Genomic DNA, 57,100 nt, shown 5'->3' on the forward strand with positions numbered 1-57,100 from the left:
CGCCGAGACGGAAACGCTCCGGAGAGCCTGGCTGCCGCCGTAGAAGAGATCGACGTTTTCGACCTGCAGCATCGTCAGCGCCCCAGATAGACGTCGATCACGTCCAGGTTCGCCTGGACCGTGTCGATCGATCCTTCGGCCAGCACGCTGCCCTCGTGGAGCACGGTGACCCGCGTGTCGAGCATGCGGATGAACTCCATGTCGTGTTCGACGACGACCACCGACTTTTCCTTGGAGATCTCCTTGAGCAAATCGGCGGTGTGCTCGGTCTCCGCGTCGGTCATGCCGGCGGCGGGCTCATCGACGAGAAGCAGTTCGGGCTCCTGCATGAGCAGCATGCCGATCTCCAGCCACTGCTTCTGGCCGTGCGACAGCGAGCCGGCCAGGGCGTCGCGCCGGTCGGTCAGCCGGATGGTCTCCAGCACGCCGTCGATGCGGTCGTGCTGCGGTTCGGTCAGCCGGGCGAACAGGCTGGAGAACACCCCGCGCGGGCCCTCCAGCGCGAGCACGATGTTGTCGAGCACGCTGTGGCTGTCGAACACCGTCGGGCGCTGGAACTTGCGGCCGATCCCGAGCTCGGCGATCGCCGCCTCGTCCAGTCGGGTCAGGTCGTGGTGGCCGTCGAACAGCACGTCGCCCCGGTCCGGCCGGGTCTTGCCGGTGATGACGTCCATCATCGTGGTCTTGCCGGCGCCGTTCGGCCCGATGATCGCCCGCATCTCGCCGTGGCCGACGGTCAGCGACAGGTTGTTGAGCGCCCGGAAGCCGTCGAAGCTGACGGTCACGCCGTCCAGGTACAGCAGCGAATTCACAAGGTCGGTCATGGCCTCACTCCGCCGCCCGCCGCTCGGGCGTCTCGACCGGCAGCTCGTCCTCGACCGCCGGCGCCGGCAGCACTTTGCGGGACCCCAGCAGTCCGAGCAGGCCCTTCGGCAGGAACAGCGTCACGAAGATGAACAGCCCGCCCAGCGCGAACAGCCACAGCTCCGGCAGCGCGCCGGTGAACCAGCTCTTGCCGATGTTGACCACCAGCGCGCCGATGGCGGCGCCGACCAGGGTGCCACGGCCGCCGACCGCCACCCAGATCACCGCCTCGATCGAGTTGGCCGGCGCGAACTCGCTCGGGTTGATGATGCCGACCTGCGGGACGTAGAGCGCGCCCGCCACCCCGGCCATCATCGCCGACACCGTGAACACGAACAGCTTGTAGTGCTCGACCCGGTAGCCGATGAAGCGGGTCCGGCTCTCGGCGTCGCGCACCGCCACCAGCACCTTGCCGAGCTTGCTGGCGACGATCGCTCGGCACAGCAGGAAGCCGCCGGCGAGCGCGACCGCCGACAGCGCGAACAGCCCGCAGCGGGTGGCGTCGCTCTGCAGGTCGATCCCCAGCACGTCCTTGAAGTCGGTCAGGCCGTTGTTGCCGCCCAGCCCCATGTCGTTGCGGAAGAACGCCAGCATCAGCGCGAAGGTCATCGCCTGGGTGATGATCGACAGGTACACGCCGGTGACCCGCGACCGGAAGGCGAAGGCGCCGAACACGAAGGCCAGCGCGCCGGGCACCAGCACCACCATCAGCAGGGCGAACCACAGCTGGTCGAAGCCGTACCAGTACCAGGGCAGCTCCTTCCAGTTCAGGAACACCATGAAGTCAGGCAGCACCGGGTTGCCGTAGACGCCGCGGCTGCCGATCTCGCGCATCAGGTGCATCCCCATGGCGTAGCCGCCGAGCGCGAAGAACGCGCCATGGCCCAGGCTCAGGATGCCGCAATAGCCCCAGACCAGGTCGATCGACAGGGCCAGCAGGGCGTAGCAGAGATACTTGCCGAACAGCACCACCGTGGTCGTCGACACATGCCAGGCCGAGCTCGGCGGCAGGCTGAGGTTCAGGATCGGCACCATCACCGCCGCCGCCACCAGGGCCGCGAGGAAGGCGACACCAAGACGACCGAGGCCGAGCGGCATCCCTCTCACGACTCCACCGCCCGGCCCTTCAGCGCGAACATGCCGCGCGGGCGCTTCTGGATGAACAGGATGATGAACACCAGCACCAGGATCTTGCCCAGCACCGCGCCGGCATAGGGCTCCAGGAACTTGTTGACGACCCCGAGGGTGAGCGCACCGACGAGGGTGCCCCACAGGTTCCCGACCCCGCCGAACACCACCACCATGAAGCTGTCGATGATGTAGGACTGGCCGAGGTTCGGGCTGACGTTGTCGATCTGCGACAGCGCCACCCCGGCGACCCCGGCAACCCCGGAGCCGAGGCCGAAGGTCAGGGCGTCCACCCAGGTTGTCCGGATGCCCATCGAGCTCGCCATCCGGCGGTTCTGGGTGACGGCGCGCATCTGCAGGCCGAACGACGTGCGCCGCAGCACCACCAACAGCAGCGCGAAGGTGAACAGCGCGAACACGATGATCCAGACCCGGCCGTAGGTCAGGGTCAGGCCGCCCAGGTCGAAGGCCCCGCTCATCCAGCTCGGCGCCCCGACCTCGCGGTTGCTCGGGCCGAACAGCGAGCGCACCGCCTGCTGCAGCACCAGCGACAGGCCCCAGGTGGCGAGCAGGGTCTCGAGCGGCCGGCCGTACAGCCAGCGGATGATGCCGCGCTCGATCGCCACGCCGATCGCGCCGGCGACCAGGAAGGCGAGCGGCAGGGCGATCACCAGTGAGGCGTCGAACAGCCACGGCGCCGAGGTCCGGATGACGTCCTGCACCATGAAGGTCACATAGGCGCCGATCATCACCATCTCGCCATGGGCCATGTTGATGACGCCCATGACCCCGAAGGTGATCGCCAGTCCGATGGCGGCGAGCAGCAGGACCGAGCCGAGTGACAGGCCGTACCAGACGTTCTGCGCGGCCTCCCACATCATCAGCGACTGCTGCATGAGGGCGATCGCCGCGGTCGCCTTCTTCTGCACCTCGCCCTCGGAGGCCGCCGCCACCGCCGACAGCAGCGCCTTGGCGTCCTGGTCGCCGCGCGCCGCGATCACCTGGATGGCGGCCAGCTTGTCGGCCTCGGGCCGGTCGGTCTGCAGGATCGCCGCCGCCCGCGCCTGCTCCATGACCCGGCGCACGCCGCCGTCGACCTCGGCGGCGATCGCCTCGTCGAGGGTTTCGAGCGCGCTCGGGTCGCGGCTCTTGAACACCGATTCGGCGGCCTTGCGGCGGATCGAGACATCCTTGCTGAGCAGGGTCAGCGAGCCGACGGCGGCCCGCACCGCCCGGCGCAGATTGTTGTTCACCCGGATCTTTTCGAGCTGGCTGCGCTCGACCGAGCCCAGCTCCTCGCCGGTCATCGGGTCGAGCGCCTTGTAGGCGTTGCCGTCGCGTACCGCGATGACGACCCTCCCGTCCGACTTGCGGACCTGGAGGTCGCCGTCGCCGAACGCGCGCAGCGCCGGAACCGCGGCGGCATCGCCCATGGCGGCGAGTTCGGTGACGATGGCTTCCTTGGCGGCGAAATCGGCAGTGGCCAGCGCCTCGACCCTGGCGCGGATGACGTCCGCGTCGGCCAGGGCGTCTGTCGAATGAGCGGCCTGGCATCCGATCAGCACGGCGATCGCGAAGGCGGCGCGACGGAAGATCGTCCCGAAGGACGCGAGCCCGATGGGCCCTGGCCCGGTAAGCATGGGCAAGTCTCCTTGGCCGAACAGCGTCGGGAAACGGAGCGGACCGTGTCCGGCCCCGGGGTGGACGGGCCACCCCGGGAACCGGAACCGGTCAGGCGGGGGCGGGCGTCAGCTGCCCTTGCCGCCGCACTTGCCGGTCGCGGTGTTGAAGTTTCCGCACGACATCGGCTTGCGCCAGTCGGAGATCAGCGCCTTGGAGTCCGGCAGGAAGTCGGACCACTCGTCGCCGACCACCAGGCCCGAGGTCTTCCAGACCACGTCGAACTGGCCGTTGTCCTGGATCTCGCCGATCAGGACCGGCTTGGTGATGTGGTGGTTCGGCATCATCGCCGAGAAGCCGCCGGTCAGGTTCGGCACGGAGACGCCGACGATCGCGTCGATGACGGCGTCGGGATCGGTGGTGCCGGCCTTCTCGACCGCCTTCACCCACATGTTGAAACCGATGTAGTGGGCTTCCATCGGGTCGTTGCTGACGCGCTTGTCGTTCTTGGTGAACGCCTGCCATTCCTTGATGAAGGCCGCGTTCTCCGGGGCCGGAACCGACATGAAGTAGTTCCAGGCGGCCAGGTGGCCGACCAGCGGACCGGTGTCGATGCCCGCCAGCTCCTCCTCGCCGACCGAGAACGCCACGACCGGGATGTCCTCGGCCTTGATGCCCTGGTTGGCCAGCTCCTTGTAGAACGGCACGTTGGCGTCGCCGTTGATGGTCGACACCACCGCCGTCTTCTTGCCCGCCGAGCCGAACTTCTTGATTTCGGCGACGATGGTCTGCCAGTCGGAATGCCCGAACGGCGTGTAGTTGATCATGATGTCTTCGGCCGGCACGCCGCTGTCCTTGAGATAGGTCTCGAGGATCTTGTTGGTCGTGCGCGGGTAGACGTAGTCGGTGCCGGCCAGCACCCAGCGCTTCACGCCCTCGACGTCGCGCAGGTAGTCGACCGCCGGGATCGCCTGCTGGTTCGGCGCGGCACCGGTGTAGAACACGTTGCGCTGGCTCTCCTCGCCCTCGTACTGGACCGGATAGAACAGCAGGCTGTTCAGCTCCTCGAACACCGGCAGCACCGACTTGCGCGACACGCTGGTCCAGCAGCCGAACACCGCGGCCACCTTCTGGCCGGCGATCAGTTCGCGCGCCTTTTCGGCGAACAGCGGCCAGTTCGAGGCCGGGTCGACGACCACCGCCTCGAGTTTCTTGCCCAGCAGGCCGCCCTTGGCGTTCTGCTGCTCGATCAGCATCAGCATGACGTCCTTCAGCGTGGTCTCGCTGATCGCCATGGTGCCCGACAGGGAATGCAGGATGCCGACCTTGATGGTCTCCGCGGCCGACACGGCCTGTGCGCCGAGCAGGGTCCCCGCTGCAATCGCCGCCGCCGCCAGTTTGATATGGAAGTGTGCTTTCACTCCCCGCCTCCTCTGTTGTGTCGCGGGCAGCCCCCCGCCCGCGCCCAGTGTGCGCTGCAAGAGGCATGCCCGGGAACTGGAAGGGAGTTAATTTACTGTTATCGTGTATTGAATTCGAATGAACCGACTGCGTTCGACTTATGAATGCCGCAATGCAAAATGACGCGGATTCGGGCAATGGCCGCAAAAACACGCAATTCGGAACCGCCCGGCGAGCCGATCCAGCGACGCCCATGACTGCAGGGTTGAGAATGCCGGACGCTTGCCTGATCGTTCAGGGGAGCCCGCGCATGACGGGGCTCGGGGCATGATCGGGAACGGGGGCCGCGCCATGCAGCACGCACGCGACGACGGCCGGCCATGGCTGGTCCTGGGGGCGGCGTCGGGTGCCCTCGGCCTGTCGGTTCTGGATGAAACGATCGTCGGCGCGGCCCTGCCGACCATCCGGTCAGAGCTCCTGCTCTCCGCGATCGAGGCCCATTGGGTCGTCAACGCCTACCTGCTGTCATTGACCTGTCTGGTCGCGATCGGCGGACGCCTGGGCGATGTCCTCGGGCACCGGCGCTGCTTCGTCGCCGGCGCCGCGATCTTCGGCATAGCCTCCGCGGCCGGCGCCCTGTCCACCGGTGGAACGCTCCTGATCGCCGCTCGGGCGGTTCAGGGCGTCGGAACGGCGCTGATGTTTCCGGCCGGGCTGGCCATGGTCACGTCCGCCTACCCGCCCGAGCGTCGCGGCCTGGCCTTCGGGGTGCAGACGACGGTCGCCGCCGTCTTCATGGCGGCCGGCCCGTTCCTCGGCGGACTGCTCACCGAGGTCCTGTCCTGGCGCTGGATCTTCTGGATCAACCCTTTGCCCGTCCTGCTCCTCGTGCTCGCCGCCTTGTCGGCGAAGTCGCGGGTGGACGAAACGGACGCTTCCGCGGCGCCGAAGCCTGCAGCCTCGCTCGACCTGCCCGGGGTCACGACCGTGACGGTCGGACTGACGGCGCTGGTCGTCGCCCTGATGCAGAGCGGCGACTGGGGATGGGCGGCCCCAGGTACCCAGGCCCTGCTGGCCGTCGGAATCCTCGCGCTGGTCGCCTTCTTCCTGATCGAATCCCGTGTGAAAGCGCCGATCTTTCAGTTGGGACTGTTCCGAGCCCGGGCCTTCAACGGCGGCAATCTCGTGTTCTTCGTCTTTCAGGCGAACAAGATGATCACCTTCGTCTTCGCCGTCCAATATCTGCAGGCCGGACCAGGCCTGCCACCGGTCGCGGCCGGGGCGTTGGTCGCGACCGCCGTCCTGCCTACATTGCTTACGTCCGTCCTGGCGGGCCGGGTCGCCGACCTGTTCGGTTCCCGGCTTCCGCTGGTATCGGGGCTGGCCCTGAACGGCGCGGCGCTGATCCTGAGCGGGATCGTGATGCAGCACGGGGACTACCAGGCGCTCGCCTGGATCCTGCCGGTCTGGGGGGCAACCCTGCCGTTTCTCGCGGTCACGTCGCGTCGGGCGCTCATGAGTTCGGCGCCGCCAGAGCTTCGCGGCCAGGCAGGCGGCGTCAACCTCACCATCCAGATGCTCGGGGGAACGATCGGAGTAGCATTGGCCAGCACCGTGCTGGCCGGCGGTCATACCTACGGACTGCTGTTCATCGCCACCGGGCTCGTCACGGTGTCGACCGTCGCAGGTGCCTGGGCGACGATACGTTGAACATCGATGGCACCGCCGGGCGCGTCGCCGGATGGTGACGCGCCTACCGGCCGGCCCCGCCCGCCATTGTCGCTTCCGGCAGCAGCCGGTCGCGGCGAGGCGAGGCATCGGCCATCAGTTCGGCCAGCAGTTCGAGTTCCGCCAACCGCCGCCGGACCTCTTCGCGGGACGACTCGAGGGATGCCAGAACCGCGTGGCGCGACCGGTTCAGTTCAGGGGTCGGGGCGCTGTCGACCGGCGCCCGGTCGCTGCCGGCGGCAAGCAGCACGGGCCATCCGGCGATCGCGCCGCCCGCGGCGCTCACCAGCAGCGACCCCGACAACAAGATGGCCAAACGAATGCTCATGACACCCTCCGCGCCCGCAAGGGACGCAAGGGCAACGCATGATCCGACCGTCAGTTCCGTTCGCGGGCGCCGCTCCGACCCGGGTTCAGGCGTTCTCGAGCCGCAGGGCGGCCAGCACCGCGTCGGTCACCTCGCGGGTGCTCGCGGTCCCGCCGAGGTCGCGCGGCATCGCGTCTCCGGCCGCGGTGACGCGCTCGACCGCCGTCATCAGCCGGCCGGCCGCGCCGGGCTCGCCGAGATGCTCCAGCATCATCGCAGCACTCCAGAACGAGCCGATCGGATTGGCGATGCCTTTGCCCATGATGTCGAAGGCGGAGCCGTGGATCGGCTCGAACATCGAGGGGAAGTCGCGTTCCGGCCGCAGGTTGCCGGTCGGCGCGATGCCGAGCGACCCGGACAGCGCGGCGGCCAGGTCAGACAGCACGTCGGCGTGCAGGTTGGTGGCGACGACGGTATCGATGCTCTCGGGCTTCAGCACCATGCGGGTGGTCATGGCGTCGACCAGCATCTTGTCGGTCCGGACGTCGGGGTAGTCGCCCTTGATGCGGTCGAACACCGTGTCCCAGAACACCATGCCATGGCGCTGCGCGTTCGACTTGGTTACCAGGGTCAGCAGCTTGCGCGGGCGGCTGCGGGCCAGTTCGAAGGCGAAGCGCTGGATCCGCTCGACCCCGACCCGGGTGAAGATCGAGACGTCGAGCCCGACCTCCTCGGGCAGGCCCTGGTGCACGCGGCCGCCGGCACCGGAGTACTCGCCCTCCGAGTTCTCACGCACGATCACCCAGTCCAGCCGGTCCGGCCCGACGCCCTTGAGCGGCCCCTCGATGCCGGCCAGCAGGCGCGACGGCCGGACGTTGGCATACTGGTCCAGGGTCTGGCAGATCTTCAGCCGCAACCCCCACAGGGTGATGTGATCGGGCAGGTGCGGGTCGCCCGCGGAACCGAAGTAGATCGCGTCGAAGCCCCGCAGGGTGTCGACGCCGTCCTCCGGCATCATCATCCCGTTCGCCCGGTAGTAGTCGGCCCCCCAGGGGAAGGTCTCGACCTCGACCTCGAAGCCGCCGTCGCGCTCTGCCACGGCCCGCAGGACCTCGACTCCGGCCGAGATCACCTCCGGTCCGATACCGTCTCCGGGAATGCTGGCGATGCGATGGGTCTTCATGAATGCCTCCTGAGCGGTCGGGGCGGACGGTCCCCGTGTCGCCGCGAGACTAGCCGGATTTCCGGGATCGGGAAGACCGCTCAGGCCCCGACCTCGGCCAGGGCCGCTTCCAGGACCGTCAGCCGGGCGGTGTACTCGCGCGGGGCGCCGGCACCCGCCGTCGCCTTCCGCAGCACCGCCCGGAACGCCGTCATGCGCTGCTGCGCCGACACGTGGTTCAGATGGATCTCCAGGACGTCGACCGATCGCAGCAGGGCATGGCCCAGCCTCAGGACCCGCTGCAGCAATTGCAGCACCGACAGCACGAAGTCGCCGCTGGGCCCGTCGGCCAGCAGATGGACATCGACGATCGCCAGGTAGCGCCGGGTCATCTGCTCCAGCCCGCTGCCGAAATCCTGCAACGCCTGTTCGCCGAGGGTCAGCACGAACGGATGGCTGCCGGCCGCCCGGTCGTCGCGGTCGCTTTCCAGCACGCGCAGGATCACCACCAGAAGGTCGTCGACCGCCGACAGAGTCGCGACCGCGTCGAAATGCGTGAATTCGTCCGGGCCGGCCCTGAAACGTTCGAACACCCGGCCGCTCCACTGAATCGCCTGCCGGGCGGCGTGGTGCGCCAGGTGCCGCAGCTCGGCCGCATGGGAAGGGCCGCCCGCGATCTCCACCGCCCATTCCACCGCCTCGATCCGCAGGATGTCTCGGGCCAGCAGCCGGACGTCGGGGAAATCGTCGTCGCTGGTGACGTCGAGATGTGATTCGATGCGGGCACGGCAGCTCCTGGTGACCGAGCTGAGCCGGCCCTGTATCGCCCCGCGCAGCCTGGAATCGGGGCCGACCGCGCCCTCCCACGCGAATACCGACGCAAGCGCGTCGGCGTAGTCGGCGGCGGCCGCCTCGTCAGCAGCCCGGGGGATGCCGATCCCGTCGGAGATCGGCAGCAGCGTCGCGAAACGCGACAGCAGGATCGGACAGACGATGTCGGCGAGATGCGCCGCGACCGCGGCGGACGAGCGGCTGGCCGCGGCACGCAGCGTCGAGTCGCCGGCCTTCGCCGATCGGATTTCATCGGCATGACCCGTCAGCATGGACCGCAGATGGACGATCCCGGCGGCGGAGATCGTCGGCTGCCCTCTGCACGACGCCAGGATCTGCTGCTCAACAGCCTCGATGGAGGCCTGCGCGCGCTCTCCGTTGGTCAACCGCCTCCCCCAAACGTTCCCGGTGGCGGTGGCCGTCCCGCCATGCCGGCACAATGACACGGCACCGGCAAGTCGTCAGGTCCGGACCGGTCCCAGCGCGGCCTCCAGGATATCGAAGCGGGCCACATGATCCGGGGACGGGTCGCCCTTCGCCATCCGGGCCCGCAGCCGGTCCTGCAGCGCCACCATCCTGGCAACGGTCCCGGCGTGGTCGAGTTTGATCCCGAGGGCGTCGACGAGCGGCGCCAGCAGGTGCTCGACCCGCAGAATGCGGTCCAGCACGCGCAGCACCGACGACACGAACGAGCCCGCGGCACCGTCGGCGAGCAGATGCTGGTCGGCGATCTGCAGGTAGCGGCCGGTCATGTGGGCGAGCCCGGTCGCGAACTCCTGCATGGCCTGCTCGCCGATGGTCAGCACGAACGGATGGCTGCCCGCCTCGCGTTCCATCCGGTCGCTGTCGTGGACCCGGAGGATCACCACCAGCAGCTCGTCGACCGCCGCCAGGGTCGCCACGGCGTCGAAGTGGCTGAGTTCGTCGGGCGTCGCCCGGAACCGCTCGAACACCCGGGCGGCCCATTTCACCGCATCGCGCGCAACCCGGTTGGCGCGCTGCAGGATGGCGGCGGAGTGCTCGGGCGCGCCGGCCTGGCTCAGGGCCCATTCGGCGACCTCGGCCCGCAGGATGTCCCGGCCGAGATGCCGGAAGTCGGGGATGTCGGCCTCGTTGGCGAGCCGGAGATGCTCGTCGATCCGCCGCTGCCAGGCCGCCGCGATCTCGGCCAGGCGCTTCTGGATGCTGGCCCGCAGCAGCACATGCTTGCCGACGGTGGCTTCCCAGGAGAACACCATGGCGATCGCCTCGGCGTACTGGATCACCGACGCCTCGCCGTCGGCCCGCCGGGCCTGACTGCGATCGCCCATCGGCAGCATGCGCTCGAACCGGTCGAGGAAGACCGGGCAGACGTCGGACGCCAGATGCCCTGAAACCGATTCGACCGACCGCCAGATCGGCCCGCGGATCGTCAGCATGTCGGCCCGGGCATCGCGGACGGCGACCGAGTGAACCCGCAGCATGCCGCACAAGCGCCGCAGCGCCTCCTCGGACCAGACGGTGGCGCCCGCGCCGATTTTCAGAATCTGCCGGTCGATCGAGTCGATCGACGCCCGTGCCCGTTCTGACTTGTAGCCGCCCATCTCGACTCTGTCGGCGGGGGCTCGCTGACGTTTCCCCCGCCTATCCCTGATCGCCTCGAGGCTATATATAACCCATGTGAGCATGTCGCCGGGCTCGAACATTACGGGTTCGAGGCGCAGTCCCGGACAACCTGCGAATATGACAGCGACCCAGACCCTTCGACTGACGAACGAGCTCTCCGAGATCCGCCGGCTGGCCCTGGCGGTGGAGCGGTTCGCCGAGCGCCATGGGGTTCCTGAGAAGGCCGCGCATCACCTCAATCTCGCCGCCGACGAGTTGATCACCAACGCGATCGCCTATGGCGGCGCGAGCAACGGTCACCGGATCGTGGTGACACTGCGCCGCGACCCGGACCGGATGACCATGGAGATCGCGCATCGCGGAATCGCGTTCGACCCGACCGAGGAGGTTGCGGAACCGGACCCGACTGCCGGAATCGACGATCGACCGATTGGTGGCCTCGGTGTCTATTTCGCCAAGACTCTGCTGGACGGGCTGAGCTACGTTCGGCGCGGCGGCGCCAATCGCCTTACCCTGACCAAGAAGCTTTGAACTCATCGACGAGAGGTAGTTTCATTATGACGATGTCCATCGAGAGCCAGGGAAATTTGGCCGTCGTCGTGCTGACCGGCCGGCTGGACAGCACCAACGCCGCGGACACCGAAGCGCAGATCCTCGCGCAGATCGAGGCCGGGAGCCCGCGCATCGTGGTCGACGCGTCGGGCCTCGACTACCTGTCGAGCGCCGGGCTCCGGGTGTTCCTGGTGGTCGCCAAGCGGGTCAAGGCCAGCGGCGGCGCCCTCGCCCTGCACTCGCTGACCGCTCATGTCCGCGAGGTCTTCGAGATCAGCGGATTCGTGAACGTCCTGACGGTCTGTGCCGACCGGGACGAGGCCCTGACCCGGGTCTAGGCGCTCCGCGGAGGAGTCCACCGCTCATACCCAGCCGCCGTCGACGATGTAGTTCTGGTTGGTGCAGGCCGCCGCCTCGTCCGAGGCGAAGAACACCACCACCCGCGCGACGTCGTCCGGCACCAGCTTCCGCTTCAGGCACTGGTTACGCATGAGGTCGGCCTCGCCTTCCGGGGTCAGCCACTTCTCGACCTGCCGCTCGGTCATGATCCAGCCGGGCAGCACCGAGTTGACCCGGATGTTGTGCGGGCCGAGGTCGCGGGCCAGCGACCGGGTCAGGCCGACCACCGCGGACTTCGCCGCCGAATAGCCCGGCATCCCGCCCTGCCCGATCATCCAGGTCACCGAGCCCAGGTTGACCACCGCGCCGCCGCCGGCCGCCGCCATGTCCTTCCAGACGGCCTGGACGGCGAAGAACTGGTGCCGCAGGTTCACCGCCATGCGGTCGTCCCAGTATTCCGGCGTCACCGCGTCGATATCGTGCCGCTCGTCATGGGCGGCGTTGTTGACCAGCACGGTGACCGGGCCGAGCCGCCCGGCGATCGCGGAGACCGCCGCCCGCAGGGCGTCGATGTCGCGCAGGTCGCAGTGCTCGAAGGCGGGCTCGGGCAGGCCTTCGGCCGCCAGCCGCCGCGCCAGCGCCTCGCCACCCTGGCGATCGTAGTCGAGGAAGCCGACCCGGGACTGCTGGCGGCAGAAGTGCTCGACGATCGACGCCCCGATCCCGCCGGCACCGCCGGTGACCAGGACGACCCGGTCCTTCAGGCTCGGATAGACTGCTCCGTTCGACATCGCTGCTCTCCCTCTGTTCCGTCTCGTCCGATCTTCAGCCCCCGGCGGCGACCGATGCCGGCCGTCCGGGGCGCTCCGCCAGGCCGGCGTCGACCGCCTCGAGAGCCAGATGCGCCATGCCGGCGGTGATCCGCTCGGTCCCGCCGGGCACGAAGACCACGTCGCGGTCCGGCACCAGGCCGGGCGCGAAGGCTCCCGCCAACGCCGAACGGTAGGACGGCTCCATCAGATGTAACGCCCGCAGGCCCGACCCGGTGACCGCGATCCGGCGCGGAGCGAGCACCGAGCTGACGATGGAGATGGCGTCCGACAGCGCCCGCCCGGCCTCCGCGAACAGGGCCCTGAGACCCGGCTCGCCGGCCTCGGCGCGGCGCGCGAATTCGACCATCTGGGAGTCGGTGGGCTGCTGGGAGTCGGTTTGCGGCAGGTCGGCCAGGCTGCGGCCGTCGCGATACAGCGCGTAGTCGGCGAGATAGGCCTCGATGCAGCCGCGCTGTCCGCACCGGCACTGCGCCCCGCCGGGCACCCGCCGCACATGCCCGATCTCGGACGAGAACCCGCGGCTGCCGGGAAACGGCCCGCCGTCGCGCAACAGCCCCATCCCGACCCCGTGCCCGATCATCAGCACGGCGACCAGGCCGCGCTGCAGGTCCGGATGATCCCGGACCAGTGCCAGCGAGGTCGCGGCGGCGTCGTTCTCCACGAGCACCGGAACCCCGAACCGGTCGGCGAGCGGTGCCGCCAGGCTCATGGCTCCGGTCCGCAGCACCGGGCTCCACAGCTGCCGGCCGGCCGCCGGATCGACCATGCCCTGCGCGGCCAGGCCAATGCCCTGCAACCCCTGGCCGGGTGCACGCTCCAGCGCGCCGGCGATCGCCTCGGTACAGCGCTCCACCACCGCCGACGGATCGAGGCCCCGGGTCTGGCACTCCACCACGTGGCGCGCGACCGGGGTCCCGGAGAAGTCGGTGACCACTCCCTCGATCAGGTTCATCCGGATCGACAGCGCCGCCACGCGTGCATGGCCGGGCGCCAGCCCGAGCTCAACGGGCGGCCGGCCGCGGGACCCGGACAGCGGCTCGGCGGGCGGCGGTGCCAACTCGCACAGGACGCCCTGCTCGATCAGTTCGCCGGTGATGGCCGAGACCGCCCCGGCACTCAGCCGGGTCCGGCGCGCCAGCGCGACCCGGGGCATCGGCCCGTAGCGCCGCAGCTGGCGCAGCAGCCTGGCACGGTTGGTGTCCTTGGTGGCCGGACGGCCGGGCGGGTTCATGGCGGGACCTGATGGACGGAAGGATGCGATATTATTTCAATTGAGAAACTTAATCAAACCACCGAACTCACAAAATTCACCCCTATGCGGGAAATACCCCGGAAGATCGGTTGACCGTCACCGGACGACGGGGGATATTAATTCATACAACAAACAAAACGGCACCGGCCGGGATGCCCCGCATGACGAGGCGTCCGTCATTCCAGGGAGGACTGCACATGACCTCACGCCCGATTTCGGCCGTCGCCGCGGCCGCCGCGATCGCCCTTCCGCTCGCCCTCGCCACGCCGGCTGCGGCCCAGACCGGGGCGCTCGACCAGGCGGTCGGCGGCTATTCCTTCGAGCAGGCGGCCAAGGAGGCCCCCGGCACCAAGAACTATCACTCCAAGGACGGCCGGCTAACCTTCGCGATCATCACCCACACCGCCGGCAACGGCTTCTTCGACCCGACCTATGTCGGCGCCAAGGTCGCCGCCGACGCGTTCGGGATCAACCTGCTGATGCTCGGCTCCGAGGCTCCGGTCGACGACATCCCGCGCCAGATCGAGATCATCAACCAGGTGATCCAGGACCCGACCATCGACGGGCTGATCATCACCACGCCCCAGGCCGGCGCCTATGACGACATCGTCAGCACCCTGCTGAAGCGCGGCGTGCCGGTGGCTACCACCAACTCCTTCGACCCCACGCTCGCCCACCGCAGCCGGATCAGCCATACCGGCCAGGACGCGTCGGCGGCGGCGATCGGCGGCGAGGCGCTGGCCAAATGCGTTCTGGAATCCGGGGTCAGCGGCGGCACCATTATCTTCCCGAATACCACCACGCTCGGGAACGTCGAGGTCAACAACCGCATCACGGCGGCCTTCGAGGCGACCGTGAAGACCCTGAACGCGGCCGGCAAGCTCGCCAACTTCAAGGTCGATGCGGGTCCGGAGAACATCGGCGTCGACGTCGACTCCAAGAACATCGTCGGCTCGGTCACCAGCCTGATCGAATCGCGCGGCGACGTGGTCGGCGCCTTCGCCGCCAACGGCTTCGTCACCCCGGCGCTCGGCGACGCGGTCGCGCAGCTGAAGATGGGCGACAAGATCTGCTCCTACGGCTTCGACCTGGGCCCGGCCCAGCAGGAGCAGATCCGCACCGGCGCGCTCGACGGCTCGCTCGGCCAGCAGCCGTTCCTGCAGGGCTTCTGGCCGGTCCTGCAGCTGTACCTGCAGATCGACCGTGGCATCGCCGCCGCCAACCTGGACACCCGCGCCCAGCTGGTGACCAAGCAGGACGTCGACACGGTCGGCAAGCGGTTCGAGAACTGAGACCGGAGCGGGCGGGGCCGTCGTCGGTCCCGCCCCCATCCCCCACGGCGGCGCACAGATGCCCGGCACTTCCGCTTCGCGCAATCCGCTGGCCGGCTATGGCTGGGAGATCGGGCTTCTGGTCTTCATGGCGCTGCTGTACGCCGCCGGAACCTGGATAAACCCCGACTTCTTCGGCGACCTCCACGCCATACGCGCGACCCTGCGGGATGCCGCGCGCTTCGGGGTGATGGCGGTCGGCATGACCTTCGTCATCGTCAACCGCGACCTCGACCTGTCGGTAGGCTCGACCCTCGGCCTGGTCGCCGTCGTGTTCTCGATGCTGTACGCGCCCTCGCACTACGACCTCGGACTGGGCTGGACGATCGCCGGCGCCCTGGCGGTCGGCCTGGCGGTCGGCCTGGTCAACGGCGTGCTCGTGACGTTCCTGCAGGTGCCGGCGTTCATCGCCACCCTGACGATGCTGTTCATCGGCCGCGGGCTGGTGCTCGGGTTGACCGGCGGCAAGACCATCGCCTATGACGCCAAGGCGGCGGCCAGTCCGTTCTTCCAGATCGGCGAGGCCAACGCCCTGCTGTTCAACAACCAGATCCTGGTGTTCCTTGCGGTCGCCGCGATCGGCGCCGTGGTGCTGGCGCGCACCCGCTGGGGCTACGAATCCTATGCCGTCGGCGGCAATCTGCAGGCCGCCGAGTTCGCCGGCATCGACACCCGGCTGGTGCGGATCCGGGGCTTCGTGCTGGCGTCGCTGTGCGCCAGCATCGCCGGGCTGATGAACGTCGCCCAGGACAAGGGCGTGACCAGCCAGTACGGCCAGGGCGCCGAACTGATCGTGATCGCCGCGGTGATCGTCGGCGGCGCCTCGATCCTGGGCGGACGCGGCCGGATCGTCGGGTCCTGCCTCGGCGCCATCCTGGTAGTGCTGATCGACAAGGTGCTGCGCCAGGGCGTCCCGACCACCCGCACCATCACCATTGGCGGCGCCGAGATGCAGGTGCAGGCGATGGCGCAGCTGCCGCCCGGCGCGGTGCCGGCCTTCCTGGGTCTGATCCTGGTGGCGGCGGTGCTGATCGAGCCGCTGGTGCTGCGCCGCCGGCTGCCGCAGCGGCTGTTGGCCCGGTTGCGCGGCCTGCCGCCGCCGCCGGCGGGCGATGCCGACGGGGTCGCCATGGTCGGCATCAAGACCATGGGCCAGTCGGTGCAGGCCCGCGAGTTCTCCGGCGGCCTGCTGGCCCGCCTGCTGGCGCGGCGCGAGGCGGCGGCGGTACTGTTCATGATCGCGCTGTGGCTGGTCGGCATGTGGCTGCGGCCGGACTTCTGGGGGTCGCTGGACAACAGCTTCAACCTGTTGCTGGCCTTCACCGAGGTCGGCCTGCTGGCGGTCGGCATGACCTTCGTGATCGTCAACGGCGACATCGACCTGTCGGTCGGCGCGGTGCTGGCGCTTTCGGGCGCCACCGCGGCATTCCTCATGAAGACCCTGGGGGCCGACCCCGGGTTCGCCGTTCTGGCGGCGTTCCTCGCCGGCACCGCCGCCGGCGCGGTCAACGGCCTGCTCACGACCCGGGCCCGGCTGCCCGCCTTCGTTGCCACCCTCGGCATGTTCTACATCGCGCGCGGCCTGGCGGCCTGGATGGTGGCCGGGCGGCAGCTGTCGCAGTTCCCCGAGGGCTTCGGCCTGATCGGCCGCAAGCTGATCGAGCCGCTGCAGGCCTTCGGCATGGCACCGGCGCCGGATACCCTGCTGTTCAGGGTCGCCAGTGCGCTGAGCACCCAGACCCTTATGCTGGCGGTCATCGCCGTGGTCGCGGCGATCGTTCTGGCCCGCACCTCCTGGGGCTGGGCCTGCTACGCCACCGGCGGCAACGCCCGCGCCGCCGGCTACGCCGGGATCGACACCGACCGGGTTCGCTTCGCGTCGCTGGTGTTCTCGGCGATGTGCGCGGCGGTCGCCGGCATCGTCTACGTCGCCTACCTGCGCAGCTTCAACCCGTCGGCCGGCCAGCTGCGCGAACTCGACGCGATCGCCGCCGTGATCATCGGCGGCGGCAGCATCTTCGGCGGCTTCGGCTCGGTGATCGGCTCGCTGGCCGGGGCCGCGGTGATCGCCCTGATCCGGGCCCTCCTGTCTCTGCAGATCATCAGCGCCGACGGCCAGTCCTTCGTTATGCCGCAGCACTGGGTGAACGTGTTCATCGGCCTGATCCTGATCGCCGCCGTGCTCGGCGACATCTGGCTGCGCCAGCAGGGGCTGATGGGAAGGTTGCTGGACCGGCTCGCCGCCAGGCGACGGACACCAAGGAGAGTACCGACATGACCGACGCCGCAACGCCGATCGTCGAGATGCGCGGGATCTGCAAGTCGTTCGGGGCGGTGCGCGCACTGCACAACGTCGACTTCCGCCTGATGCCGGGCGAGGTGCTGGGCCTGGTCGGCGACAACTCGGCCGGCAAATCGACCCTGATGAAGATCCTCACGGGGGCCTATCACCGCGACACCGGCGACGTGCTGGTGGACGGCGGCCAGACCCAGTTCCGCAGCCCGCAGGACAGCCGCGACGCCGGCATCGAGATGATCTACCAGGACTTCGCGCTCTGCGGGAACATGGACGTCGGCCAGAACATCTTCCTCGGGCGCTGGCCGCGTCGGGGCCTGTTCGTCGACCGCAACCGCATGTACGCCGAGGCGAGCGCGGTGCTGAAGCGCCTCAAGGTCGACGTCAACTCGGTATACCAGCGGGTCGAGAGCCTGTCGGGCGGACGCCAGCAATCCGTCGCCATCGCCCGCGCCATCAGCTTCGAGCCGCAGGTCGTGATCCTGGACGAGCCGACCGCCAACCTGTCGGTCATGGCGACCAACGAACTGCTGCGGACCATGCTGGAGCTGAAGGAGCACGGGGTCGCCCAGGTGATCATCAGCCACCGCCTGACCGACATCTTCGAGGTCGGCGACCGGGTGATGGTGCTCAAGCGCGGCGAGAACGTCGGCGACCGCTACGTCGCGCACACCAGCGAGAAGGAAGTCCTCGAACTGATCGTCGAGGGCACCCCGGAAACCGCGATGACCGCAGAGCAGGCCCGCGCGGCCTGAGCCGACCGGCCGCGCTACCCCGAGGCGAGCCAGGCCGCGATCGCGGTTGCGACCTCCGAAGGCGAGAGCTTGCCGGTATCCAGCAGCAGCGTCCGGTCCGGTGCCAGGCGCAGCAGCGCGTCGCGCGCCTTACCCGGATCGTAATGCCGGGATTCCTCGACGATGATGGTGGCGTTGCGGGCAACGGCTGCCGGGTCGACACCGCGGTCGGCCAGCATCCATGCCAGTCGGTCGAACGCCGCCGCCGCGACCAGGGTGTCGAAGCCGGCATCCCGCAGGACCGCCCGAATCGCTTCCGCGCCGCCGGTCGGGTCGACGTCGAGCGGCGTCGTCTCGGTCTGGTCGAACGGGTCGTTGCGTCCGCACAGCCGCCAGAGTCGGCCTTCCGGAGGGCACTCAAGCACCAGGAACCAAGCTCTCGGCAGCGTTGCCGCTGCCGTAACCTCGGCCTCGCCACGAAGGCCGTCGAACAGGATCGGGCCCGGCGGCAGGTCCGAGGGGATCAGCAGCCAGGACAGGACCTCACCCATGCCGCCCGGGTGCCGATCCTTGAACGCGGCGGTCAGCCGGAACCGCTCGACCCGGTCGGTGACCGGAGCGCCGTCACCGGTCATGCGCGGGAGGATCAGGCTGTCCGTCAACGCCCGGCGGTCCGGCAGGATCGCCGCCGGCGGCACCGACGCCTCAAGTTGCTGCACGGTGGTGGTCTTGCCCGAGCCGGTCAGCCCGACGAGCACCAGGACGGCGCGATCCGCCAGCAGATGAAAGTCGTCCGCGGTCGATCGCACGCCCGTAGCGCGAAGCTCTGCCGGATCCAGGCGCCGGACCTTGCTACCGTCGAGCACGCCGCCCCCCCAACTGCCATCCAACCCGGGCAACCCTCCTTCGCGGCGTACGGCGCGTCAAGCGCGGCCCCGGCATGACACTTCGGACAGCTTGTCGCGCCGTCGGCCCCTGCCTTCATTGCAGCGCCGTCGTTCGGAATGGGGTAGTGTGTGGCCGCGCATGGTGGATAGGGAACACGGGAGGGATCACGATGCGGCGCGCAGCATCTGCTACGGCGCCCGCTGCCGCGATCGATCGGCTGCCGCCCGATCCGCCGAGCCGCCCCACACGACAGTTCGGCCTGCCGGCCGGCTGTGCCATACACTCTCCCCGTCTCCCGTGACACAGCCGCGACCGCGATAGCCCATCGATGACATACGAACTCGCCGTCCTTCTCGCCCGCATCCCGCTCGACGTCGCCGTACCGCTGCTGATCGGCATCGCCGTGACGATCTCGCTGCTCGGTACCTGGATCGTCAACACGATCTACGCGCCGTTCCAGCTGGAGCCGAACAACCTCGTCGGCGGCGTGAAGTTCAGCTTCCTGGGAGAGATCTACGCGGTCACCCTGGCCCTGGCGCTGATCGGCGCCTTCGACCGCTACACCGACGCCCAGACCACCGTGCAGAAGGAGGTGGCGACCCTGGTGGCGCTCGATCGGGCGGCCGAAGCGTACGACCAGCCGAGCCAGAACGACACGCGCGCGCGCATGAAGTCGGCGGTGCGCGAGTACTCCCGGGCGGTGGTCGAGAAGGAATGGCGGACGATGAGCCTCGGGGTGCCGAGTTTCGAGGTCACGCATCGGCTCGGTCAGTTGTCCGATGCCTTCATAAAGGCCGATCCGATTACCGCCGCGCAGCAGGCACTGCAGCAGAACACCGTGGAGTGGGTCAGGCAGGTCAACGAGAGCCGGAGTTTCAGGCTGACCACCGTCTCCCGCAGCCTGGTATCGCTGGTCTGGATCCTGCTCGGGCTCGGAACCGCCATCGCGATCGTCTTCCCCTGGTTCCTCGGCTCGGTGAACGTCGTGGCACAGGCGGTGATGTCGGCGATTCTGGTCGGCTTCCTCGTCATGCACCTGGTGGTCGTGCTGCACCTCGCCTATCCGTTCGTCGGCGAGACGGCGGTCAGTCCGAGCGCCTTCCTGGCGGTCGCGCAGTAGGGAAAGGAACAGGGAGCCGCGCCATGTCGCTCTCGGACGTCGTCATCGTCGACACCACGCTGCGCGAGGGCGAGCAGTTCATCCACGCGGACTTCTCCAGCGAGGCGAAGCTCGAGATCGCGCGGGCGCTCGTCGCATTCGGCGTCGACTATCTGGAGGTCACCTCCCCGGCGGCCAGCCGGCGGTCCCGCGAGGATGCCAGGGCGATCGCCGGCGCCGGGCTGCCGGCGACCGTGGCGGCCCATGTCCGCTGCCACCCGGACGACGCTGCGATCGCCCTGGATACCGGGGTCGAGGCGCTGCACATGGTGATGGCGACCTCGCCGATACTGCGCGCGGCCAGCCACGGCAAGGCGATCAGCGAAGTCGTCCGGATCGCCGCCGACGTCGCGGAGTTCGTTCGCAAGCGCGCGCCCGACGTGACCCTCAGATTCTCCAGCGAGGACGCCTTCCGCTGCCCGCTCGGCGACCTCGTCAACGTCTACCTGCCGCTGGCGGAGCTGAACCTGTTCGACCGGTTCGGCATCGCCGACACCACCGGTGCCGCGACCCCCGACCGGGTGGCCGAGGTGGTCGGGCTGGTGCACCGGCTCACCGGAACCCCGATCGAGTTCCACGGCCACAACGACATCGGCTGTGCGGTGGCCAACGCGCATGCCGCGATCACCAACGGCGCGACCCACATCAACACCTCGGTCCTGGGGCTCGGCGAGCGAAACGGCATCACGCCGCTCGAGGGCCTGATCGCCGTGCTGTACGCCACCGACCGCGCCGGAACCATGAAGCGCTTTCGCCTGCATGCCCTGCCGGCACTCTGCCGTCGGGTGGCGGAACTCGCCGAGGTCGCCGTCCCGTTCAACCAGGTGCTGGTCGGCGAGACCGCGTTCAGCCACAAGGCCGGGATCCATACCAAGGCGGTCTACAACGATCCCCGCGCCTACGAGGCCCTGGACCCGGCCGATTTCGGCCTGACCCGGGAGATCGCCGTCGGTCACCGGCTGACCGGCTGGAACGCGGTGCGCGTGCGGGCGGACGCCCTCGGCATGCGGCTGGCCCTGGCCGATCTCAAGGAGGCGACCGCACGGGTCAAGCACGCCGCCGACGACCAGCGCCTCTCGCTCGACGACGTCGACAGGATCCTGGCCGAGGTCGCCGCCGAGGCGATGCTGCGCACCGCCTGATCCCGGTCAGCTCACCTGGGCGGTGAGTGCCCGCCTCGACCGGCGTCAGGCCGCCTGGCTCCGGCCGAGCACCGACCACAGGCCGTAGACCACCGCGAGACCGGCGAACACGATCGCGAAGATCGCCAGCGGGATGGCGTCGCCGTGAGCCGCCAGCAGCACCGGTCCCACCAGGGTCGGGCCGAGGATGTGGCCGGCGCGTTCGGCCAGCCGGTAGATGGCGAGCGTCCGCTCCCGTCCGACCGTGTCGGCGACCCGGCTGTCGGCGACCCGCGCGACCACCGGCGCCGCGATCAGGCCCTGCCCGACCCCGAGCGCCGCGATCGCCACCATGACCGCAAGCCCGGTTGCGATCGGCAGGGCGCTGGAACCGACGGCGGCCTGCAGCTGCGACGCCGTGCTCAGCAGCCAGCCCGGGACGAATGCCGGGGGCGCCGACGCGCCGCCGGCCGGCACCACCAGCAGCCCGAGCAGGCCGATCCCGACCGCCAGCATGATCATACCGATCGTCAGTACCCCGTCGATCGATCCGACCCGGCCGACCAGACGGGGCGCGACCCCGGTGACCAGATAGGTCACGACCGCGAAGACCATCAGCGCCTGACCGACCTCGTCGTCGCCGTAGCCGGCCTGATGCAGCACCAGGGGCATCGCGAACATGGCGATCCCCGCCAGCGCGAACTTCGAGGTGATCCCCACCAGGCCCAGCACTGCCATGAAGTCAGGTGCCCTTGCGAGGCGGCCGATCGAGCCGAGCAGGCTCACCGGCGCGGCCTGCGCCGTTTCGTGGTGGACCAGCGCCGGGAGAACGAAACGGATGTAGATGCAGGCGCCGACCGCCACCAGGCCACCGACGAGCAGCACATCCCGATCGGCGTTGAACACCGCCAGCAGGCCCCCGAGCCCGGTTCCGACGATCAGTCCGCCGTTGTAGCCGAGCACCTGCACGGCGGCCGCACGCGTCCGCTGTCCCTCCCCGACCACTTCGAACGCATAGGCCTGCACCGCCACCAGCAACGTGCCCTGGCCGATGCCGCTCAGCATTCGCCCGACGCACAGCGCCCAGAAGTCGGGAACCAGGGACGCCAGGAACAGTCCGATGCCGACCGCCCCGGCGCCGGCCATGAACAGCCGGCGGATCTCGACGCGACCCGTCACGTAGGACGCCGGCAGCAGCGCTGCGGTCAGGCCCACGAAGAACAGGGTGAAAGGCAGCGACACCCATTCCGTCGACAGGCCCTCGGCGAGCACGGTCTCCTTCGAGATCTCCGGAAGAATCGACAGCGACAGGGCGTCGGCGAATATCCCCAGGAAATAGGCCGGTCGCAGCAACGCCAGTCTGGACGCCGCATCGCCCGAGATCGCCCCTTGACCCTCTCGGACCGCCCGCAGGAAGACCAGTGCCAACACCGCGCACCCGAAGAACAGTGCGAGGAAGTTGCGCGCACCGGCTCCCAGGGCCGCGAGAACCACCGACAGCGGGAGCTCGACCGACAGCACCAGGTCGTGCTCCGGCGACTTCTCGACCGGCAGGTCGAACACCAGCCGCTGCAGCGGCATCCCGAACACCTCGGCACCGTTCGCCTGATCCTGCACGCTGTACAGGACGCGATTGCGGTCGTTCAGCGAGATCGCGGCAATGTTTGGGTTGATCTGGCGATACTCGTTGAACGCCTCATGGATTCCGGACAGCGCCGACAGCGGAATGCCGAGATCGGTGACCGCCGACAGCCGCGCCGCCATCGAGCGCGCCAACGCTTCGGCCTGACCTTCGGTACCCTTGCGGTACAGGTCGAACATGATCACCACCATCACCGCCAGATTCAGGGCGATGACGGTCAGGAAGAGTGGAGTCAGCCAGCGTTGCCGTACCGCTTCGCCCTGCCACGACCGCAGAATCAGCTGGGCGATGCAGAACAACACGAACAGGCCGGCGGAAGCCGCGAACACCGGCCGAAAGGCCGCGTCGACCACCCGCTCGATCTTGTCCCGGTCCAGATGCAGCAGCACTCTGCCGACATTCGCGAACTTGTCGCTGACCGGCAGGCTGACCGCGAGGTCGACGCCCGGACCGCCGCGCAACGGGGTCGCCATCCAGCGGGCATGCGTGCTGTCGGTGCTGGCCTCGGCGCGACAGAGCGTATCGCGGTGCGCAGGCTCGGCCTCGCAGAAGATCGGCTTGCCGTCGACGTCGACAAGCGAGGTTGCGAGGATCGCCGGATCGACCACCCGAAGCTGCTGGCTTCGACGGTCGAAGCCTCCGAACTGGTCGAGCGGCAGGCCCGACTTGGCGAACTGCCCGACGGTCCCCTGCAGGGTCGCGCCGAGCTGCTCGATGCGTTCGATGCGGATCTGGAGGTAGACCCGCATCGCCTCGCCGTACCCGACATAGGCGAACAGCAGGAGGCTGAGCGCCGTGAGCGCGACGCCCGGCCACACGCGTTGCAGCGCCGTCATGTCACGCCCGACCCAATGCCAGCGTCGAAGCCCGGCGTTCTTCGACCGCCTGTCTCACTTGTGCGGCCGCATGCCTTCGGCCAGCGGGACCAGCACCTCGAGGGCCGGGTCGAGGTTACGCTGTGCCTTGCGCAGTTCCTGCACATAGGCCTGATTGTGACCGCCGTCGAAGTGCACCGCACGGCGCAGATATTCGGTGGCCCCGGCCTTGTCGCCGTACTGCTCGAGGTGCTTGCCGTAGGCGAACAGGATGCGCGGGAACTCCGGATCCATGCCCACCGCCTCGACGTATTTCAGATGCGCCTGCTCATGCTGCCCCATGGCGTCCAGCGACTCGGCCCAGGCCACGAGCGCCTCCGGGTAGATCGGGTCGATCTCGAGGGTCTTCTGGTAGCGCCCGATGGCCTCCTCGTGGCGCCCCTGGTTGGCGAGCGCGTTGCCCCAGCGCATCATCGGCCGCGGGAAGCTCGGGTCCAGCGTCAGAGCCTGCCGGAACTTGACGATCGCTTCCTCGTACTTGCCCTCGCGGCGGAACACGTCGCCCAGCAGGGCGTAGACCCACGGCAGTTCGTTGCGCGGTGCATGGACGAAGCAGTAGTCGATCGCCGCCTTCGTCTCCGGATAGCCGCTCGCCGCGGTCTCCTCGCGGAAGTGGTAGACCGCGACGAGATACGGGTCGATCTTCTGCATCAGACGGATCGCGCCGCGCTTCAGCAGGCCGCTGACGTCGTCGACGCTGCCCTTCTCCGACAGCGCGAAGTCCCAGTATGCCGGGGACTCGCCGAAGACCTTGAGCGTGAGGTCGTCGCCCTTCTTGATGAGCTTGCCCGAGAAGGTATAGGGCAGGAAGCCGAGGGCGACCTGGGTCGAGCGGATCGGTTCGCCGAGCCCGAACCAGTCGCTGAGCGCCTCGACCGAGCGGCCCTGCGCGGTCAGCTCCTTGGTGCGGGTGCCACGGTTCGTTCCCGCCGCCTCGGCGATATCCGAGACGTAGCGCGTGAACTCACCGGCGGCCGCATATCCCGTGTAGCCGGTATCCCAGTCGAAATTCTGCGGCACCGACATCTTCTCGATGATGATCGTGCCCGGATTCACGAAGTACGAGACCGTGAAGAACGCGGCCACCGCCATCACCGGCAGCGACAGGAACCCATCCAACATTTCGACCCCTCCCGAAAGCGCACTTCGTTCCCGCCCCCACCGGGCGGAGTGAAACCAGATCGCTGGTTCCGACAGTAGCCGAAGTTGCTGAAGAACTTAATAACGTGCCGACGCGTGTCCGCGCCGAAGCTAGTGGTGGAAATCAGATATAGGATACCCATGGGTTCCCCTGTCCCGGTGTCTCGGCAGGAGAATGTTCGCCGGAGATGCGGACGCATCGGCAAGGACGCGACGCCCCGAGACGCCGGGACAGGGGACCCTGCGGGCGGCGTACCGAACCCACCGGCGGCGTTGCGCGATGCTCGTGATGCCCCGGCATTACCACGCATCGCGCGCCTGGCCGGATGACCTCGGCACACCGTCCCGTGGGTATCCTATATCTGATTTCCACCACTAGCCTCCGACCCGCTGCCCGAACTCGATCACGGCCCGACCGTCCGGGTCGTAGACGAAAGTCGCCGACTCGAAGAACGAGAACGGAATCTGGATGCCGATCCGCTGGGCGACCAGGAAGTTGATCGCAAGATCCGGCGGCGAGACGGTGCCGACCGCCAGGGTCGCCGGATCGGCACGACCCAGCAGCACGTCCTTGGCATAGACCGCCGCCAGCGCCACCGCGCTCGACTGGTTGACCCCGATCGACAGCAGCGCCGACTCCGGGCCCGGCCGCACCACGTCCGGCAGCATCGACACCACCGGAACCCGTCCGGCGTGCCGGTTGACCTGGGCGATACGCTCGTAGACCGGGGTCGAGCCGGTCACCAGCAACACGCTGCGTTTCAGGTCCGGATCGCTGTCGCGCATCGCGTCGAGACCGGCCGGGACGGCGACGTCCAGCTCCGCCTCGGCGCTGGCGTCGTTCTCCACCGAGATGTCGACCACCGTCAGGCCGAGTTCGCCGGCCGCGTCGTGGAGCGGCTGCGCCTGGGTCTTGATGGCGCTGTCGTTGTCGCGGGAATACAGCACGCCGATGGTGGTCAGGTTCGGCACCAGGCGGCGCAGATAGGCGACCAGCGTGTCGGTCGCCACGTTGATCGACGTGTAGGCGATGTTGGTGCCGCTGCCGGCCTTCGGGTCCGTGACCTGGCCCGACGCCACCGGGTCCTTGGACGCGCTGGTGACCGCCGGAATCTTGTTGCCCCGGTGATGCGCATGCAGATAGGCGGTCGCGACCGACCCCACCGACATGATCAGGTCGACAGGCTGGGCATAGGACCACTCCAGTGCCTCCTGGGCGACGGCATCGTTCTCGTCGTAGAACCAGACCGCGAACCGGACCGGCAGGCCGTGCTGCCGGAACACCTGCAGGATCGTGTTGACCGATGTCGAGTAGGCGATTTCGGAGCGCTTCGGAATCAGCAGCATCACCAGCTTCGCCGTCCTCCGCTGGGCCTCGGGCGCCCAGGAGGGCTCGACGCTGTGCCGCGCGCTATCCCCGGTATCGGTGTTGATCGCATAGTCGTTTCGCGCCGAGGCGTCGTAGTTCAGCCAGTCCAGCACCGGACGTGCCGCCTGGGCGGGAAGCCCACCGACCGACAGCATCGCCGAGACCAGCAACACCCCCGCGATCCAACGACCTGCGTCCATGTCTTGCCTCCTCAGCAGTCGCCCCTCAGAACGGGGCGGTACCCTCGATGGTCAGGCGATGCATCAAGCGCGGCAGGTCCGGCGGCGTGTAGGTCGCCGTATGGATGACCGCCGCGTTGTCCCAGGCCACCACATCGCCCGGCTGCCACCTGAACCGGAGAGTCCGTTCGGGATCGGTCGCGAACTCGCAGAGCCGGTGCAGGAGCGGTACCGCCTCGTCGTCGGGCATGCCCTCGATGCCGACCGTCATCTCGTCGTTGAGGTACAGGGCCTTGCGGCCGGTCACCGGATGGGTCCGCACGATCGGATGCAGGCGATCGGGCTCGCGGTTGCTGCGCTGTGCCGTGGGCGACGGGTTCGCCGCCGCCTCCTCGGCCAGCCGCAGGGCCTTCAGTCGCTCGATTTCGGCGCGCTCGCGTTCGTCGGCCACCCGGTCGCCGGAGAACACGAACTCCTTGCGCTGATAGCGATGGATGGCGCGCCGGCCGTCGATCCGCGCCTTGGTGTCGGCATCCAGCCGTTCGTACGCGTCTGCGGTGTCGACGAACAGCGTGTCGCCGCCGCGGTCCGGGACGGTGACGCCATGCAGCAGCGTGACGCTGCTCGGCTTCTCGGTGAAGGTACTGTCGCTGTGCCAGTGGGTGCCGGCGCCGTCGCGGCCGATCGGCTTGCCGTTCTCGCGGACGTTCGACAGCACGTAGATCTGCGGATGCGTGGGCAGATTGTAGGCACTGATGAAGAACGGTTCGATCCGGCCGAAGGCCTCGGCGAACCGGATGAAGCCGTCCGGGTCGACGTCCTGACCTCGCACGACGATCACCTTGTGACGCCAGAACAGCTCGAGAAGCCGCTCCCGATCGTCCTCGCCGATCGGCCGGGACAGGTCCAGTCCCTTGATCTCGGCGCCGAGAAACCCGGATAGCGGTTCCGCTGTCAGTGTCATCGCGCGACCTTGGGTTCCGAGAAAATCAGACGGGAAGTGACGATATCGTCCACCTGCACCTCCACGCCGGTCAACAGGAAGCGACTGTCGGATGCGGCATCGCGCCAGTCGGCGGCGTCGAGCAGGATCCGAAGCAGCGCCAGGTCGGGCCGAAGGTCGAACTGCGCCGGATCGGCGACCTCACGGGTCAGCGACTGGCGCTCCACCGAGTCGAGATCGCGGTCGTGCCGAAACCGCAGGACGAAATCCTGGCGATCGCCGCGGGACACCTCGTAGGTACTCAGGGCATATCCGGCACGACCGGCCAGGGCATCGATCCGATCCGGCGACAGCACCACCATCTGGCGGAACGCGTCGGCCGCACGCGCCTCGCGATCCGACACCGCGATGCGCTGCCAGAGGCTGTCGAACCAGCGCGTGAACGAAGCCTCGGCCTCGTTCACCCAGTTGCCGACCGCGAGCATGACGTCGCCCACCGTCCCGGCCCGGACCGGGGCGGCGACGCCACCAACGGCCGCTGCGACGAGCATCGCCGCGACCAGAACACCCTTCATGGCCAAGCTCTTCCGTTACCCGTCCCGGGACCGGCCAAGGCCGAGGCGACAGGTAACCGCATTCCGGCTGCCCGTGCAACGCGGGCATTGCGTTCGGGGGCTGTTCGGCCATTATGAATCCAAGGCTGCACCAGGGCGAACGGAGCACATATGGCCAGCGTTCTCGTGGTCGCCACCAGCAAGGGCGGCACCGGCAAGACCACTATCGCGGCGTCCCTCGCGGCCTATTGGCGAGACGACAAGAAGCGTGTCGCCATGCTCGACACGGATCCCAATCAGGCCGCGACCCGCTGGATCCGGAAGGCCGAGAGCTACAAGGACGTCGAATCCCAGGCGACCTCGGACGAGCACGCGATCATCGGCGCCGTTCAGGAACTCGGCGAGCGGGCCGACCTGGTCATCGTAGACACCGCCGGTTTCGGCAATCAGTCGATGATCTACGCGGTCGGAATCGCCGACCTCGTGCTCATCCCGGTCATGTCCGACGAGGCCAGCCTGTTCGAGGCCACCAAGATGAAGAAGGTGATCCAGAGCGCCAGCGCCCTCACCCGGCGCGAGATCGCGTTCCGGACCGTGCTGAACCGTGTGAAGCGGGCCACCGTCGTGCGCCACACCGAGCGCCAGCTCGAATCGCTGGGACTCAATCCGGTCGAGGCCCGCATCGGCGACCGGGCGATCTTCCAGGAGGCGTCGTATCACGGCTCCTCGCCGCAGGAGCTCGATCCCAGGAACAACGCCTCGATGGAGATCCGCCGGCTCGCGCGCGAACTCGAGCCGGCGTTGTTCAAGACCTGAGGAAGCCGGCGCGCTACTGGACGCGCGCCGCCCTCGAGATGATGTAGGCGTCCAGGTCCTCGCGCACGGCGTCGGCCTTCAACCTTGTCTGAACCGTCTCGATCCATCCCTGAGCCAGCGCCCGACGCTCTTCCGGCAGCACGCTGAGGGTGTCGATCGCGACCTGGAAGTCGCCGTTCATGACCGCCTGCTCGGCACGCGCCACGGTCGCCGGCACGCCGTCACCGGTCGGGGCCCCGTCAAGCCGCCAGCGCAGCCGCATGGTCGCCGCCGCGAGGCTGGCCATGGTGTCGGAGACCTGGGCCGCGAGGTTCCCGGTCGCCTGCGGACGCTGCTCGGCCATCAGGATGGTATGGGCGACCTCGTCGAAGCCGTCCTGCAGCTCGGCGACCGTCGGGACGCCGACCTCGGCACTGCCCTCGACGGCCGCGATGACCGGCGCCGCGTCCGGATCGTCCCCGGTGAGCGAGCGGAACAGATTCAAGGTTCCGGCATAGGGCTCGGAGCCCCCGAGCGCCGCCCGAAGATCCTCGGCGACCATCAGGATCCCCGGTAGCTTGGCGGTCTGCACCGCCTGCTCCAGCGACGCCTGCTTCACCGCCATCGACGCCAGCGTCGCCTTGAGCGCGTCGACCTCGCCCTTCATCTCGGCGCGGACCTGGTCGGCCGTCAGCCCCTTGTCGGAACCCGAGCCGTAGACGATCGGCGTCCACTGCGGATAGGTCAGCGCCAGCACGATGCCCACCACGCCGGCGATCAGCCCGGCCAACGCCACGCCACCGCCGGAACTGGCTGGTTCGGCCGCGGGCGGCGGTGCGACGGGCTGCCTGGCAGCGGCCGGCGGGGCGGCCGGAGAGGCCGTCGTTCCGCTCGCGGCCGGGGCATTCACCGGCGCTTCCGGTGCTGCGGCCGCCGCCGGCTTGTCAGATGCGGTCTGCTCCGCGCCCGTGGCCGCCGCCGCCGCGGACGGAGCCGACTTCGCACGCCCCTTCCGGGTGGCACCGGTCGAAGAGGAACGCGAAGAGCGCTTGGTTTCGTCGGCCATGGTGCCTCCGATCTATTGTGGCTGTTCCGGAAGGGTCGACCCGATCATGGGGCCCCACCCATGCGAGTCAAGACGCACGTGCAGCATGGCCGAAAACTAGTGACCGCCATGTGACGCCCGTCGTCTGAAGTACTGAAGAATGGCAAGCGCCACGAGTGCCGCCCAGAAATTCAGCGCGTTCAGCGTGTAGGCGAACAGCGCCGTCATGTAGATCGTCACCGCCTGCGCAAAGAGAAACAGGAATGCCACGCCCAGAAGGCCGGCGGCCAGGTCCAGCCCGCGCAGATAGATCAGCACGCCCACCACGGCCAGAACCAGCAGGCAGCCGACGAAGAGCAGGACCAGGGCCAGTTCCGGCCTGGTATCCGGCGCCTGGGCGATCCAAAGCAGCGGATCGTAGCTGTAGAGTGCCGGGTCCGCGCGGTAGAGCAGAAAGGTCGTCCACGGTACATCCCAGGGCCCGTCGACTTGGAAGATCGAGGCGATCCTGAAGCTCGGACTGTAAGGGTCTGCATACAGGACGATCCAGCCGGTCACCACTCCGGCAAGCAGCGCCGGCACTGTCACCATCGCCACTTGCCAGTATGCACGCAGATGCGGCAGCCGGTGGAACTTCACGAGGGCCACGGTCGCGACCACGGGCAGGCTGATCAACAGGCCACCGACGAGCCCTCGAAGCGCAAGTTCCGCGACCCAGCCGAGCAGTCTGGCGAATTCGCCGTCCACGAGGTCCTCGATCGTGCGTCGCCTGCCCGCATGCGCCGGGCACGCCGGACGTCGCGGGCGACGACGGTTACCTGGTCGCCCCGATCCGGGCGTAGATCCGCTCGGTCAGCGCGTTGAACGCCCGCTCCGTCGCGAGCCGCCGCCTCGCCTCGACGATCCAGCCCTCGAGCAGCACGTCGCTGCGACGGCCGTTCAGGGCGACCGCCTCCTGCAGTGCCAGATCGAGCTGTCCGGCCTCGAGCGCCGCATCGATCGACGCCACCGCCGCGGTGATCTCGCCGATCGGGTCGGCTTCCGGCATCGTCCGGGTCCCGACCAGCACCTCCAGCCACGAACTCATTCGCTGGGTCCAGCTCTGGATGCGGGTCAACGAACTCCCCATCTGGGTGGCCACGAAGGCGAAGTCGCGCCGGAGCCCGGGCAGGGTCGTGACGCCCGCCGACGCGTTCTGCCCCAGTTCCGACAGTGCGGCCAGCGCCTCGGCGTCGTCGCCGATCAGCAGTTCGGCCAGCGACAGCTCCTCCTTGAACGGCGTGTCGCGGTTGAGCGCGAGCCGGAGCTGCGTCATGCCGATCAACGGCAGTTCCATCGACCGGCGCTGCTCGGTGATCGTCTTCGCCTGCTCGGCTATCGGGCCGATCGCGGCCTGCGCCTCGGCCACCCGGCCGGCGAGATCGCCCACCCTGGCGGACGCTTCCGCCATCGCGTCGTCCACCTGCGTCGATAGCGCCGCAACCGTCGCAGCTGTCCGCTCGTTGCCTGCCGCCGCTTCGGCCAGGCGTGGCTCCAGGGCCTCCACCGACTCGCGCAGCCCGGTCAGCGACTGCTCGGCCGCGCCGACCCGGGTCGACAGATCGTCCAGCGACTGCCGGATGCCGTCGAGAGCCGACAGCCGCGTCTCGAGTTCACCGACCTTGCCGTCGACCGCCGCGACCTGTTCCTCGGCGGCTGCGACCCGCTGGTTCTGCTCGGTGCGCAGCAGCAGTTCCCGCGCTGCGCCGGCATCGATGCCGGGAGCGCCCAGGATCCGGTCGAGCGCCGCGGTAAGGCGGTCGACCCGCTGGTCGAGTCCCTGGTAGGTAACCTCCAGGCGCTGCGTGTCCTGGCCCGTGACGAATTCGACCCACTCGGCGCTGATCACCTGCGGGTAGCGCTGCAGAAAGGCACGTGCCTCGTTTCGCAGGCTCGGCGCGGCCAGCGCACCGACCGCGGCCGCCAGCGCGATCAGCGCGAACAGGAATGTCAGGAACGCCGCCGTGCGGCTGCCGCCGGACCCCGCCGACGCCTTGGCCGGCGCCGGCTCGCTGCTGGCGACCGGACGCCCGCCGGCCGGTGCAACCGAGCCGCCCTTGCCGCCGGTATCACCCGAGCCCTTGTCACCGGGGCCCTTGTCACCAGGGCCATCGTCACCACCCGAGCCGCTGCCGCCCGAACCACCACTGCCCGAACCGCCACTGCCCGAACCGCTGCCGCCGGAGCCGCCCAGCTTCGGTTCCGCACGCCCCGATCCGCTGCCCGGATACTGGCTCGCCAGCTTCGACAGCGCGTCCGGATCCACGTTCGGTAACGGTCGGTTCGCCATAACTCGAAATCCCCCTACGCCGGCAGGCTGCCGGCTCTCAGCGCCCTCAGGTCGCCTTGATCGAGTTGTACCAGCGGCGCGATCGGATCACCCATCCGGACCGCTTCGGCCGGACGTCGTTCTCTTCCATGATCGCCTTCACCCTCTGACGGGCTTCGTCCGCCGATACCCGGCCCTTGGTCTTGGCGCGATACATATCGACGGCCTGATCGAACTCCCCCCTCGACAGCCGCCTGCCGCGACTGCGCGCGGACTGGACCAGGATCAGATCGCGGATCTCCGCCTCGGTCGAGCGCTGCAGCGAGAAGCCCTGGTCGTTGACGGTCGACAGCAACACGCCACGGGCTTCTTCCAGGGTCAGGTTGTAACGCGCCATGCCGTCCTGCAGCAGGCGCCGCTCCTCGTCCGCACGGATGAACCCGCCGTTCATGGCCTCGATACGGACCATGTCGGCGAAACGGCGTCGCCCGTCCGTCCCTTGCGGCATCGTGTGGTCCATCGTCTGTATCGCCCGCCCCTTGCTCAGCCGTCAGGCCCGAAGCGACTAGAAACCGCATCGAGCCTGATTTTTCAAGCTATTACCGACGGGAATGGCTCCAGGCTCGAGGCACGGCCTCGGATCTCCCGGATTTCAGCCCGCTCCCGCCGTCAGAACCGGCGGCTCCGCGGTGATCAGCCAATGCGCCGCGACCCCGCCGATGACCGCTCCCGCCATGGTCGCAAGCCCGCCGCCGCCGAGCAAGTCCACCAGAACCGCGCCGCCGGCCGCTCCGAGGGCAATCGCGGCGATCTCGTTGGTGCCCAGCACCACCGTCTTGCCGCCACCGGCAAGGCGGCCCGCCGTGCTGCGCGCGGACGTCACCATGTCCTGCATGGCGGACTGCATGCGCCCGACCATGGCCTGCAGTTCCTCGAGTTGTTCGGGGGTCAGCACCTGTTGGATCCCCGTCGACGGGCTCGTCGGTGCCGCCGCCGACGGCGCCGCGGTCCCACTCTGGGTCTGGGTCTGAGCCTGAGCTCCGACCGCCGAGAGCCAAAGCGCCCCGACCACGAATACAGCGATTCGCCAAACGCGCATCTGCCTCTCCTCTCCGTCGCTTCCCGTTTCGTCCAGCCCTCGCCAACCGGCGTGGCACACCCCGGACGAGCACTATATCGGAATGATGACATTCAGGTTATCGGCACGCCACTGTCTTTATTTCGCGCTGCGGCAATGAGTCCGTGGACGGGATGGCCGTCGGTGCGGTCCGCTGCTACACCATCGTTCACACCGTTCGGGATTCCGGCATGCCGTTCTCGCGTCGTACGAACCGGGTCACGGTTCGCTTGAAAGGCAATGGCACGGTCCTCACGAAGATGCGTGCCGCCTTGCTAGCGCTGCTGATCCTGGCCTGTATAGTGTCGGATACGACAGCCGCCGCGGCGGCGAACCGCACGCTCGACGATCAGGCCGCCGCCTGGGCCGAGGTCGACGCCCGGGTGCTCCTGCGGGCCGCCCCGCGACTGGCCGACGGGGCGCTCGCCCCGACCTTCGAGGCCATGAGCCGGCGGGTCGGCACCTATGCCGACTGGGTCTATGGCTGGTTCTCAAGTCTTCTGGTCGCCTGGGACCTGGCCGCAACCGCTGCGGGAGAAGCCCAGCGCGAGATCTGGGCAGGGCGGGTTCCGGAGGCCGGCATCGTCTACGACCGCCTGACCGCCGAGGTCCAGCAGCATTTCGACGCGACGGTGGTTCACCCGGCCCGTACCGAGGCCGCGATCGCGACCGCCTGGTCGCGCTCCATGACCCGGCTGGCGAGCCTGGACGTCGCATTGGCCGACCGCCGCCGGGAACGGATCGAGCGGACCGCGGCGCTGCTGAATGCCGACCCCGGACCGACGCTGCAGCGGTTCGGGCCGCCGCTGCTCCCGGCGTCCTTCGCCGAGACCGCATCGCCCGACATCTTGCCGCATGCCCTGACCACCGTCGAGGACGGCGCCGGCGGGACCGCCGACCGCGTTCTCGTGCGGTCGCTGCGCCCGCTCGGGACCCGGGCGCTCAGCGTCACCACCCGCCTGTTGCTGGCACCGGTCATCGGCGGGGTGATCGCGGCTCCGGTTGCCGGCGGCAACGGCCTTGTCACCGCGGCGGCCACCCTGGTCACGATCTCGGCCGGCATCTGGGGCGTCGACTACGCGGCGAACCGGCTGGACAGCGCCCTCACCCGCGCGTCGTTCGAACAGGATCTCCGGCGGCTGATCCGCGACGCACACGGCCAGGCGTCCCGGATCACCCGGCAGCAGGCCGAGGCCGCGGTGTGCGCCGCGCTGGCGGTTCCGTCAGCATGCGGGGCGGCCGCTCCGGTTGCAGGCGTCGTACGCGGCGGATAGACTTGCCGTCCCGGCGAACCGGCCGGGTCGACTGCCGACCGCGACGACGACGGACACCGGACGGCCATGGGCAACGTACATACCCTCGATCTCGGTGGCGCACTGGCACGTGTGCTGCTGTGTGTGTTCGTGGTGTTCAGCGCCTACAACGTCAGCGGCTATTCGTATTTCCACTGGGTGACTTCCGACCGGCTGCAGCCGCCGGCCGAGCATGTGTTGCAGATTGCCGTCGCCGGCGCCCTGGGCTTCGCCTTCTACACGATCGGCGATATCACCCGACGATCGCTGCAGAAGGCCGGCGTGCCGCTGGTCTCGACCATGTTCGCGGCGTTCGCCTGGTACCTGGTCGAAGCCGAGTGGGTCGAGCTGCGGACCTTCGAGGACCTGATCACCGCCATCCAGCTGACCGTGGTCGCAATCCTGACCTTCGGCGTCTGCTTCTCGTTCCTGCACTATCGCCTGGGCGGCGTGAAGCAGGTCGAGGAGACCGGCGGCTACTGACCGACCTGCCGCTCCCCGCCTGAGGCGCGCGCCGACTTAGACCGGGCAGCCGCTGGCACCGTCGAACGGCATGGCAGAGGAGTGGTGCTGCAGGATCTGCCCCAGTTCGCCTGCCCCGGCACGGGTCACGACGTAGCTGAAGCGCGACGGCACGACCACCGGGCCGCGGGCCGGATCGGTATAGCGGAACTCGTAGAGGCCGCCGGCGGTCGCGGGATCGGTGCCGTCTATCGCCAAGGTACTGCCGAACCTGACGCTGGCCGACTGCGCGGTCATCAGCCGGTCGAAATAGCTGCGCATCGCCGCCCGGCCGCGCCGCGGATCGGGCGCGGCGGTCGCCAGCAGCAGGGCCTCCGGGGCATAGAGCGCCAGGACGCCGGCGACGTCGCCGGCGTTGAAGGCCGCCGCCCACGCCTGCAGGGTCGCCTCCACCGGTGCCCGCACCGCCGCCGCCGATACGATCGGCAGCGGTGCCTCGGCGGCTTCCTGGGCCGGCGGCGGGACACGGTTGAACCAACGCCGATTGCGAAACACCAGGCCGGTCGGGCTCGCCGAGAGCCCGCGCCGGATCATCAGGTCCTTGACCCGGCTGGCGGCCTGCTCCGGGCCCAGCAACCCACGGGCCCGCGACCTGTACAGTTCGGTCGCCGACCGGAATCCGGCCCGCGATATCCGGCCCGATCGGTCGGCCCGGCTGTGCAGATAGTCCGCAACCGTGTCCTCGACCGCGCTCTCCAGCACCAGGCTGTCGGCGGCCGCGGCATCGAACACCGCGCCGCGCGCATCCTCGTAGCCCAGGCCGTAGCCCGACGTCCCGATCCGCAGCAGCGCGCGCTCCTGCGCGCGGGTCACGAATCCGCCGGTGCCGGCATAGGCATGGATCTGGTCCCGAAAGCTCGCCATCTGGTCGTCCGCCCCTGCTGCCCGCCTCAGAACGTGGTTTCCAGTCGTGCCGAAACGAATTTGAACTCTACCAGGGTCAGGACAGACTGCCAGATCAGCACGAAGGATAACCCCCAGATCAGCGCCTGCGCGATCGACTGGTTGATGTCGACCACGGTCGACTTGGGCTTGTAGCCGAAATACAGCGCGATCCCGGCCGCTCCGACAATCGACGGAATCGCCTTGGCGGCGATCCAGTCGGTCCCGTCCATCAGCAACTGGCCCGGCGGCCACAGGCGCTGGAAGTACTGGTCGCGCCACATATAGGTGGAATCTTCCGGGAAGATGTATGACCACGTGACCATGGCGACCCAGCCGGTCAGGCATTCCGACATCAGCGTGAGGACCACCGACGCGACGGCCGACGCGGTCAGCACGGCGCCGGTCAGATAGATGTCGTGCGGGACGTTCAGGTTCCGCATCGCCTTGATCTGGTCCGAGTAGACCTTGTGCCCGATGTCGGCCCCGATCAGGGCGGTGTTGCGGGTGGCGATCAGCACCGCGGTGGTCAGCGGCGCCAGCACCCGGAGCTCGGCGAACGCCACGCCGGCGAGCGCATCGGAATGGATGATCGGCAGCAGCAGGTCGCGGAACGGCAGATACTGGAAGATGAACCAGGTGGTGACGAAGCCGACGATCACGCTGCCGAGCCCGACGAACAGCAGGGCCGACGGCGAGAAGCACAGCTCCCACAGGTAGCCGGCGAGGAACCGCAGCGTCCAGCCCATGCGCCAGATCGCCGGCGACCGCGTCGGTCCGGCCGCGACCGCCACGGTGGCGCGGTCCGGCGCGATCGGCGCCCCGGCGTCCGGCCCGGCGGCGTCGGGATCCGCCTCGATGGCCTGCAGCTCGCGCTCCAGGCGCAGGGCGTTCGCCGGAAGCTCGACCAGCGCGTGCCGTCGCGGATCGAGCATCAGGACCCGGTCGGCGACGTCGATCAGATGCCGGTAGTGGTGCGCGATGATCACCACCGGCACGCCGATCTCCGTGCTGAGCGACCGGATCAGCTCGGCCAGACGCTTGGATGCCGAGACGTCCAGGCCGGAATTCGGTTCGTCCAGGAACAGCACCGGGTGGTTGCCCAACAGGGTGCGGGCGATCGCGACCCGTTGGCGCTGGCCGCCGCTGCAGTTGTTCACCGGGACGTCACGGTCCACGTCCTTCAGCAGGCCGTCGATCGCCGCGATCAGCGCGCTGCCGACCGCCGCGTTGTGGTCGGCAGCGATCGCCAGGTTCTGGCCGACCGTCAGTTCGTCGAACAGCGCGAAGTTCTGGAACACCACGCCGCCCAAGGTGATCCGCTCGCGCGACATGTCGACCCGGGCCCCGCCAAAGCTGACGTGGCCGGCGATCCGCCAGCCCTCGTCGGCGGCAGAGATCGCCCCGGACAACAGGTTGACCAGGGTCGACTTCCCGGATCCGCTCGGCCCGGCCAGAATCACCACCTCGCCGGCGGCCAGCGAGAAGTTCGCCTCGTGCAGCAGCACCCGCCCATGCGGCTGGGCGATGGTCAGCTTCTCGACGGCGACGACCGGGGTTCCGGCTGCCGGGCGCCCCTCGGGAATACGGCTCATGAACGGATCTCGATCAGGGGCTGGTATCGCGACAACTCGCGCGCCGCAGGCGACCCCTCCTTGACGACCAGGGCCACCAGGCGGCGTCGGTTGAGAAGAATGTAGCGGATCACGCGGACCGCCAGGGTGTCCGGACGGCCGTTGTTCCGTTCCACGATCCGCGAGAACACCGCCATCGACATCGCCGACAGCTCCGATTCCAGGGTCCGCAGCTCGCGCGCGAAACGCGGGTCACCCAGCATCCGGTCGACCAGCGGCTCGAGCCTGGGGTCGGCCAGCAGCGCATCGAGGAACGAGTCCGCCATCATGGCCCCGACCCGCCAGGCACGCTCGTCCTCGGCGATGTCGAACAGGTGCCGCATGATCAGCCGGTGGACCTCCGGGTCGATCAGGACCTCGGCGGCGGCGCGCTCGAGCGGACGGGTGTCAAGCTTGCCCTCGACCACCAGGTCGTGCATGGCGTCCCAGCTTGGCACCACCATCTCGAACACCGCCCGCCGCAGCTTCGGGATGGCGACCGGCAGAACCGCGGCGGCCAGCCGCTCGCCGTCGGACTGGTCGAACATCTCTCGGACCGTCCGCCCGATCAGATGCATCTTCGGGTCCTGCCACATCCGCACATAGGCGTCCTCGACGATCGCCTGCAGCGGCATGCGGTAGTCCGTCACGAAGGCCGGCTGCCCGACCATGGCGACGAACCTGTCGCGCATGACACCGATCAGCCGCTCGCCGAGCCCGGCGATCTCGTCCTTCGAGGCTCCGGGCACCAGCGACCACAGGGCCTTGACGTCGGTCTCCAGCAGGACGACGCGGGAATCCGCATAGGAGATGGTTTCCAGGTCCGGGAACAGCCGCATCTCGACCCGGTCGCCGTCCAGCAGCACCGCCCGGCCGACCGGGATCGCAGTGCCGTCGGGCGCCAGCCGGTAGGCCGGATAGGAGCTCGGGGTCGCCATCCCCTCGGTCCAGCCCGGTCTCGCGAACACCTTCGCGTCGGCCGTATCGAGCAGCGGCGAGCCCCGGAAGCCCCAGATGCCCAGCAACCCGGAAACCACCAGAATCCCGACAGTCAGCAGATATGTCAGCGGTGTTCCGCGGCGCATGGCGGCTACTCCGCGCTCGCCCCGGCGGCGCCGGTCGCCGGGGCGTCAGGTCGAAGGTCCGCCGGCCGGACGCGAGGATCGAAGAACCAGTCCATATGCCCGCCCTTGTCGACGTTCTCGCGGAGGCACACCGGCTCGCGAAGGCTTACCGACACCCAAGAAGAGCGTCGGCCGGCTGCCGGGATAGAGCAGAACCGGTCGCGAGGGCAAGGCCGTCGGTCCGGATCGTCGCATCGCCCGGCATCTCGATCCGCGTCCCGGCGCGGCCGACCCTATGATGCCCACCGGCGGTCCGCGACAGGATTCGTCCCAGCATTCGGTTTTGGCCGCCGCCGACCCATGCTACGATTCTCCCGGGACAATCTCAGTGGGGGTTCATCGTGCGTCAGGTTGTCGTGGCTTTTCTCGCGTTCCTGATCGCGGCGACGCCGATGGCGGCGTCGGCGCAGGCGGACATCGCACCGCCGGTCGTCCAGTCGCTCGAGGATCCGAAGGTGGTGATGACCGTCGCCCCTTGGATCGGGGCCGTTGCCGGCTCGGCCCTGGCGATCGTCGGTGTCAATGCCTGGACCGGCGGGGCGTTGCTGGCGCCGACCCTGGGTCCGGTGGTTTCCGGCGTCCTCGGCGGGTCCTGGCTCGGTCTGTCCGCCCTGACACCGATCGGCACCAGGGCGCTGCTGGAGAACACGACACTGATCGCGGTCGGCGTGTCCGGCGGCCTGTTCGGTCACTGGCTCGGCAGCCGCTAGACTATGGCAGTTCTGCCACAATGGTCCGCGATTGCGTGGACATCGTCAGTCTGATGGGCGATGCTTCCTTCTGCGGCCCGGCCCGAGGGTGGGTCAGGAAAATTCGGTCGACGGGGAGTTATAGTACGATGATGAAGTCACTCGTTGTTTTGAGCCGCGCCCTTGTGGTCGTTGCGGCTCTCGCAGTCGTTCCGGGCGCCGCCAAGGCGCAGAGCCTGTCGTCCTCGGCCGGCAGCAGCTTTGAGGCGTATCGCGCGATGGCGATCACCGCCGGCGTGATCGGCGGCGCGGTCGTCGCGACCGTCGTGACCGACGGTCTGATCCTGCCCATCCTCGCCGGTGGCGGTCGCGGTGGCCTGGCCGGCGTCGCCGAGCAGCTGGTCAGCACCGCCGGTACCGTGTTCGGCGCAGTGGCCGGCGGCCTCTATGCCGACGACTGGTACTCCAAGCAGTAACGAAACAGTCCACGCCTGTTTGTCGCGTGAACTAGAAAGGCCCGGCATCAGCCGGGCCTTTTCCGCGTTCCGGGCCTTTTTCGTCGCAGCCCCGATCTCGTGGCGGACCGGTCAGTTGATGTCTGCCGTATCCGGCTTGAAGTAGTACGAGCTGTAGACCCACATCGTGATCACGCCACCCGCGAACGCCGCGGCGACGGCTGTAGTGGCGACCGGCATCGTCGCATACAGATACCCGGCCCCCGCCCCCAGTGCGGCATAGACCAGCCGTGCCGCCAGATCGATCGACGAGATCGGCCGGCGGCTGCAGTCGCAATCCGCCGGTGGAGCGACCGGTGCCTGTGCCAGCACAACCCGCGGCCCGGTGATCGAACTCCCCGCCGACGCCGGAGACGCGCCCAGCAGGAGCGCGACTGCCAGCACCATCATGGCCATTGCGCGCATACCCGTCCTCCTATGGTATCACTTCACTGCCGCCGGGTTATCCCCCGGTCGGCCCGTAATCAACCTCTACCGTGGCGTGCCCCACGCCGAACCGGTCCTGCAGGCGACGCTTGATCGCGGCCACCGTCTGCGCGGCCGCCGCCCCGTCGCTCAGGTGGGCAACGAGGGTAATCATGGGCCGTTCCTGGCTGATCGACCAAGCATGAATATGGTCGACCTCCCGAACCCCTTCGACCGCCTCGATCAAATCGGCCCGGATCGCTTCGGGTTCCAGGTTGGCCGGCGCGCCCTCGAGCAGAATGTGGACCGCGTCCCTGGCCACCACCCAGGCACTGCGCAGGACCAGAATCGCCACCACCACCGACAGGATCGGGTCGATCGGCAGCCAACCGGTCCACAGGATGACCAGCGCCGCGACAATGGCCGCGACCGAGCCCAGGATGTCGCCCATCACATGCAGGATGGCGCCGCGGATGTTGAGGTTGTCGCGGTCGCCGGTGGTCAGGATGTAGAACACCAGCATGTTCACCAGCAGGCCGAGTATGGCGATGACCAGCATCGGCCCGGCCAGGATCGGCACCGGCTGCCCGTAGCGCTGCGCCGCCTCGAAGACGATCCAGCCGGCGATCAGGAACAGGGAGGCGCCGTTCACGAAGGCCGCCAGAACCTGGACCCGGTCGAACCCGTAGCTGTGACGCCATGTCGCCGGGCGCCGGGCGATCCGGAACGCCGCCCAGGCAAACGCCAGCGCGACCGTGTCGGTCAGCATGTGAACGGCATCCGCGATCAGGGCGAGCGAGCCTGATACCAGGCCGCCGACGATCTCGGCGGTCATGAAGCCGGCGGTCAGGCAGGCGCCGATCGCGACCCGGCGCTCGTTCCGTCCGGCACCGCCGCCGTGACTGTGGCCCTCGGCCATGCGTCGCTTCCCGATCCCGTTCGTGAGCATTCTACCGCGTGCGGCTGACGGACCAAAGTCCGGGAGACCGAGGGCATCAGGAAAAATGGAACATAGTTCCACCTATAGGAATGATCCCGGTTGGCGCCCGGCCCGGACTCCTGCTATCGAATATTCTGACGGTCCGGGAAAGAAGGCCGTGCAAGCTTCGTCCAGGGAGGCCCCATGAGCGCCACGCAGATCGAGCGTCGCGGCCCTGTCGCGGTGGTCAGGCTCGTCAATCCGCCGGTCAACGGTCTCGGCTCCGCCGTGCGGTCGGGCCTGGAGGCGGCCTTCAACCAGCTGCTCCCGGACGACTCGGTCGCCGGCATCGTCATCACCGGCGACGGACGGATGTTCAGCGCCGGGGCCGACATCCGCGAGTTCGGCAGGACACCGCCGCCGGGCGTTCCGAACCTGCCCGAATTGATCGACTGGCTGGAGGAATCGAGCAAGCCGGTGGTCGCGGCGATCCACGGCGTCGCCGCCGGCGGCGGCCTGGAGCTGGCGCTCGGCTGCCACTACCGGATCGTCGCGCCGAAGACCCGGCTCGGCCTGCCCGAGGTGACGCTCGGCATCCTGCCCGGCGCCGGCGGCACCCAGCGCCTGCCGCGGGTCGCCGGCGTCGAGGCGGCGCTCGAACTGATCGTGTCGGGGCGGCTGGTGTCCGAACGCGAGGCCCTGAAGCTGGGGATCGTCGATCAGGTCGCCGAGGGCGACGTGGTGGCCGCCGCGGTCGCCAAGGCCGCGGAACTGGCCGCCACCGGCACGCCGCCACGCCGGTCGAGCGAACGCGACGAGGGCCTGGCGGCGGCCCGCGCCGATCCCGGGCTGTTCGACCGGTTCCGCAGGTCCATGGCGAAGCGGGCGCGCGGCATGAACGCGCCCTACGCCTGCGTGCGCTGCATCGAGGCGGCGGTCCGTCTGCCGTTCGCCGAGGGCCGCCATTTCGAGCACCAGGAATTCCGCAAGCTGGTCGGTGCGGTCGAGGCGCAGGCGATGCGGCACGCTTTCTTCGCCGAGCGCGAGGTCGCCAAGATCCCGGATCTGCCGGACAGCACTCCGACTCGGCCGATCGCGGCCGCGGGCGTGATCGGCTGCGGCACCATGGGCGGCGGCATCGCCATGGTGTTCGCCAATGCCGGCATCCCGGTTACGGTGGTCGAGAGCGACGCCGGTGCCCTGGACGCGGGACTGGAGAAGATCCGCGCGAACTACCAGGCGACGGTCGACAAGGGCCGGCTGGCCCAGGACGCGATGGACGAGCGGATGGCGCTGATCGCCGGCGCCACCGGGTTCGACGCGGTCGCCGACGCCGATATCGTGGTCGAGGCGGTGTTCGAGGAGATGCCGGTCAAGAAGCAGGTGTTCGGGATCCTCGACCGGACCTGCCGGCCGGGGGCGATCCTGGCGACCAATACCTCGACCCTGGACGTCGACGAGATCGCCGCCGCCACCGGCCGGCCCGAGAGCGTCATCGGCACCCACTTCTTCAGCCCGGCCAACGTGATGCGGCTGCTCGAGGTGGTGCGCGGCGCGAAGTCGTCGCCGGAGACCGTGGCCACCGCCATGGCGCTGTCCAAGACCCTCGGCAAGATCGGGGTCCTGGTCGGGGTGTGCGACGGCTTCGTCGGCAACCGCATGCTGCACCAGTACCTGCGGGAGGCGGCCTTCCTGGTCGAGGAAGGCGCCCTGCCCCAGGACGTCGACCGGGTGATCTACGACTTCGGCTTCCCGATGGGCCCGTTCGCGATGAGCGACCTCGCCGGCAACGACATCGGCTGGCGGATCCGCAAGGCGAAGATGGCCGAGCGGCCGGCCGGCACCGGGTCCGGCGACGAGCGCTACTCCGGCACGATCTCCGACCGGCTGTGCGAGCGCGGCCGGTTCGGCCAGAAGACGGGCGCCGGCTGGTACCGCTACGAGGACGGCCGCACCCCGCTGCCGGACCCCGAGGTCGAGTCGCTGATCGTCGAGACCTCGAAGGCGCTCGGGATCGGGCAGCGCCCGGTCTCCGACCGCGAGATCCTGGAGCGCTGCCTGTATCCGCTGGTGAACGAAGGCGCCAGGATCCTGGACGAGGGCATCGCCCTGCGCTCGAGCGACATCGACATGGTCTGGATCCACGGCTACGGCTTCCCGAGGTATCGCGGCGGGCCGATGTTCTGGGCCGACACCGTGGGCCTCGACGCGATCGCCGCGGCGATGCGCGGCTTCCAGGCGGTGCATGGCGACTGGATGGCCCCGGCTCCACTGCTCGAGAAGCTGGTCGCTGAAGGCAAGGGATTCAAGGATCTTTAAATATCTCAATGCTCTGGGATAAGGAGTTAATGTAATGCGCGAAGCGGTGATCGTCTCGACGGCACGCACGCCGATCGGCAAGGCCTTCCGCGGTGCCTTCAACAATACCCACGGCGCCACCATGGCCGGGCACGCCATCGAGCACGCCGTCGCGCGCTCCGGCCTGGACCCGGCGGAGATCGAGGACGTGATCCTGGGCTGCGGCTTCCCGGAGGGCGCCACCGGCCACAACATCGGCCGGATCGCCGCGATCCGCGCCGGCCTGCCGATCACCACCGCCGGCACCGTGGTCAACCGGTTCTGCTCGTCCGGGCTGCAGTCGATCAGCATGGCGGCCCAGCGGATCCTGGTGGACGGTGTCCCGGCGATGGTGGCGGGCGGCGTGGAGTCGATCAGCCTGACCCAGGCGAACGTCAACATGACCCATCGCATGGAGCCGAAGCTCGCCGAGACCAAGCCCGAGATCTGGATGAGCATGATCGAGACCGCCGACACCGTGGCCGGCCGCTACGGCGTCAGCCGCGAGGCCCAGGACGAATACTCGCTGCAGAGCCAGCTGCGGACCGCCGCCGCCCAGCAGGCCGGCCGGTTCGACGACGAGATCGTGCCGATGACCTCGGTCATGCAGGTCAAGGACAAGGACACCGGTGCGGTCAGCGAGCAGACCGTCACCCTGGCGAAGGACGAGGGCAACCGGCCGACCACCACCCTGGAGGGCCTGGCCGGGCTGCAGCCGGTGCGCGCGCCCGACCAGTGGATCACCGCCGGCAACGCCAGCCAGCTGTCCGACGGCGCCTCGGCCTGCGTGCTGATGGACTCCAAGCTGGCCGAGCAGCGCGGCATCGAGCCGCTCGGCATCTACCGCGGCCTGGCGGTCGCCGGCTGCGAGCCCGACGAGATGGGCATCGGCCCGGTGTTCGCGGTGCCGCGCCTGCTGGAGCGCAACGGCCTGACCATGGACGACATCGACCTGTGGGAGCTGAACGAGGCGTTCGCCGTGCAGGTTCTGTACTGCCGCGACAAGCTCGGCATCCCGAACGACCGGCTGAACGTCGACGGCGGCTCGATCTCGATCGGCCACCCCTACGGCATGAGCGGCGCCCGGATGGTCGGGCACGCCCTGATCGAGGGCAAGCGGCGCGGCGCGAAATACGTCGTGACCACCATGTGCGTCGGCGGCGGCCAGGGCGTCGCCGGCCTGTTCGAGGTGGTGTGAGGCAATCGGCCGGCAACGGAGCGGCGGGTGGGGTCCGGTCCGGAATGACGAACAAGGGAGTTCTCCTACCCGTCGTCATTCCGGACGGACACGCCAGAGCGTGGCCGATCCGGAACCCGCGAAGTGACGGGCCTCCCCGGGCTCGAAAGCTGTGAGGTAGTGTGATGGAACTGGTGCTGTCGCCCGAGGATGCCGCCTTCCGCGCGGAGGTCCGAGCCTTCCTGCAGGAGAAGCTGCCGCCCGATCTCGCCAACAAGAGCGCGACCGGATTGCGGCTCGGCAAGGACGAGCACGTCCGCTGGCAGAAGATCCTCCACGAGAAGGGCTGGGTCGCCGCTAACTGGCCGGTCGAGCATGGCGGCACCGGCTGGACCGCGATGCAGAAGCACATCTTCGAGGAGGAGTGCGCGGCCGCCGGCGCGCCGCCGCTGATCCCGTTCGGCCTGCTGATGGTCGCGCCGGTGATCATGGCGTTCGGCAACCAGGCCCAGAAGGACCGCTATCTGCCGCGCATCCTGCGGTCGGACGACTGGTGGTGCCAGGGCTACTCCGAGCCCGGCTCCGGCTCCGATCTCGCCTCGCTGCGCACCAGGGCGGTGCGCGACGGCGACCACTACGTGGTCAGCGGCCAGAAGACCTGGACCACGCTGGCCCAGCACGCCGACATGATGTTCACCCTGGTCCGCACCGACGACAGCGGCAAGCGCCAGGAGGGCATCACCTTCCTGCTGATCGACATGCACTCGCCGGGCGTCACCGTGCAGCCGATCACCACCATGGACGGCAGCCAGGAGATCAACAGCGTGTTCCTCGACGACGTGCGGGTGCCGGTCGAGAACCGCATCGGCGAGGAAGGCAAGGGCTGGACCTACGCCAAGTACCTGCTCGGCCACGAGCGCACCGGCATCGCCGGCACCGGGCGCTCGAAGGCACAGCTGCGGCGCCTCAAGGAGATTGCCCGCAGCGAGATGTCGGGCGGCCGGCCGCTGATCGAGGATCCCGATTTCGCCCAGCGCATCGCCCAGCTCGAGCTCGACCTGCTGTCGCTGGAGTCCCTGGTCCTGCGGGTCCTGCACGACTCCAAGGGCGCCCCGGGCCCGGAGGCCTCGTTCCTGAAGATCAAGGGCACCGAGGTCCAGCAGAAGCTGACCGAGCTGATGATGGAGGCGGTCGGCCCCTATGCCGCGCCGTTCCAGCCCGAGGCGTTCCGCGAGGAGCACTGGAACGAGGAGCCGGCCGGCCCCGACTACGCGCCGCCGCTCGCCGCGGTCTACTTCAACTGGCGCAAGGCCTCGATCTACGGCGGGTCCAACGAGATCCAGCGGAACATCATCGCCAAGGCCGTGCTGGGCCTGTGATCGGGGGGACACGTCGATGAGCTTCGCCTTCACCGAGGACCAGCAGCTGCTGGCCGACAGCGCCGACCGCTTCCTGGCCGACAAATACGGCTTCGACGCCCGCAAGGCGATCCTGCGCGGCGACGCCGGGTGGAGCCGCGACATGTGGCGGGCCTTCGCCGAACTCGGCTGGCTCGCCCTGGCCGTGCCGGAGGACCATGGCGGGCTCGGCGGCTCGACCGTCGACCTGGCGGTGCTGATGGAGCGGTTCGGCCGGCACCTGGTGGTCGAGCCGTTCCTGGCCACCGTGGTGCTCGGCGCCGAGACCGTCGCCCGCGGCGGCAGCGACGCCCAGAAGGCGGCGATCCTGCCGGCGGTCGCCGAAGGGGGCACGCTGCTGGCGCTCGGCGTCGGCGAGCCGCGCGCCCGCTTCGACCTGCACCGGGTCGCGACGACCGCCACCCGCGACGGCGGCGGCTGGAGGCTGTCAGGCCACAAGGCGGTGGTGCTGCACGCCGATGCCGCCGACCGGCTGATCCTGTCGGCCCGCACCGCCGGTGCCGAAGACGACCGCGACGGCATCACCCTGTTCCTGGTCGATCCGAAGGCCGACGGGGTGACCCTGCGCCCCTACCCGACCGTCGACGGGCTGCGCGGCGCCGAGGTGCTGCTGGACGGTGTCGCGCTGTCCGATGCCGACGTGCTCGGCGGGGTGGACGCCGGGCTGCCGGTGATCGAGGCGGTGGTCGACCGGGCACTGGTGCTGCTGTCGGCCGAGGCGGTCGGTGCCATGGCCGAGACCGTCAGGCTGACCGCCGACTACCTGCGGACCCGCGAGCAGTTCGGCCGGCCGCTGTCGTCCTTCCAGGTGCTGCAGCACCGCATGGTCGAGATGCTGCAGGCCAAGGAGTTCGCGCACGCGCTCTGCTACCGCGCCGCCGGCGCCATGGATTCGACCGACGGGATCGAGCGCGCCCGCGCCGCTGCCGGGATCAAGGCCGAGTCCGGCCGCGCCGGCAGGCTGATCGGCCAGGAGGCCATCCAGTTGCACGGCGGCATGGGCATGACCGACGAGATGGCGGTCGGCCACTACTTCAAGCGCATGACCATGATCGACGTCCAGTTCGGCAACGCCGCCCACCATCTGCGCCGGTTCGCCACGCTCTCGTGACACCGGGCCCTCGCGACAGGAGCCACGCCATGATCCCCGAGATGAGTCCCAAGGCCGCCGACCTCGAAGCCCGGGTGCGCGCGTTCATGGACGAGCACGTCTACAAGGCCGAAGCCGTCTACCACGAGCAGCTCGAGAGCTCGGGCAACCGCTGGCGCGTGCCGCCGATCATGGACGAGCTGAAGGCCAAGGCCCGGGCCCAGGGCCTGTGGAACATGTTCCTGCCGGAGTCCGACCGCGGCGCCGGCCTGACCAACCGCGACTACGCCCCGCTGTGCGAGGTCATGGGCCGCTCGCCGATCGGCGCCGAGGTGTTCAACTGCTCGGCCCCCGACACCGGCAACATGGAGGTGCTGGAGCGCTACGGCACCGAGGAGCACAAGCAGCGCTGGCTGGAGCCGCTGCTGGCCGGCGAGATCCGCTCCTGCTTCGCCATGACCGAGCCGAAGGTCGCGTCCTCCGACGCCACCAACATCGAGTCGAGCATCCGGCGCGACGGCGACGACTACGTGATCAACGGCCACAAGTGGTGGTCGTCGGGCGCCATGGACGAGCGCTGCCGAATCTTCATCTTCATGGGCAAGACCGACCCGAACGCCGAGAAGCACAAGCAGCAGTCGATGATCCTGGTGCCGGCCGACACGCCCGGCATCACCATCAAGCGGGCGCTGACCGTGTTCGGCTACGACCACGCTCCGCACGGCCATGCCGAGATCCTGTTCGAGAATGTCCGGGTGCCGGCCTCCAACATCCTGCTGGGCGAGGGCCGCGGCTTCGAGATCGCCCAGGGGCGCCTCGGACCGGGCCGCATCCACCACTGCATGCGCTGCATCGGTCAGGCCGAGCGGGCGCTGGAGATGATGAAGGCGCGGGCCCGCTCGCGGGTCGCGTTCGGCAGGCCGCTGTCTGACCAGGGCGCGCTGCGCCACACCATCTCGGAGTGCCGGATCGCCATCGACCAGGCCCGGCTGATGGTGCTGTACGCCGCCCACAAGATGGACACCGTCGGCAACAAGGCGGCCCGCAAGGAGATCGCCATGATCAAGGTGATCGCGCCGCGGATGGCCTGCGACGTCATCGACAAGGCGATCCAGGTGCATGGCGGCGGCGGTGTCAGCCAGGAGTTCAGCCTGGCCTACGCCTACGGCTCGCAGCGCACCCTGCGCCTGGCCGACGGCCCGGACGAAGTGCACCTGGAGTCGATCGCCAAGAGCGAGCTGCGCCGGAACGACTGACGACGGGAGCGGCCTGGTGGGGCGGCCCGGCCGCCCTACTTCCGCCCCAGCCGCTCGGAATTGCGCATTGCCGCGCTGTGCCACGGCGTCAGCAGGCTGACCGCGGTCGCCCCGGGCATCAGCGATGCCAGCGCGGTCTGCTGCATCGCCATCAGCTTCTCGGCGATCATCGAGCCGTACTCCGCCGGCGAGCACCGGCCGGTGGCGGCCATCGCCGTCCGGTGGGCGATTGTCGTGGCCGAGGCGACGGCGAGTTCGGCCATCATCACCGGCATCGAGACTTCGGGCGGCTTGGTCTCGCGCACAGGGCGCCGTCGCTTCGCGGTCATCGGGGATCCTGTGCAGGTATTTCGGGCAGGGTACCGCATATTGTAGCGCGGCGGTGGGATTACAGCGGCTGAGCGCGACAACCGCTGCCGGCAGCGCTTTCCTCGCCGGCCCGTACCACCCTATGATCGTCGGATCGTCCCTGGCCATCCCCCCGGCATCATGATCCCAGACACCGTCAACGCCTTCGTGCCCGGCACCGCCGTGCGGATTCCGGGCCGCCCCTCGGGCCCGCTGTCCGGGCTGAGCTTCGCCGCCAAGGACCTGTTCGACGTCGCCGGCCACCCGACCGGCGGCGGCAACCACGACTGGGCGCGCGCCAACCCGGTGCCCGACCGTCATGCCTGGGCGGTGCAGACCCTGCTGGACGCCGGCGCCGACCTGGTCGGCAAGACGATCACCGACGAGGTCTCGCTCGGCATCCTGGGAGAGAGCGCGTTCGACGGCACGCCGCTGAACAGCAGGGCGCCGGACCGGGTGCCCGGCGGCTCGTCCTCCGGCTCGGCCGCCGCCGTGGCCGCCGGCCTGTGCGACACCGCCATCGGCACCGACACCGGCGGCTCGGTACGGGTGCCGGCCAGCTTCTGCGGCCTGTACGGCATCCGCCCGACCCATGGCCGGCTGCCGCTCGACGGCATGCTGCCGCAGGCCCCCAGCAGCGACACCACCGGCTGGTTCGCCCGCGACGCCCGGACCTTCGCCCGGGTGTCGTCGGTCATGCTGGGCGAGCCGGTGCCCGCGGCGCTGCCGACCCGGCTGGTCGTGGCGGTCGACGCCTTCGGTTTTGCGGATCCGGAAGTGGCCGATGCGCTGCGCCCGCTGCTCGACCGGCTCGGCGCCCTGGTCGGCGAGGTCCGCGAGGACCTGCTGGCCCCCCAGGGCCTGTCGGTCTGGGGCCGCGCCCAGCGCACCCTGCAACCGGCCGAGGCCTGGAATACCTTCAGGGACTGGCTCGACCGCGACAACCCGCGGCTCGCCTTCAACGTGGCGCGCGGACTGATCATGGGATCGGCGATCCCGGAGAGCGAGCTCGGCTGGGCCCGGCTGATGCGGCAGGAGGCCCGGGCCCGGCTCGCCTGGCTGCTGCCGCCCGGCACCGTGCTGGCGATGCCGACCACGCCGTTCCCGGCGCCGCGCAAGGGCCTGCCGCTGTCGGCGCAGAACCCGATTCGCGAGCGCATCCTGTGTCTGGCCGCCCATGGCGGGCTGGCCGGCTTCCCGCAGGTCAGCATTCCGGGCGCCGAACTGCCCGACCCCGCCGGCGGCACCCTGCCGGTCGGCCTGTCGATCCTGGCGGCGCGCGGCAGCGACGCCCAACTGGTAGCAACCGCCCTGGCCCTGGAGACTTCACGATGACCGATGCCGACGATCTGACGCCGAACATTCCCGAGGTCGTCGAGGAGATCCGGGCGCTGTTCGAGCGCTACGAGGCGGCGCTGTCGACCAAGGACGTCGACGTGCTGGACGCCACCTTCTGGAACTCCCCGCACACCATCCGCTACGCCATGAACGAGATGGGCTATGGCTTCGACGCCATCCACCGCCACCGGGTGAACCGCAAGCCGGGCACCCGCTTCAAGGGCGAGCGGCGGCGGCTGGAGATCCTGACCCTCGGGCGCCGGTTCGCCACCGTGAACCTGGAGTTCCAGGTGTTCGAGAGCGACAAGATCGGCCGCCAGAGCCAGACCTTCGTGAACTTCCCGGACGTCGGCTGGAAGGTGGTCGCCGCCCATGTCTCGGCGACCGACGGCACGCCATCCTGGTAGCTCAGCGCAACGCGAACGCGACCACCGCCGCCACGATCGCCAGGTTGGTGCCCCAGAAGGCCAGCGCGATCCACCGCCTTTGCGTCACCCGATCCTCCCTAGTCGTAGTAGAAGCGCTCCGACAGGATGCGCCCGGACGGCACGCCGATGCCGGTCAGGGCGTCCTCGACGACGTCGATCATCGCCGGCGGCCCGCATACAAGGTACAGCCAGTCGGCCGCGCCCTCGGGGCCGAACACCCGCTCGACGATCGCCCGGTCGATCTGCCCGACCTCGCCCGTCCAGTCCGCCGCCGGCTCCGAGACCACATGCACCACGCGGGTTGCCGGCCGGTCCGCCAGCGCCGCCAGTTCGTCGCCATAGACGATCTGCCCGGCGACGCGGTTGCCGTACAGCAGAACCAGCGGGCGCCGGTCGCCCTCGGCCAGCATCTGCCGGGCGATGCCGAGAAGCGGGGCGATACCGACGCCGCCGGCGATCAGCGCCACGCCGGCGGCCGATCGGCCGTCGAGCGTCAGGTTGCCGTGCGGTCCGTCGAGCCAGACCCGGGTTCCCGGCGCGACGGTGCCCAGGCTGCGGGTGAAGTCGCCGACCTCCTTGACGACGAACCGGATCTCCGGCCGCTGCGCCGGCGCCGAACTGATCGAGAACGGGTTCTCGTGCAGCGAAAACGGACTGTGCCCGATGTTCAGCCAGACGAACTGGCCGGCCCGGAACCGCAGGGCCGGCCCGCGTATCGGTCGGATCCCGAGTTCCCAGCTGCGCAACGCGATACGGCGGAGTCCGCAGACCTCGTAAGGGTGCCGGGCCTTGAGCAGCGGCGCCGCCAGTCGGCTCCAGGCCAGCGACCCGACCGCCGTCGTCACCAGCAGCAGCCAGAACCCGGCGAGCCACGGATCGGCGCTGTAGCGGCCGGCCGCCAGCGTGTGATGCGTCACCGCCACCGCGACGACCACCGCACCGAGCAGGTGCAGCAACCGCCAGGTCTCGTAGCGGAACGGCTGGCGGTCGCGCAGCACCGCGATCAGCACGAACCCCGGCAGGATGACCCAGGCGATCACGCCGCTCGCCAGGGATGCCGTGTCGAGGCCCAGTGACAGCTGACCGGTGGTGTCCCACGGCAGCGCCCGGCCGAACGGCGTGCTGTAGAGGAAGGGATGCAGCAGCACGAAGGCCAGCGCGGTCCGCGCCACCAGCTGGTGGAACCGCATGGTGACGTCCATGCCAATGCTGCCGGAGATCGTCCGCAGCCGGCCCGACAGCACGAACTCGGCCAGCATGATCGCGAAGGCGGCCATGGCGAGACCCGACGAGACCTCGTCCCAGAACGGCCGCGGCGGGAGATCCTGCAGCCAGGACAGCACCAGCGGGGCGACCGTGACGGCAAGGTAGGCCGGCAGCAGGATCAGGGGATGCATCGACGTCCTCTCGCGTCCGCTCTTTGCCAGTGGCAGCGGCGCCAAAGCCGCCGCCGCCCACCCTAGATCAGCCGGGCCCGGCGCATGATCCAGACCTCGAGGGCGATCAGGGCCGCCAGGATCGCCGCCAGCCCGGCGAAGCCCCAGGGCGACTCGGCACCCGGAATGCCCCCGACATTGACCCCGAGCAGGCCGGTCACGAAGCCGATCGGCAGGAACACCGTGGCGACGATCGACAGCCAGTACATGTTGCGGTTCATGCGCTCGGCGGTCTTCAGGGCCAGCTCGTCCTCGACGATCGCGGCGCGCGAGCGGAGGGCATCCAGGTCCTCGACCAGCCGGGTGATCCGGTCGATGGTCTCCCGGCAGTCCAGCGGGTCGAGGTCGGCGAGCCGCGCGCCGGCGCTGCGGCCGAACTCCACCAGCGCCTCGCGCTGCGGCGCCAGGTAGCGGTGCAGCACCAGGGCGCGCCGGCGGATCGCGGACAGCCGGTCGCGGTCGATGCCGGCGCCGTCGTCGAGCGCCTCGACCTCCATGCGGACCAGGCTCTCCTCCATCCCGTCGATCTCCGGGATCATCCGGGCGGTCAGCCGCTCGACGATGCGGAGCACAAGCTCGGCGACGGTCGCAGCGCCCTCGCCGGCCTCCAGCGCCTCGCGCTGGTCGGTGACCGCCATGATCCGGTAGCGGCGCAGGGTCAGCAGCCGGTCGGCGGTGATCCACAGCCGGATGGCGATGGTCTCCTCGTGCTCGGCCGACGGGTCGAAGTTGATGCCGCGCAGAATCAGCAGCACGCCGTCGGGGCGCACCACGCAGCGCGGCCGGGTGTCCTCCTCCAGCAGCGCCCGCGCCACCCCGGCCGGCACCCCGGCCCCGGCCGCCAGCCACCGCTGCACCGCCGGGTCGTGGCGCTCGAGATGCAGCCAGACCGGCCGGCCGGCCTCGCCGTCAGCCGCGACCGGCCCCGCGCCGCCGCGCCCGTCGAGGCGCAGGCCGAAGACCAGCCCGCTGTCCGGAAGATCCAGATCCATGCTGCAGTGTCGGTGATTCGCGGCGGCCGGGGTAGCCGGCGACGGCGGCTCACCCGGTCAGCGGATCGAATCCCCAGGAGAACAGCGGCCGGCCACCGTCGGGGCCGACGTGCACGACCTCCTCCAGCCACATCCGCTCATGCTCGCCGCCCGGATACAGCAGGTGGAACGGCACCACCATGCCGGCCTCCAGCGTCCAGTCGGCGTTCGGCTTGCCGTCGGCGGTGGTCTGCTCCAGGTCCATGTGCGACAGGCCGAGGCCGTGGAAGAAGATCACCGCGGCGTCCGGGTCGGGGGCCCCGGCCTTTCGGTACACCGACCGGGCCCGGGCCTGCAGCTCCGACACCCTGGCGCCCGGCCGCATGGCGTCCAGCAGGTCGGTCGCGACCGCGGCGGTGGCGTCGGCGAATTTCCGTGCCTGCACGCCCGGCACCCCGCCGACCACCCAGGTCTTGCCGCCGTCCCAGCAGTACTGGTCGATGGTGCCGTGGCAGTCGAACATCACGTGGCACCCCTCGGTCACCTCGTGGGTCTCGAGCCCGGTCTGCAGCATCAGCGCGGCGTCGGCGCCGCGCGGGTGGCCCCAGACCATGCCGCCCGGGTCGTGCACGAACCCGCCGAGTTCGCTGACCGCCACCGCGTAGGCCCGGTTCAGGTCGCGCCAGGTGGCGCCGGGCGCCCAGGCCGCCACGGTCCGGCAGATCGCCGCCTCGTTCAGGGCGGTCGAGCGCTCCAGCAGCGCGATCTCGGCCGGGGTCTTCACGGCGCGCGCGAACATCATCGGGTCGTAGCCGTCGACGGCCTGACTCCCGTCGAGGCCGAGCCGCAGGCCGTAGCCGACATCGTCGAAGGCGATGCGCCGGCCGGCCAGCCCGAGATCCCCGATCGCCTTGCGGACAAGGTCGGCCATGCCGAAGCCATAGCTCGCGCGGGCCCGCTCGACCCACTCCACGCCCCTGCCATGCGCCGGGATGAAGCGATCGATGTCGGTCCGCTTCGCCGGCAGGTCGAGCGGCATCATCACCGCCCGATAGGGCCGGATGTCCTCGACCCAGCTGGGCTGGCCCAGGAAGCTTGCGAGATAGTAGTCGGCGACCACCAGGACCGGGTGGTCCGGGGCGTGGCGCGACAGGATCACCGCATAGGGCCGCGGCTCGTCCGACTTGTGAGCAATCGGATTGAACCCTGTGAGATAAAACACATTGTTCGGTTGGGTCGCAACGATCCCGTCCAGCCCGCGCGCCTCCAGCGCGTGCCACAGGCGCTCCAGGTTGCAGAGCCGCTCGGGCAGTGGGTTACGGTCGAATCCGGTGGTCTCCGGCATGGCGCGCCTCCTCGGCTGAGGCGGCACCGTCGCACTCCGGCATCGGGTCGATCAATCGCCCCACCGGAACTGCTGCCGTCGGCGCCCGGTTGTTATTCGGCGGCCCACGCGGTATCGATTCCGACCTATTTGCAGTGCAGCAGAGGCAGCATGGCCATCCACGTCGCCCTCACGCACGAGACCAGCTACCGCTACGACAAGCCGGTTTCGCTAGGACCGCAGGTGATCCGGCTCCGCCCGGCGCCGCATTCCCGCACCAAGATCCTCGGCTACAGCCTGAAGGTCGAGCCGGCGGAGCATTTCCTCAACTGGCTGCAGGACCCGCAGGGCAACTACCTGGCCCGGGTCGTGGTCCCGGAGAAGACCGACCGCTTCAAGGTCACGGTCGACCTGGTCGCCGACATGGCGGTCATCAACCCGTTCGACTTCTTCGTCGAGCCGGAGGCGGACCAGTATCCCTTCGAGTACGCCCCGGAGCTGAAGCACGACCTGACGCCCTACCTGAAGGCCGACCCGGTCGGGCCGCTGCTGCAGAAATGGCTGGCAGAGGTGCCGACCGGCGAGCACCAGATCGTCGACTTCCTGGTCATGCTGAACCAGCGCCTGCAGGCCATGATCGGCTACATCGTGCGGCTGGAGCCCGGCATCCAGACGGTCGAGCAGACCCTGGGCCTCTGCAAGGGCTCGTGCCGCGACACCGGCTGGGTGCTGGTGCAGATCCTCCGCAATCTCGGCCTGGCCGCCCGCTTCGCATCGGGCTACCTGATCCAGCTGAAGCCCGATGTGAAGGCGCTGGACGGCCCGTCCGGCACCGAGGCGGACTTCACCGACCTGCACGCCTGGGCCGAGGTCTACATTCCCGGCGCCGGCTGGATCGGCCTCGACCCGACTTCCGGCCTGCTTTGCGGCGAAGGCCATATCCCGGTCGCCTGCACCCCGGACCCTCGATCGGCGGCACCGATCGAGGGCATGGTCGAGCCGGCCGAGGTCGAGTTCGAGCACCACATGGCGGTCACCCGGGTGCTGGAAACGCCGCGGGTCACCAAGCCCTACAGCGATGCCCAGTGGCAGGCGATCGACCGGATCGGCCGGCAGGTCGACGCCGACCTGGAGGCCGGCGACGTGCGCCTGACCATGGGCGGCGAGCCTACCTTCATCTCGATCGACGACCTGGACGGCGACGAATGGAACACCGCCGCGGTCGGCCCGACCAAGCGCAAGCTCGCCGACACCCTGATCCGACGGCTGCGCGACCGGTTCGCGCCGGACGGCCTGCTGCACTACGGCCAGGGCAAATGGTATCCGGGCGAGAGCCTGCCGCGCTGGGCGTTCGCCCTGTACTGGCGCGGCGACGACATGCCGCTGTGGCGCACCGACAGCCTGATCGCCCGCGAAGGGGTGGACTACAAGCCGACCGCCGCCCAGGCCGAAGCCCTGACCCGGGGTATCGCCCGGCGCCTGGAGGTCGACGAGAACGCGGTGCTTTGGGCCTACGAGGACCCGATCCGCTTCGTCGACCGCGAGAGCAAGCTGCCGGACAACGTCGACCCGTTCGACTCCAAGCTCGACGACCCCGAGGAGCGTGCCCGCCTGGTCCGGGTGTTCGACCGCGGGCTCGGGCAGCCGGTCGGCACGGTCCTGCCGATCCAGGCCTGGCAGTCGCGCGACGGCGGCCGCAGGTGGCTGACCGAGGTCTGGCAGTCCCGGCGCGGCCGCATCATCCTGGCCCCCGGCGACTCGCCGGTCGGGCTGCGGCTGCCGCTCGGCACCCTGCCCTACGTCCCGCCCGCCAGCTATCCGTACTTCTACCCGACCGATCCGTTCGAGGACCGCGGGCCGCTGCCGTCGCCGCGGCCGGGTCAGGCCGTCGTCCCCGGCCGCCCCGCCGAGGCCGAGGCCCGGCAGGAGACCCACCCGCAGGAACTGCCGGCATCCGCCACCGAGCGGGCGGTGCGGACCGCTATGGCGGTCGAGCCGCGCGACGGCCGGCTCTGCGTGTTCCTGCCCCCGACCCGCTCGATGGACGAGTATGTCGACCTGCTGGACGCGGTCGAGGGCGCGGCCGTCGAGATCGGCACCGCGGTCCATGTCGAGGGCTATACCCCGCCGCACGACCCTCGGGTGAACATGATCAGAGTCACGCCCGATCCCGGCGTGATCGAGGTCAACATCCACCCGGCCCGCAGCTGGGAAGAGCAGGTGGCGATCACCGAGGCGATCTACGAGGAGGCCCGGCTGTCGCGGCTCGGCACCGAGAAGTTCCTGGTCGACGGCAAGGCCGTCGGCACCGGCGGCGGCAACCACGTGGTGGTCGGCGGCGCCCGGCCCGAGGACAGCCCGTTCCTGCGCCGCCCCGACCTGCTGCGCAGCCTGGTCGCCTATTGGCAGAACCATCCGTCGCTCAGCTACCTGTTCTCCGGCCTGTTCATCGGCCCGACCAGCCAGGCGCCGCGCATCGACGAGGCCCGGCACGACCAGCTTCACGAGCTGGAGATCGCGTTCCGCCAGGTTCCTGACCCGTCGGCCGGGCACATCCCGCCATGGCTGGTCGACCGGATCTTCCGCAACCTGCTGATCGACGTCAGCGGCAACACCCACCGCACCGAGATCTGCATCGACAAGCTGTACTCGCCCGACGGCCCGACCGGCCGGCTCGGCCTGGTCGAGTTCCGGGCCTTCGAGATGCCGCCGCATCCGCGCATGAGCCTGGCCCAGGGGCTGGTGCTGCGGGCGCTGATCGCGTGGTTCTGGAAGGCGCCCTACCAGGGCCGGCTGAAGCGCTGGGGGACCGCCCTGCACGACCGCTTCATGCTGCCGCACTTCGTGTGGCAGGACTTCGAGGACGTGCTGGCCGACCTGCGCGGTGCCGGCTACGCG

General features: G+C 69.3%; 51 protein-coding genes (1 of these 51 cut by a window edge). 21 read left to right on the plus strand and 30 right to left on the minus strand.

Going from position 1 to position 57,100, the window contains the following annotated elements:
- Positions 1-74: 74 nt before the first annotated feature.
- The 4 genes from urtD to urtA all read right to left on the minus strand — a co-directional run bounded on the left by urtD (position 75) and on the right by urtA (position 5,033).
- A complete protein-coding gene (gene urtD / locus RIC31_RS00680) occupies positions 75-824 on the minus strand; it encodes an urea ABC transporter ATP-binding protein UrtD (RefSeq protein WP_350100014.1) in 750 nt (249 codons plus the stop codon).
- Positions 825-828: 4 nt separating this feature from the next.
- The gene (urtC, locus tag RIC31_RS00685) at positions 829-1,962 is read right to left on the minus strand and encodes an urea ABC transporter permease subunit UrtC (RefSeq protein ID WP_502989775.1); all 1,134 of its coding nucleotides are present in this window, start codon (positions 1,960-1,962) and stop codon (positions 829-831) included.
- 5 nt (positions 1,963-1,967) lie between these two features.
- Positions 1,968-3,632, minus strand: a complete 1,665-nt coding sequence (gene urtB, locus RIC31_RS00690) for an urea ABC transporter permease subunit UrtB (RefSeq protein ID WP_350100016.1) — start codon at positions 3,630-3,632, stop codon at positions 1,968-1,970.
- Between the two features lie 108 nt (positions 3,633-3,740).
- Positions 3,741-5,033: an urea ABC transporter substrate-binding protein gene (urtA, locus tag RIC31_RS00695; protein WP_502989776.1), complete on the minus strand. Its 1,293-nt coding sequence runs from the start codon at positions 5,031-5,033 to the stop codon at positions 3,741-3,743.
- 331 nt (positions 5,034-5,364) lie between these two features.
- On the opposite strand from urtA, the gene RIC31_RS00700 reads away from it, so the two are divergent.
- Entirely contained in the window at positions 5,365-6,723 is a 1,359-nt protein-coding gene (locus RIC31_RS00700; RefSeq protein ID WP_350100018.1) for an MFS transporter, read from the plus strand.
- Between the two features lie 43 nt (positions 6,724-6,766).
- On the opposite strand, the gene RIC31_RS00705 is transcribed toward RIC31_RS00700, so the two are convergent.
- The 4 genes from RIC31_RS00705 to RIC31_RS00720 form a co-directional block, all read right to left on the minus strand.
- On the minus strand, positions 6,767-7,069 hold the full coding sequence (locus tag RIC31_RS00705) for a hypothetical protein (RefSeq protein ID WP_350100020.1): 303 nt from the start codon (positions 7,067-7,069) through the stop codon (positions 6,767-6,769).
- An 85-nt stretch (positions 7,070-7,154) separates the two neighbouring features.
- The gene (locus RIC31_RS00710) at positions 7,155-8,231 is read right to left on the minus strand and encodes a tartrate dehydrogenase (protein WP_350100022.1); all 1,077 of its coding nucleotides are present in this window, start codon (positions 8,229-8,231) and stop codon (positions 7,155-7,157) included.
- 80 nt (positions 8,232-8,311) lie between these two features.
- The gene (locus RIC31_RS00715) at positions 8,312-9,427 is read right to left on the minus strand and encodes a hypothetical protein (protein ID WP_350100024.1); all 1,116 of its coding nucleotides are present in this window, start codon (positions 9,425-9,427) and stop codon (positions 8,312-8,314) included.
- A 75-nt stretch (positions 9,428-9,502) separates the two neighbouring features.
- Positions 9,503-10,624 carry a hypothetical protein gene (locus RIC31_RS00720; protein WP_350100026.1) on the minus strand — a complete coding sequence of 374 codons (1,122 nt, stop codon included), beginning with the start codon at positions 10,622-10,624 and terminating at the stop codon, positions 9,503-9,505.
- A gap of 139 nt (positions 10,625-10,763) precedes the next feature.
- Between RIC31_RS00720 and RIC31_RS00725 the strand changes: the two genes are divergently transcribed.
- Positions 10,764-11,177: an ATP-binding protein gene (locus RIC31_RS00725; protein WP_350100028.1), complete on the plus strand. Its 414-nt coding sequence runs from the start codon at positions 10,764-10,766 to the stop codon at positions 11,175-11,177.
- Between the two features lie 26 nt (positions 11,178-11,203).
- Positions 11,204-11,536 (plus strand): STAS domain-containing protein, encoded by a 333-nt coding sequence (locus tag RIC31_RS00730; protein WP_350100030.1) that lies wholly within the window; start codon positions 11,204-11,206, stop codon positions 11,534-11,536.
- Between the two features lie 24 nt (positions 11,537-11,560).
- On the opposite strand, the gene RIC31_RS00735 is transcribed toward RIC31_RS00730, so the two are convergent.
- Both RIC31_RS00735 and RIC31_RS00740 read right to left on the minus strand, forming a co-directional pair.
- Complete coding sequence (locus tag RIC31_RS00735; RefSeq protein WP_350100032.1) at positions 11,561-12,328, minus strand: SDR family NAD(P)-dependent oxidoreductase; 768 nt, start codon at positions 12,326-12,328, stop codon at positions 11,561-11,563.
- Positions 12,329-12,362: 34 nt separating this feature from the next.
- Positions 12,363-13,601, minus strand: a complete 1,239-nt coding sequence (locus tag RIC31_RS00740; RefSeq protein WP_350100034.1) for an ROK family protein — start codon at positions 13,599-13,601, stop codon at positions 12,363-12,365.
- A gap of 218 nt (positions 13,602-13,819) precedes the next feature.
- On the opposite strand from RIC31_RS00740, the gene RIC31_RS00745 reads away from it, so the two are divergent.
- Genes RIC31_RS00745 through RIC31_RS00755 form a run of 3 tightly spaced genes read left to right on the plus strand, consistent with a single transcriptional unit; the run spans position 13,820 to position 18,004 of the window.
- Entirely contained in the window at positions 13,820-14,914 is a 1,095-nt protein-coding gene (locus tag RIC31_RS00745; protein ID WP_350100036.1) for a substrate-binding domain-containing protein, read from the plus strand.
- A gap of 58 nt (positions 14,915-14,972) precedes the next feature.
- Positions 14,973-17,231: an ABC transporter permease gene (locus tag RIC31_RS00750; RefSeq protein WP_350100038.1), complete on the plus strand. Its 2,259-nt coding sequence runs from the start codon at positions 14,973-14,975 to the stop codon at positions 17,229-17,231.
- Entirely contained in the window at positions 17,228-18,004 is a 777-nt protein-coding gene (locus RIC31_RS00755; RefSeq protein ID WP_350100040.1) for an ATP-binding cassette domain-containing protein, read from the plus strand. The genes RIC31_RS00750 and RIC31_RS00755 overlap by 4 nt, the downstream gene beginning before the upstream one ends.
- 14 nt (positions 18,005-18,018) lie before the next feature.
- Here RIC31_RS00755 and RIC31_RS00760 read toward each other — a convergent pair whose 3' ends face one another.
- Positions 18,019-18,849, minus strand: a complete 831-nt coding sequence (locus RIC31_RS00760) for a DEAD/DEAH box helicase family protein (RefSeq protein ID WP_350100042.1) — start codon at positions 18,847-18,849, stop codon at positions 18,019-18,021.
- A 350-nt stretch (positions 18,850-19,199) separates the two neighbouring features.
- On the opposite strand from RIC31_RS00760, the gene RIC31_RS00765 reads away from it, so the two are divergent.
- On the plus strand, positions 19,200-19,991 hold the full coding sequence (locus RIC31_RS00765; protein ID WP_350100044.1) for a bestrophin-like domain: 792 nt from the start codon (positions 19,200-19,202) through the stop codon (positions 19,989-19,991).
- A gap of 23 nt (positions 19,992-20,014) precedes the next feature.
- Positions 20,015-21,172: a homocitrate synthase gene (locus RIC31_RS00770; protein WP_350100046.1), complete on the plus strand. Its 1,158-nt coding sequence runs from the start codon at positions 20,015-20,017 to the stop codon at positions 21,170-21,172.
- A gap of 45 nt (positions 21,173-21,217) precedes the next feature.
- On the opposite strand, the gene RIC31_RS00775 is transcribed toward RIC31_RS00770, so the two are convergent.
- From RIC31_RS00775 to RIC31_RS00795, 5 genes are all read right to left on the minus strand, one after another.
- Entirely contained in the window at positions 21,218-23,629 is a 2,412-nt protein-coding gene (locus RIC31_RS00775; protein ID WP_350100048.1) for an MFS transporter, read from the minus strand.
- 54 nt (positions 23,630-23,683) lie between these two features.
- Positions 23,684-24,790: a tetratricopeptide repeat protein gene (locus RIC31_RS00780; protein ID WP_350100050.1), complete on the minus strand. Its 1,107-nt coding sequence runs from the start codon at positions 24,788-24,790 to the stop codon at positions 23,684-23,686.
- Between the two features lie 393 nt (positions 24,791-25,183).
- A complete protein-coding gene (locus RIC31_RS00785; RefSeq protein WP_350100052.1) occupies positions 25,184-26,377 on the minus strand; it encodes an ABC transporter substrate binding protein in 1,194 nt (397 codons plus the stop codon).
- 25 nt (positions 26,378-26,402) lie between these two features.
- Positions 26,403-27,320: a TauD/TfdA dioxygenase family protein gene (locus RIC31_RS00790; RefSeq protein ID WP_350100054.1), complete on the minus strand. Its 918-nt coding sequence runs from the start codon at positions 27,318-27,320 to the stop codon at positions 26,403-26,405.
- Positions 27,317-27,874 carry a hypothetical protein gene (locus RIC31_RS00795; protein WP_350100056.1) on the minus strand — a complete coding sequence of 186 codons (558 nt, stop codon included), beginning with the start codon at positions 27,872-27,874 and terminating at the stop codon, positions 27,317-27,319. The genes RIC31_RS00790 and RIC31_RS00795 overlap by 4 nt, the downstream gene beginning before the upstream one ends.
- Positions 27,875-28,024: 150 nt before the next feature.
- Here RIC31_RS00795 and RIC31_RS00800 point away from each other — a divergent pair, with 150 nt between their 5' ends.
- A complete protein-coding gene (locus RIC31_RS00800; RefSeq protein ID WP_350100058.1) occupies positions 28,025-28,669 on the plus strand; it encodes a nucleotide-binding protein in 645 nt (214 codons plus the stop codon).
- Between the two features lie 13 nt (positions 28,670-28,682).
- Here RIC31_RS00800 and RIC31_RS00805 read toward each other — a convergent pair whose 3' ends face one another.
- From RIC31_RS00805 to RIC31_RS00825, 5 genes are all read right to left on the minus strand, one after another.
- Complete coding sequence (locus RIC31_RS00805; RefSeq protein ID WP_350100060.1) at positions 28,683-29,438, minus strand: COG4223 family protein; 756 nt, start codon at positions 29,436-29,438, stop codon at positions 28,683-28,685.
- Positions 29,439-29,810: 372 nt separating this feature from the next.
- A complete protein-coding gene (locus RIC31_RS00810) occupies positions 29,811-30,440 on the minus strand; it encodes a hypothetical protein (RefSeq protein WP_350100062.1) in 630 nt (209 codons plus the stop codon).
- A gap of 67 nt (positions 30,441-30,507) precedes the next feature.
- Entirely contained in the window at positions 30,508-32,022 is a 1,515-nt protein-coding gene (locus tag RIC31_RS00815; protein ID WP_350100065.1) for a COG4223 family protein, read from the minus strand.
- A gap of 46 nt (positions 32,023-32,068) precedes the next feature.
- Entirely contained in the window at positions 32,069-32,521 is a 453-nt protein-coding gene (locus tag RIC31_RS00820; protein ID WP_350100067.1) for a hypothetical protein, read from the minus strand.
- Positions 32,522-32,653: 132 nt separating this feature from the next.
- Entirely contained in the window at positions 32,654-32,956 is a 303-nt protein-coding gene (locus RIC31_RS00825) for a hypothetical protein (RefSeq protein WP_350100068.1), read from the minus strand.
- Between the two features lie 434 nt (positions 32,957-33,390).
- On the opposite strand from RIC31_RS00825, the gene RIC31_RS00830 reads away from it, so the two are divergent.
- A complete protein-coding gene (locus tag RIC31_RS00830; RefSeq protein WP_350100070.1) occupies positions 33,391-34,392 on the plus strand; it encodes a hypothetical protein in 1,002 nt (333 codons plus the stop codon).
- Between the two features lie 66 nt (positions 34,393-34,458).
- The gene (locus RIC31_RS00835) at positions 34,459-34,893 is read left to right on the plus strand and encodes a DUF6524 family protein (protein ID WP_350100072.1); all 435 of its coding nucleotides are present in this window, start codon (positions 34,459-34,461) and stop codon (positions 34,891-34,893) included.
- Between the two features lie 36 nt (positions 34,894-34,929).
- Here the strand turns inward: RIC31_RS00835 and RIC31_RS00840 are convergent, their stop codons facing one another.
- The 3 genes from RIC31_RS00840 to RIC31_RS00850 are packed head-to-tail and all read right to left on the minus strand — an operon-like array spanning position 34,930 to position 38,512.
- Entirely contained in the window at positions 34,930-35,796 is an 867-nt protein-coding gene (locus RIC31_RS00840; RefSeq protein ID WP_350100074.1) for a nuclear transport factor 2 family protein, read from the minus strand.
- A 26-nt stretch (positions 35,797-35,822) separates the two neighbouring features.
- Positions 35,823-37,409: an ATP-binding cassette domain-containing protein gene (locus RIC31_RS00845; RefSeq protein WP_350100076.1), complete on the minus strand. Its 1,587-nt coding sequence runs from the start codon at positions 37,407-37,409 to the stop codon at positions 35,823-35,825.
- Positions 37,406-38,512 (minus strand): hypothetical protein, encoded by a 1,107-nt coding sequence (locus RIC31_RS00850; protein ID WP_350100078.1) that lies wholly within the window; start codon positions 38,510-38,512, stop codon positions 37,406-37,408. The genes RIC31_RS00845 and RIC31_RS00850 overlap by 4 nt, the downstream gene beginning before the upstream one ends.
- Before the next feature lie 380 nt (positions 38,513-38,892).
- On the opposite strand from RIC31_RS00850, the gene RIC31_RS00855 reads away from it, so the two are divergent.
- On the plus strand, positions 38,893-39,261 hold the full coding sequence (locus RIC31_RS00855) for a hypothetical protein (RefSeq protein ID WP_350100080.1): 369 nt from the start codon (positions 38,893-38,895) through the stop codon (positions 39,259-39,261).
- Positions 39,262-39,389: 128 nt separating this feature from the next.
- On the plus strand, positions 39,390-39,716 hold the full coding sequence (locus RIC31_RS00860) for a hypothetical protein (protein ID WP_350100082.1): 327 nt from the start codon (positions 39,390-39,392) through the stop codon (positions 39,714-39,716).
- A gap of 111 nt (positions 39,717-39,827) precedes the next feature.
- Here the strand turns inward: RIC31_RS00860 and RIC31_RS00865 are convergent, their stop codons facing one another.
- Together RIC31_RS00865 and RIC31_RS00870 are read right to left on the minus strand one after the other, a co-directional pair.
- Complete coding sequence (locus RIC31_RS00865; protein ID WP_350100084.1) at positions 39,828-40,160, minus strand: hypothetical protein; 333 nt, start codon at positions 40,158-40,160, stop codon at positions 39,828-39,830.
- Between the two features lie 37 nt (positions 40,161-40,197).
- The gene (locus RIC31_RS00870) at positions 40,198-41,079 is read right to left on the minus strand and encodes a cation diffusion facilitator family transporter (protein WP_350100086.1); all 882 of its coding nucleotides are present in this window, start codon (positions 41,077-41,079) and stop codon (positions 40,198-40,200) included.
- A gap of 204 nt (positions 41,080-41,283) precedes the next feature.
- Between RIC31_RS00870 and RIC31_RS00875 the strand changes: the two genes are divergently transcribed.
- The 5 genes from RIC31_RS00875 (at position 41,284) to RIC31_RS00895 (ending at position 48,357) form a co-directional block, all read left to right on the plus strand.
- Complete coding sequence (locus RIC31_RS00875; protein ID WP_350100088.1) at positions 41,284-43,398, plus strand: 3-hydroxyacyl-CoA dehydrogenase NAD-binding domain-containing protein; 2,115 nt, start codon at positions 41,284-41,286, stop codon at positions 43,396-43,398.
- A gap of 34 nt (positions 43,399-43,432) precedes the next feature.
- Entirely contained in the window at positions 43,433-44,614 is a 1,182-nt protein-coding gene (locus RIC31_RS00880) for an acetyl-CoA C-acyltransferase (protein ID WP_350100090.1), read from the plus strand.
- A 164-nt stretch (positions 44,615-44,778) separates the two neighbouring features.
- Positions 44,779-45,972, plus strand: a complete 1,194-nt coding sequence (locus tag RIC31_RS00885; RefSeq protein WP_350100092.1) for an acyl-CoA dehydrogenase family protein — start codon at positions 44,779-44,781, stop codon at positions 45,970-45,972.
- Positions 45,973-45,988: 16 nt separating this feature from the next.
- The gene (locus tag RIC31_RS00890; RefSeq protein ID WP_350100094.1) at positions 45,989-47,122 is read left to right on the plus strand and encodes an acyl-CoA dehydrogenase family protein; all 1,134 of its coding nucleotides are present in this window, start codon (positions 45,989-45,991) and stop codon (positions 47,120-47,122) included.
- A gap of 29 nt (positions 47,123-47,151) precedes the next feature.
- Positions 47,152-48,357: an acyl-CoA dehydrogenase family protein gene (locus tag RIC31_RS00895; protein WP_350100096.1), complete on the plus strand. Its 1,206-nt coding sequence runs from the start codon at positions 47,152-47,154 to the stop codon at positions 48,355-48,357.
- Between the two features lie 35 nt (positions 48,358-48,392).
- Here RIC31_RS00895 and RIC31_RS00900 read toward each other — a convergent pair whose 3' ends face one another.
- Positions 48,393-48,686: a hypothetical protein gene (locus RIC31_RS00900; protein ID WP_350100098.1), complete on the minus strand. Its 294-nt coding sequence runs from the start codon at positions 48,684-48,686 to the stop codon at positions 48,393-48,395.
- A gap of 160 nt (positions 48,687-48,846) precedes the next feature.
- Here RIC31_RS00900 and RIC31_RS00905 point away from each other — a divergent pair, with 160 nt between their 5' ends.
- Positions 48,847-50,040 (plus strand): amidase, encoded by a 1,194-nt coding sequence (locus RIC31_RS00905; protein WP_350100100.1) that lies wholly within the window; start codon positions 48,847-48,849, stop codon positions 50,038-50,040.
- Complete coding sequence (locus RIC31_RS00910) at positions 50,037-50,450, plus strand: AtzH-like domain-containing protein (RefSeq protein WP_350100102.1); 414 nt, start codon at positions 50,037-50,039, stop codon at positions 50,448-50,450. Before RIC31_RS00905 ends, RIC31_RS00910 begins: the two co-directional genes overlap by 4 nt.
- A 98-nt stretch (positions 50,451-50,548) precedes the next feature.
- Here the strand turns inward: RIC31_RS00910 and RIC31_RS00915 are convergent, their stop codons facing one another.
- The 3 genes from RIC31_RS00915 to RIC31_RS00925 all read right to left on the minus strand — a co-directional run bounded on the left by RIC31_RS00915 (position 50,549) and on the right by RIC31_RS00925 (position 54,223).
- Positions 50,549-51,868, minus strand: coding sequence for a ferredoxin reductase family protein (locus RIC31_RS00915; protein ID WP_350100104.1), 1,320 nt, complete (start codon positions 51,866-51,868; stop codon positions 50,549-50,551).
- Between the two features lie 62 nt (positions 51,869-51,930).
- Positions 51,931-52,899: a zinc transporter ZntB gene (locus RIC31_RS00920; RefSeq protein WP_350100106.1), complete on the minus strand. Its 969-nt coding sequence runs from the start codon at positions 52,897-52,899 to the stop codon at positions 51,931-51,933.
- Positions 52,900-52,948: 49 nt separating this feature from the next.
- Entirely contained in the window at positions 52,949-54,223 is a 1,275-nt protein-coding gene (locus RIC31_RS00925; RefSeq protein WP_350100108.1) for a M24 family metallopeptidase, read from the minus strand.
- Positions 54,224-54,373: 150 nt separating this feature from the next.
- On the opposite strand from RIC31_RS00925, the gene RIC31_RS00930 reads away from it, so the two are divergent.
- On the plus strand, positions 54,374-57,100 hold the 5' portion of the coding sequence (locus RIC31_RS00930; RefSeq protein ID WP_350100110.1) for a transglutaminase family protein. 582 nt of this gene lie beyond the right edge of the window; only the first 2,727 of its 3,309 coding nucleotides appear in the window; its start codon is at positions 54,374-54,376; its stop codon lies off the right edge, out of view.

Source organism: Thalassobaculum sp. (assembly GCF_040219615.1).
Lineage (GTDB): Bacteria > Pseudomonadota > Alphaproteobacteria > Thalassobaculales > Thalassobaculaceae > Thalassobaculum_A.

Excerpts from the sequence above, each read along its gene's own strand:
- urtD (WP_350100014.1), bottom strand. The coding sequence starts at position 824 with ATGACCGACCTTGTGAATTCGCTGCTGTACCTGGACGGCGTGACCGTC.
- urtC (WP_502989775.1), bottom strand. The coding sequence starts at position 1,962 with ATGCCGCTCGGCCTCGGTCGTCTTGGTGTCGCCTTCCTCGCGGCCCTG.
- urtB (WP_350100016.1), bottom strand. The coding sequence starts at position 3,632 with ATGCTTACCGGGCCAGGGCCCATCGGGCTCGCGTCCTTCGGGACGATC.
- RIC31_RS00700 (WP_350100018.1), top strand. The coding sequence starts at position 5,365 with ATGCAGCACGCACGCGACGACGGCCGGCCATGGCTGGTCCTGGGGGCG.
- RIC31_RS00705 (WP_350100020.1), bottom strand. The coding sequence starts at position 7,069 with ATGAGCATTCGTTTGGCCATCTTGTTGTCGGGGTCGCTGCTGGTGAGC.
- RIC31_RS00710 (WP_350100022.1), bottom strand. The coding sequence starts at position 8,231 with ATGAAGACCCATCGCATCGCCAGCATTCCCGGAGACGGTATCGGACCG.
- RIC31_RS00720 (WP_350100026.1), bottom strand. The coding sequence starts at position 10,624 with ATGGGCGGCTACAAGTCAGAACGGGCACGGGCGTCGATCGACTCGATC.
- RIC31_RS00725 (WP_350100028.1), top strand. The coding sequence starts at position 10,764 with ATGACAGCGACCCAGACCCTTCGACTGACGAACGAGCTCTCCGAGATC.
- RIC31_RS00730 (WP_350100030.1), top strand. The coding sequence starts at position 11,204 with ATGACGATGTCCATCGAGAGCCAGGGAAATTTGGCCGTCGTCGTGCTG.
- RIC31_RS00735 (WP_350100032.1), bottom strand. The coding sequence starts at position 12,328 with ATGTCGAACGGAGCAGTCTATCCGAGCCTGAAGGACCGGGTCGTCCTG.
- RIC31_RS00740 (WP_350100034.1), bottom strand. The coding sequence starts at position 13,601 with ATGAACCCGCCCGGCCGTCCGGCCACCAAGGACACCAACCGTGCCAGG.
- RIC31_RS00745 (WP_350100036.1), top strand. The coding sequence starts at position 13,820 with ATGACCTCACGCCCGATTTCGGCCGTCGCCGCGGCCGCCGCGATCGCC.
- RIC31_RS00750 (WP_350100038.1), top strand. The coding sequence starts at position 14,973 with ATGCCCGGCACTTCCGCTTCGCGCAATCCGCTGGCCGGCTATGGCTGG.
- RIC31_RS00755 (WP_350100040.1), top strand. The coding sequence starts at position 17,228 with ATGACCGACGCCGCAACGCCGATCGTCGAGATGCGCGGGATCTGCAAG.
- RIC31_RS00765 (WP_350100044.1), top strand. The coding sequence starts at position 19,200 with ATGACATACGAACTCGCCGTCCTTCTCGCCCGCATCCCGCTCGACGTC.
- RIC31_RS00770 (WP_350100046.1), top strand. The coding sequence starts at position 20,015 with ATGTCGCTCTCGGACGTCGTCATCGTCGACACCACGCTGCGCGAGGGC.
- RIC31_RS00775 (WP_350100048.1), bottom strand. The coding sequence starts at position 23,629 with ATGACGGCGCTGCAACGCGTGTGGCCGGGCGTCGCGCTCACGGCGCTC.
- RIC31_RS00780 (WP_350100050.1), bottom strand. The coding sequence starts at position 24,790 with ATGTTGGATGGGTTCCTGTCGCTGCCGGTGATGGCGGTGGCCGCGTTC.
- RIC31_RS00785 (WP_350100052.1), bottom strand. The coding sequence starts at position 26,377 with ATGGACGCAGGTCGTTGGATCGCGGGGGTGTTGCTGGTCTCGGCGATG.
- RIC31_RS00790 (WP_350100054.1), bottom strand. The coding sequence starts at position 27,320 with ATGACACTGACAGCGGAACCGCTATCCGGGTTTCTCGGCGCCGAGATC.
- RIC31_RS00795 (WP_350100056.1), bottom strand. The coding sequence starts at position 27,874 with ATGAAGGGTGTTCTGGTCGCGGCGATGCTCGTCGCAGCGGCCGTTGGT.
- RIC31_RS00800 (WP_350100058.1), top strand. The coding sequence starts at position 28,025 with ATGGCCAGCGTTCTCGTGGTCGCCACCAGCAAGGGCGGCACCGGCAAG.
- RIC31_RS00815 (WP_350100065.1), bottom strand. The coding sequence starts at position 32,022 with ATGGCGAACCGACCGTTACCGAACGTGGATCCGGACGCGCTGTCGAAG.
- RIC31_RS00820 (WP_350100067.1), bottom strand. The coding sequence starts at position 32,521 with ATGGACCACACGATGCCGCAAGGGACGGACGGGCGACGCCGTTTCGCC.
- RIC31_RS00835 (WP_350100072.1), top strand. The coding sequence starts at position 34,459 with ATGGGCAACGTACATACCCTCGATCTCGGTGGCGCACTGGCACGTGTG.
- RIC31_RS00840 (WP_350100074.1), bottom strand. The coding sequence starts at position 35,796 with ATGGCGAGCTTTCGGGACCAGATCCATGCCTATGCCGGCACCGGCGGA.
- RIC31_RS00845 (WP_350100076.1), bottom strand. The coding sequence starts at position 37,409 with ATGAGCCGTATTCCCGAGGGGCGCCCGGCAGCCGGAACCCCGGTCGTC.
- RIC31_RS00850 (WP_350100078.1), bottom strand. The coding sequence starts at position 38,512 with ATGCGCCGCGGAACACCGCTGACATATCTGCTGACTGTCGGGATTCTG.
- RIC31_RS00860 (WP_350100082.1), top strand. The coding sequence starts at position 39,390 with ATGATGAAGTCACTCGTTGTTTTGAGCCGCGCCCTTGTGGTCGTTGCG.
- RIC31_RS00865 (WP_350100084.1), bottom strand. The coding sequence starts at position 40,160 with ATGCGCGCAATGGCCATGATGGTGCTGGCAGTCGCGCTCCTGCTGGGC.
- RIC31_RS00870 (WP_350100086.1), bottom strand. The coding sequence starts at position 41,079 with ATGGCCGAGGGCCACAGTCACGGCGGCGGTGCCGGACGGAACGAGCGC.
- RIC31_RS00875 (WP_350100088.1), top strand. The coding sequence starts at position 41,284 with ATGAGCGCCACGCAGATCGAGCGTCGCGGCCCTGTCGCGGTGGTCAGG.
- RIC31_RS00880 (WP_350100090.1), top strand. The coding sequence starts at position 43,433 with ATGCGCGAAGCGGTGATCGTCTCGACGGCACGCACGCCGATCGGCAAG.
- RIC31_RS00885 (WP_350100092.1), top strand. The coding sequence starts at position 44,779 with ATGGAACTGGTGCTGTCGCCCGAGGATGCCGCCTTCCGCGCGGAGGTC.
- RIC31_RS00890 (WP_350100094.1), top strand. The coding sequence starts at position 45,989 with ATGAGCTTCGCCTTCACCGAGGACCAGCAGCTGCTGGCCGACAGCGCC.
- RIC31_RS00895 (WP_350100096.1), top strand. The coding sequence starts at position 47,152 with ATGATCCCCGAGATGAGTCCCAAGGCCGCCGACCTCGAAGCCCGGGTG.
- RIC31_RS00900 (WP_350100098.1), bottom strand. The coding sequence starts at position 48,686 with ATGACCGCGAAGCGACGGCGCCCTGTGCGCGAGACCAAGCCGCCCGAA.
- RIC31_RS00905 (WP_350100100.1), top strand. The coding sequence starts at position 48,847 with ATGATCCCAGACACCGTCAACGCCTTCGTGCCCGGCACCGCCGTGCGG.
- RIC31_RS00910 (WP_350100102.1), top strand. The coding sequence starts at position 50,037 with ATGACCGATGCCGACGATCTGACGCCGAACATTCCCGAGGTCGTCGAG.
- RIC31_RS00915 (WP_350100104.1), bottom strand. The coding sequence starts at position 51,868 with ATGCATCCCCTGATCCTGCTGCCGGCCTACCTTGCCGTCACGGTCGCC.
- RIC31_RS00920 (WP_350100106.1), bottom strand. The coding sequence starts at position 52,899 with ATGGATCTGGATCTTCCGGACAGCGGGCTGGTCTTCGGCCTGCGCCTC.
- RIC31_RS00925 (WP_350100108.1), bottom strand. The coding sequence starts at position 54,223 with ATGCCGGAGACCACCGGATTCGACCGTAACCCACTGCCCGAGCGGCTC.